At 63.0% G+C, this 56240-nt stretch carries 54 protein-coding genes (1 of these 54 cut by a window edge); 37 read left to right on the top strand and 17 right to left on the bottom strand.

The genetic code is table 11. From position 1 onward, the window contains the following. Positions 1 to 336 precede the first annotated feature (336 nt). Together DCO45_RS01020 and DCO45_RS01015 are read right to left on the bottom strand one after the other, a co-directional pair. Entirely contained in the window at positions 337 to 657 is a 321-nt protein-coding gene (locus DCO45_RS01020; RefSeq protein ID WP_116924106.1) for a MerR family transcriptional regulator, read from the bottom strand. Positions 658 to 659: 2 nt separating this feature from the next. Then, positions 660 to 1625 carry a DnaJ C-terminal domain-containing protein gene (locus DCO45_RS01015; RefSeq protein ID WP_116924105.1) on the bottom strand — a complete coding sequence of 322 codons (966 nt, stop codon included), beginning with the start codon at positions 1623 to 1625 and terminating at the stop codon, positions 660 to 662. A gap of 187 nt (positions 1626 to 1812) precedes the next feature. Between DCO45_RS01015 and DCO45_RS01010 the strand changes: the two genes are divergently transcribed. The 7 genes from DCO45_RS01010 (at position 1813) to typA (ending at position 10629) form a co-directional block, all read left to right on the top strand. Further along, positions 1813 to 2187, top strand: a complete 375-nt coding sequence (locus DCO45_RS01010; protein ID WP_116924104.1) for a thioredoxin family protein — start codon at positions 1813 to 1815, stop codon at positions 2185 to 2187. Between the two features lie 195 nt (positions 2188 to 2382). Beyond that, positions 2383 to 2982 (top strand): ribosome maturation factor RimP, encoded by a 600-nt coding sequence (gene rimP, locus DCO45_RS01005; protein ID WP_116924103.1) that lies wholly within the window; start codon positions 2383 to 2385, stop codon positions 2980 to 2982. Positions 2983 to 3052: 70 nt separating this feature from the next. Continuing rightward, positions 3053 to 4537, top strand: coding sequence for a transcription termination factor NusA (nusA, locus tag DCO45_RS01000; protein WP_021027864.1), 1485 nt, complete (start codon positions 3053 to 3055; stop codon positions 4535 to 4537). Between the two features lie 23 nt (positions 4538 to 4560). After that, entirely contained in the window at positions 4561 to 7422 is a 2862-nt protein-coding gene (gene infB / locus DCO45_RS00995; protein ID WP_116924102.1) for a translation initiation factor IF-2, read from the top strand. A 6-nt stretch (positions 7423 to 7428) separates the two neighbouring features. After that, positions 7429 to 7806 carry a 30S ribosome-binding factor RbfA gene (gene rbfA, locus DCO45_RS00990; RefSeq protein WP_021027862.1) on the top strand — a complete coding sequence of 126 codons (378 nt, stop codon included), beginning with the start codon at positions 7429 to 7431 and terminating at the stop codon, positions 7804 to 7806. 4 nt (positions 7807 to 7810) lie between these two features. Beyond that, entirely contained in the window at positions 7811 to 8803 is a 993-nt protein-coding gene (gene truB, locus DCO45_RS00985) for a tRNA pseudouridine(55) synthase TruB (protein WP_116924101.1), read from the top strand. Further along, positions 8800 to 10629, top strand: coding sequence for a translational GTPase TypA (gene typA, locus DCO45_RS00980; RefSeq protein ID WP_116924100.1), 1830 nt, complete (start codon positions 8800 to 8802; stop codon positions 10627 to 10629). Before truB ends, typA begins: the two co-directional genes overlap by 4 nt. Before the next feature lie 68 nt (positions 10630 to 10697). Here the strand turns inward: typA and DCO45_RS00975 are convergent, their stop codons facing one another. Then, the gene (locus tag DCO45_RS00975) at positions 10698 to 11594 is read right to left on the bottom strand and encodes a LysR family transcriptional regulator (protein WP_116924099.1); all 897 of its coding nucleotides are present in this window, start codon (positions 11592 to 11594) and stop codon (positions 10698 to 10700) included. Between the two features lie 106 nt (positions 11595 to 11700). Between DCO45_RS00975 and DCO45_RS00970 the strand changes: the two genes are divergently transcribed. From DCO45_RS00970 to DCO45_RS00940, 7 genes are all read left to right on the top strand, one after another. Next, positions 11701 to 12879, top strand: a complete 1179-nt coding sequence (locus DCO45_RS00970; RefSeq protein WP_116924098.1) for a CoA transferase — start codon at positions 11701 to 11703, stop codon at positions 12877 to 12879. A gap of 21 nt (positions 12880 to 12900) precedes the next feature. Continuing rightward, complete coding sequence (locus DCO45_RS00965; protein ID WP_116924097.1) at positions 12901 to 13404, top strand: MaoC family dehydratase; 504 nt, start codon at positions 12901 to 12903, stop codon at positions 13402 to 13404. Positions 13405 to 13454: 50 nt separating this feature from the next. After that, entirely contained in the window at positions 13455 to 14432 is a 978-nt protein-coding gene (locus DCO45_RS00960; protein ID WP_116924096.1) for a tripartite tricarboxylate transporter substrate binding protein, read from the top strand. A gap of 15 nt (positions 14433 to 14447) precedes the next feature. Then, a complete protein-coding gene (locus tag DCO45_RS00955) occupies positions 14448 to 15605 on the top strand; it encodes an acyl-CoA dehydrogenase family protein (protein WP_116924095.1) in 1158 nt (385 codons plus the stop codon). A 13-nt stretch (positions 15606 to 15618) separates the two neighbouring features. After that, entirely contained in the window at positions 15619 to 16647 is a 1029-nt protein-coding gene (locus DCO45_RS00950) for an acyl-CoA dehydrogenase (protein WP_116924094.1), read from the top strand. An 81-nt stretch (positions 16648 to 16728) separates the two neighbouring features. Further along, entirely contained in the window at positions 16729 to 17823 is a 1095-nt protein-coding gene (locus DCO45_RS00945; RefSeq protein ID WP_116924093.1) for an enoyl-CoA hydratase/isomerase family protein, read from the top strand. 131 nt (positions 17824 to 17954) lie between these two features. Continuing rightward, positions 17955 to 19919 carry an oleate hydratase gene (locus DCO45_RS00940; RefSeq protein WP_116924467.1) on the top strand — a complete coding sequence of 655 codons (1965 nt, stop codon included), beginning with the start codon at positions 17955 to 17957 and terminating at the stop codon, positions 19917 to 19919. A gap of 90 nt (positions 19920 to 20009) precedes the next feature. On the opposite strand, the gene DCO45_RS00935 is transcribed toward DCO45_RS00940, so the two are convergent. The 3 genes from DCO45_RS00935 to smpB form a co-directional block, all read right to left on the bottom strand. Then, the gene (locus DCO45_RS00935; protein WP_243419204.1) at positions 20010 to 20345 is read right to left on the bottom strand and encodes an ATP-binding protein; all 336 of its coding nucleotides are present in this window, start codon (positions 20343 to 20345) and stop codon (positions 20010 to 20012) included. A 187-nt stretch (positions 20346 to 20532) separates the two neighbouring features. Beyond that, positions 20533 to 21147, bottom strand: coding sequence for a Pr6Pr family membrane protein (locus DCO45_RS00930; protein WP_116924091.1), 615 nt, complete (start codon positions 21145 to 21147; stop codon positions 20533 to 20535). 98 nt (positions 21148 to 21245) lie between these two features. Then, a complete protein-coding gene (gene smpB, locus DCO45_RS00925; RefSeq protein WP_021027262.1) occupies positions 21246 to 21719 on the bottom strand; it encodes an SsrA-binding protein SmpB in 474 nt (157 codons plus the stop codon). A gap of 137 nt (positions 21720 to 21856) precedes the next feature. On the opposite strand from smpB, the gene DCO45_RS00920 reads away from it, so the two are divergent. Next, the gene (locus DCO45_RS00920; protein WP_116924090.1) at positions 21857 to 22297 is read left to right on the top strand and encodes a type II toxin-antitoxin system RatA family toxin; all 441 of its coding nucleotides are present in this window, start codon (positions 21857 to 21859) and stop codon (positions 22295 to 22297) included. Beyond that, positions 22290 to 22646, top strand: coding sequence for an RnfH family protein (locus DCO45_RS00915; protein WP_116924089.1), 357 nt, complete (start codon positions 22290 to 22292; stop codon positions 22644 to 22646). Before DCO45_RS00920 ends, DCO45_RS00915 begins: the two co-directional genes overlap by 8 nt. An 87-nt stretch (positions 22647 to 22733) precedes the next feature. On the opposite strand, the gene DCO45_RS00910 is transcribed toward DCO45_RS00915, so the two are convergent. Next, on the bottom strand, positions 22734 to 23312 hold the full coding sequence (locus DCO45_RS00910; protein WP_116924088.1) for a DUF4124 domain-containing protein: 579 nt from the start codon (positions 23310 to 23312) through the stop codon (positions 22734 to 22736). Positions 23313 to 23456: 144 nt separating this feature from the next. On the opposite strand from DCO45_RS00910, the gene guaB reads away from it, so the two are divergent. The 5 genes from guaB to guaA all read left to right on the top strand — a co-directional run bounded on the left by guaB (position 23457) and on the right by guaA (position 28258). Beyond that, positions 23457 to 24932, top strand: a complete 1476-nt coding sequence (gene guaB, locus DCO45_RS00905) for an IMP dehydrogenase (RefSeq protein ID WP_021027258.1) — start codon at positions 23457 to 23459, stop codon at positions 24930 to 24932. A 60-nt stretch (positions 24933 to 24992) separates the two neighbouring features. Then, positions 24993 to 25451, top strand: a complete 459-nt coding sequence (locus tag DCO45_RS00900; RefSeq protein ID WP_116924087.1) for a DIP1984 family protein — start codon at positions 24993 to 24995, stop codon at positions 25449 to 25451. Between the two features lie 443 nt (positions 25452 to 25894). Next, the gene (locus DCO45_RS00895) at positions 25895 to 26155 is read left to right on the top strand and encodes a type II toxin-antitoxin system prevent-host-death family antitoxin (protein WP_116924086.1); all 261 of its coding nucleotides are present in this window, start codon (positions 25895 to 25897) and stop codon (positions 26153 to 26155) included. Then, positions 26152 to 26598 (top strand): type II toxin-antitoxin system VapC family toxin, encoded by a 447-nt coding sequence (locus DCO45_RS00890; RefSeq protein ID WP_116924085.1) that lies wholly within the window; start codon positions 26152 to 26154, stop codon positions 26596 to 26598. The genes DCO45_RS00895 and DCO45_RS00890 overlap by 4 nt, the downstream gene beginning before the upstream one ends. 43 nt (positions 26599 to 26641) lie before the next feature. Beyond that, positions 26642 to 28258: a glutamine-hydrolyzing GMP synthase gene (guaA, locus tag DCO45_RS00885; protein WP_116924084.1), complete on the top strand. Its 1617-nt coding sequence runs from the start codon at positions 26642 to 26644 to the stop codon at positions 28256 to 28258. 159 nt (positions 28259 to 28417) lie between these two features. On the opposite strand, the gene DCO45_RS00880 is transcribed toward guaA, so the two are convergent. Together DCO45_RS00880 and DCO45_RS00875 are read right to left on the bottom strand one after the other, a co-directional pair. Beyond that, the gene (locus tag DCO45_RS00880) at positions 28418 to 29482 is read right to left on the bottom strand and encodes an IPTL-CTERM sorting domain-containing protein (RefSeq protein ID WP_133247967.1); all 1065 of its coding nucleotides are present in this window, start codon (positions 29480 to 29482) and stop codon (positions 28418 to 28420) included. Positions 29483 to 29600: 118 nt separating this feature from the next. Beyond that, complete coding sequence (locus DCO45_RS00875; RefSeq protein WP_116924082.1) at positions 29601 to 30473, bottom strand: AraC family transcriptional regulator; 873 nt, start codon at positions 30471 to 30473, stop codon at positions 29601 to 29603. A 98-nt stretch (positions 30474 to 30571) separates the two neighbouring features. Here DCO45_RS00875 and DCO45_RS00870 point away from each other — a divergent pair, with 98 nt between their 5' ends. The 3 genes from DCO45_RS00870 to DCO45_RS00860 are packed head-to-tail and all read left to right on the top strand — an operon-like array spanning position 30572 to position 32278. Then, positions 30572 to 31099, top strand: coding sequence for a peroxidase-related enzyme (locus DCO45_RS00870; RefSeq protein ID WP_116924081.1), 528 nt, complete (start codon positions 30572 to 30574; stop codon positions 31097 to 31099). Between the two features lie 50 nt (positions 31100 to 31149). After that, entirely contained in the window at positions 31150 to 31419 is a 270-nt protein-coding gene (locus DCO45_RS00865) for a DUF2024 family protein (RefSeq protein WP_116924080.1), read from the top strand. A gap of 43 nt (positions 31420 to 31462) precedes the next feature. Beyond that, positions 31463 to 32278 (top strand): YggS family pyridoxal phosphate-dependent enzyme, encoded by an 816-nt coding sequence (locus tag DCO45_RS00860; protein WP_116924079.1) that lies wholly within the window; start codon positions 31463 to 31465, stop codon positions 32276 to 32278. Positions 32279 to 32914: 636 nt separating this feature from the next. On the opposite strand, the gene DCO45_RS23310 is transcribed toward DCO45_RS00860, so the two are convergent. Next, on the bottom strand, positions 32915 to 33511 hold the full coding sequence (locus tag DCO45_RS23310) for a hypothetical protein (protein ID WP_116924078.1): 597 nt from the start codon (positions 33509 to 33511) through the stop codon (positions 32915 to 32917). 321 nt (positions 33512 to 33832) lie between these two features. Between DCO45_RS23310 and DCO45_RS00850 the strand changes: the two genes are divergently transcribed. The 10 genes from DCO45_RS00850 (at position 33833) to dgoD (ending at position 45345) form a co-directional block, all read left to right on the top strand. Then, entirely contained in the window at positions 33833 to 35659 is a 1827-nt protein-coding gene (locus DCO45_RS00850; protein WP_165841090.1) for an Ig-like domain repeat protein, read from the top strand. A gap of 281 nt (positions 35660 to 35940) precedes the next feature. Then, positions 35941 to 36642 carry a FadR/GntR family transcriptional regulator gene (locus tag DCO45_RS00845; RefSeq protein ID WP_165841089.1) on the top strand — a complete coding sequence of 234 codons (702 nt, stop codon included), beginning with the start codon at positions 35941 to 35943 and terminating at the stop codon, positions 36640 to 36642. A gap of 136 nt (positions 36643 to 36778) precedes the next feature. After that, positions 36779 to 37549, top strand: coding sequence for an SDR family oxidoreductase (locus DCO45_RS00840; RefSeq protein WP_116924075.1), 771 nt, complete (start codon positions 36779 to 36781; stop codon positions 37547 to 37549). A 14-nt stretch (positions 37550 to 37563) separates the two neighbouring features. Next, positions 37564 to 38811, top strand: coding sequence for an enolase C-terminal domain-like protein (locus tag DCO45_RS00835; protein ID WP_116924074.1), 1248 nt, complete (start codon positions 37564 to 37566; stop codon positions 38809 to 38811). A 65-nt stretch (positions 38812 to 38876) separates the two neighbouring features. Next, a complete protein-coding gene (locus tag DCO45_RS00830; protein ID WP_116924073.1) occupies positions 38877 to 39890 on the top strand; it encodes a TRAP transporter substrate-binding protein in 1014 nt (337 codons plus the stop codon). Between the two features lie 164 nt (positions 39891 to 40054). Next, on the top strand, positions 40055 to 40648 hold the full coding sequence (locus DCO45_RS00825) for a TRAP transporter small permease (RefSeq protein WP_116924072.1): 594 nt from the start codon (positions 40055 to 40057) through the stop codon (positions 40646 to 40648). Then, positions 40645 to 41925, top strand: coding sequence for a TRAP transporter large permease subunit (locus DCO45_RS00820; protein WP_116924071.1), 1281 nt, complete (start codon positions 40645 to 40647; stop codon positions 41923 to 41925). The genes DCO45_RS00825 and DCO45_RS00820 overlap by 4 nt, the downstream gene beginning before the upstream one ends. 103 nt (positions 41926 to 42028) lie before the next feature. Continuing rightward, on the top strand, positions 42029 to 43054 hold the full coding sequence (locus DCO45_RS00815; protein WP_116924070.1) for a DctP family TRAP transporter solute-binding subunit: 1026 nt from the start codon (positions 42029 to 42031) through the stop codon (positions 43052 to 43054). Between the two features lie 42 nt (positions 43055 to 43096). Continuing rightward, positions 43097 to 44134 (top strand): L-idonate 5-dehydrogenase, encoded by a 1038-nt coding sequence (locus DCO45_RS00810; protein WP_116924069.1) that lies wholly within the window; start codon positions 43097 to 43099, stop codon positions 44132 to 44134. Between the two features lie 62 nt (positions 44135 to 44196). Next, a complete protein-coding gene (gene dgoD, locus DCO45_RS00805) occupies positions 44197 to 45345 on the top strand; it encodes a galactonate dehydratase (RefSeq protein WP_116924068.1) in 1149 nt (382 codons plus the stop codon). A gap of 45 nt (positions 45346 to 45390) precedes the next feature. Here the strand turns inward: dgoD and DCO45_RS00800 are convergent, their stop codons facing one another. Next, positions 45391 to 46128, bottom strand: coding sequence for an SDR family oxidoreductase (locus DCO45_RS00800; protein ID WP_207788032.1), 738 nt, complete (start codon positions 46126 to 46128; stop codon positions 45391 to 45393). A gap of 131 nt (positions 46129 to 46259) precedes the next feature. On the opposite strand from DCO45_RS00800, the gene DCO45_RS00795 reads away from it, so the two are divergent. Next, positions 46260 to 47150, top strand: coding sequence for a LysR family transcriptional regulator (locus tag DCO45_RS00795; RefSeq protein ID WP_116924066.1), 891 nt, complete (start codon positions 46260 to 46262; stop codon positions 47148 to 47150). Positions 47151 to 47302: 152 nt separating this feature from the next. Here the strand turns inward: DCO45_RS00795 and fusA are convergent, their stop codons facing one another. Continuing rightward, the gene (gene fusA, locus DCO45_RS00790) at positions 47303 to 49414 is read right to left on the bottom strand and encodes an elongation factor G (RefSeq protein ID WP_116924065.1); all 2112 of its coding nucleotides are present in this window, start codon (positions 49412 to 49414) and stop codon (positions 47303 to 47305) included. A 283-nt stretch (positions 49415 to 49697) separates the two neighbouring features. Between fusA and DCO45_RS00785 the strand changes: the two genes are divergently transcribed. Together DCO45_RS00785 and queC are read left to right on the top strand one after the other, a co-directional pair. Beyond that, positions 49698 to 50039, top strand: a complete 342-nt coding sequence (locus tag DCO45_RS00785; RefSeq protein ID WP_116924466.1) for a helix-turn-helix domain-containing protein — start codon at positions 49698 to 49700, stop codon at positions 50037 to 50039. Between the two features lie 60 nt (positions 50040 to 50099). Then, on the top strand, positions 50100 to 50798 hold the full coding sequence (queC, locus tag DCO45_RS00780; protein ID WP_116924465.1) for a 7-cyano-7-deazaguanine synthase QueC: 699 nt from the start codon (positions 50100 to 50102) through the stop codon (positions 50796 to 50798). 105 nt (positions 50799 to 50903) lie between these two features. Here the strand turns inward: queC and DCO45_RS00775 are convergent, their stop codons facing one another. The 5 genes in view from DCO45_RS00775 to DCO45_RS00755 are tightly spaced (at most 45 nt apart) and all read right to left on the bottom strand, a layout consistent with a single transcriptional unit that may run on beyond the window. Then, positions 50904 to 52181, bottom strand: coding sequence for a glycosyltransferase (locus DCO45_RS00775; protein WP_116924064.1), 1278 nt, complete (start codon positions 52179 to 52181; stop codon positions 50904 to 50906). A gap of 26 nt (positions 52182 to 52207) precedes the next feature. Further along, complete coding sequence (locus DCO45_RS00770) at positions 52208 to 53638, bottom strand: sigma-54 dependent transcriptional regulator (protein WP_116924063.1); 1431 nt, start codon at positions 53636 to 53638, stop codon at positions 52208 to 52210. A gap of 45 nt (positions 53639 to 53683) precedes the next feature. Then, positions 53684 to 55528, bottom strand: coding sequence for a TadG family pilus assembly protein (locus tag DCO45_RS00765; RefSeq protein ID WP_116924062.1), 1845 nt, complete (start codon positions 55526 to 55528; stop codon positions 53684 to 53686). A gap of 14 nt (positions 55529 to 55542) precedes the next feature. Continuing rightward, the gene (locus DCO45_RS00760) at positions 55543 to 56046 is read right to left on the bottom strand and encodes a TadE/TadG family type IV pilus assembly protein (protein WP_116924061.1); all 504 of its coding nucleotides are present in this window, start codon (positions 56044 to 56046) and stop codon (positions 55543 to 55545) included. After that, positions 56043 to 56240 carry the 3' portion of a TadE/TadG family type IV pilus assembly protein gene (locus DCO45_RS00755; RefSeq protein WP_116924060.1) on the bottom strand. Its footprint extends 354 nt past the window's final position, so only the last 198 of its 552 coding nucleotides appear in the window; its start codon lies beyond the right edge, outside the window — the gene reads right to left on this strand; the stop codon is at positions 56043 to 56045. The genes DCO45_RS00760 and DCO45_RS00755 overlap by 4 nt, the downstream gene beginning before the upstream one ends.

The raw sequence follows: 56240 nt of genomic DNA, 5'->3' as shown, positions 1-56240 counted from the left end.
GGCCTAATGTCGGTTTTGTTTATCGCGAGGTCCCAGGATGGGCAACAAAATCGTTACGGAAGCTGACCGCAAGTTCACCCCTCAACCGGCCCTGCCTAACGGCAAGAGCCTGCCTACTGCTGGCCGCGGCCAACAGGTCAGCCGTGCCCGTGGCACTGCTACCCGTTCCAAGAAGAACCCAGGCAAGCGTACGCACAAGGGCGGTTAATACCGCCTACCGGTTTGCCCCGTCCGCATGCCGCGCTTGCCACGATCAGGCGCGGCATGCGGATGGTGCTTTTTCGGTAAGGATGAGCCCGCATCAGCGGGCTTTTTTGCGTCTGTCTGAAAGATCCGTCAGCGATGCAAGCGGCGGCGCAGCTCCAGCACCTCTTCCATCAGGTCGACGGTCAGTGCGGCCAGTTGGGGGTCGGCATCATAGGTGTGCTCCAGCAGCGCCACACGGCGCGCGCGCACGATGCAGGTGGCCGCAAAGCGCCAGCTGGTGACGGCTTCGGGGTTGCGTGTGCCGGTGCTGGGGGTGAGCACGCCATCGACGACACGGGCCTGCACCCAGTCCAGGTTGCGCTGGCAGGCCTGGGCCAGACTGGCCGCATCAAGGCTGTCGTCGTCAATGATCTGCAAGCTGCTGGTGTGTACTGTCGTGTAGTGGGGCATGGTCACACTCCTTGGCGAGGCTGGTAGTGGGGAAAGGCCTTGGCAAAGGCGGCGTAGGCAGCGCGCTCCTGCTCGGTCGTGGCCGGTGGTATGTGCAGTTGCAGCTCCAGGTACAGATCGCCAGGCGTGGCAGCGGGCAGGCCTTTGCCCTTGATGCGCAGCTTGCGCCCGGCCGACCAGCCTGCAGGAATAGTCACTTCCAAGGTGCCGGCCGGCGTTTTGACCTCCGCGCTGCCGCCCAAAGCCGCTTCCCAGGGGCTGACGGGCATTGGCATATAAACATCCTTGCCTTCGGCACGCCAGCGCTTGTCGGGGCGAAAGTGCACTTCGAGCAAGAGATCGCCCGCTGGCCCGCCCTGGTAACCGGGCCCGCCCTGGCCGGCCAGGCGAATCATCTGGCCCTCGCGCACCCCGGCAGGAATCTTCACCTGCAGCTGGCGCTCCTGGCTGCGTACTTCGCCATCCTCGGTCACGTCCTGGCCATGCAAGGTCAGCATGCGTTCGCTGCCCTGGTAGCTGTCGGTCAGGTCCAGCTCGATGCTGGCGTGCTGGTCCTCGCCCCGGATCGCCGCACGTGGCCCGCCGCCGGCATGGCCACCGCGCTGGGCGCGCGCCGCGTCGCCAAACATCTGGCGAAAGAAATCGCTGTAATCGGCATCGCCCCCCATGCTCTGGCGGCGAAACTGGAAATCGCCGCTGTCAAAGCCTTCGGCGCTGCGGAAGGGCTTGCCCGCGCCTGACGCAAAGCCGCGCGGGGCGTCGAGCATGGCGTCGTATTCGGCACGCTTTTGCGTGTCCGACAGCACCGCATTGGCCTCGTTGACCTCGGCCATGCGCTGGGCGGCGTCTTTTTCCTTGCTCAGATCCGGGTGGTATTTGCGGGCGAGCTTGCGAAATGCCTTTTTGATCTCGTCTGCGCCGGCCTTTTTGTCCACGCCCAGAACGTCGTAGTAGTTTTTGGAATCCATGCCTGCTCCCGAAGATATGGCAGTTTGCTGTTGTACAGGCAACTGCCCAATGGATGATGACTTCCTAGAACTTAGTTGCTTTTGGGTCTGATTCAAGTCAGAGAAGCGCGTATTCTCAAAGGCACCGGAGCCCTGGGATACCGCAATGGTGGTACAAATACGCCTTTGTGTGCGGGATGGGCTGTGTATGACCGAGGCTGCGAGTGCGCCCTGGCTGGTGGTGTGTTTGTGCGCGCAGTGGTGCGGTACCTGTGGCCAGTACCAGCCTGCCTTTGATGCGCTGGCCAAGGAGTGGCCGGACATGGCCTTTGTCTGGCTCGATGTCGAGGACGAGGAAGAGGCGCTGGGCGAGCTCGATATCACCACCTTCCCCACCGTACTGCTGGGGCGCGGCACCGAAGCCATGTTCCTGGGCCCCGTTCTGCCCCAGTCCGGCGTGCTGCAGCGCATGCTGGAGCGTTTTTCGCAAGGCGACGCGCAGGCCTTGCCCGATGGCGATGAAGCCCATGCACTGTTGCGGCGCACTGCGGCTATCGTGCAGGCGCGCAATGCGCAGACTTAGTCGTTCGCACGCCTAAAAGCCACTGCGCATCATTGCATCGATACTGGTTTGCCCCTATAATTGATGTCTACACGACCAACTGGGCGGTGCCAACCGCCCATTTTTTTTGGTCGCATGTTTTTCAGCTCGATGCTGCGGAATGTGTAACATTCCGTGGTTCTCGGGTTTTTTGTATTTGCGGGATAAATAGCACACGTGAGCTTGCAAGAAACCACCCTACAAACGGTGAGCGGCCTGGGCTACGACTTGGTGGAGATCGAACGCTCTGCCAGCGGCCTTTTGCGCATCACCATCGACCTGCCTTGGAATGCGGATGACGTCCGTCCGGAAGGCGTGCCAGAGCAGTTTGTGACGGTGGAGGATTGTGAGAAGGTCACCCGCCAGCTGCAGTTTGCGCTGGAAGTCGATGGCGTGGAATACAAGCGCCTGGAAGTGTCCTCGCCCGGTATTGACCGTCCATTGCGCCATGAGCAGGATTTCATCCGCTTTGCCGGCGCGGTGGTGGACCTGACGCTGAAGGAATCCATCGGTGCAGCTGCCGAAGGCACAACCATCAGCGCCAATCGCAAGAAATTTCGGGGCACGCTCGAGCGTACCGAGGCAGGTGGCTGGCAGATCGTCTGGAGCGATGCGCCGCCTGTCAAACCCGGTGCCCGTGTGAGCAAGAAGCGCCCACCCGCACCGCTGCAAAGCCTGGGTTTTACGCTCGACGAGTTGCGTGAAGCGCGTCTGGCACCCATCGTGAGCTTCAAGGGCAGGGCGGCAGCAGGTGCTGCCGACGAACCCCAGGCCTGAAGTGGCCCCGCACATGGTGGCGCTGATGATGCCGCCTTCTGGTTAAAGATTGAAATAGGAGAGTCGTCGCATGAATCGCGAATTGTTGATGCTGGTGGATGCCATCGCGCGCGAAAAGAACGTAGAGCGCGATGTGGTGTTCGGCGCTGTGGAATCTGCCCTGGCCCAGGCTACGAAGAAGCTGTATCCCGGCGAAGTGGATGTGCGTGTGGCTATCGATCTCGATACCGGCGACTACGACACCTTCCGCCGCTGGCTGGTGGTGCCCGATGATGCGGGCCTGCAAAACCCGGATGCCGAAGAAATGCTGATGGATGCCGTTGACCGCAAGGCAGACGCGCAGGTGGGCGACTACATTGAAGAGCAGATCGAATCCGTGCCTATCGGCCGTATCGGCGCCATGGCGGCCAAGCAGGTGATCCTGCAAAAGATCCGTGACGCCGAGCGCGAAATGCTGCTCAACGACTTCATGGCACGCGGCGACAAGATCTTCAACGGCACCGTCAAGCGCATGGACAAGGGCGACATCATTGTCGAGTCCGGCCGCGTGGAAGGCCGCTTGAAGCGCGGTGAAATGATTCCGAAGGAAAATCTGCGCAATGGTGACCGCGTTCGCGCGATGATCATGGACGTGGACCTGACCCTGCGCGGCGCGCCGATCCTGCTCTCGCGCTCTGCGCCCGAGTTCATGGTCGAGCTGTTCCGCAACGAAGTGCCCGAAATCGAGCAAGGCCTGCTGGAGATCAAGAGCTGCGCCCGTGACCCTGGCAGCCGCGCCAAGATTGCCGTGCTTAGCCACGACAAGCGCATTGACCCGATCGGCACCTGCGTCGGTGTGCGCGGCAGCCGCGTGAACGTGGTGACCAATGAGCTCGCTGGCGAGCGCGTGGACATCGTGCTGTGGTCTGAGGACCCCGCCCAGTTCGTGATCGGTGCGCTGGCGCCGGCCAATGTGTCCTCGATCGTCGTGGACGAAGAAAAGCATGCCATGGATGTGGTGGTGGACGAGGAAAACCTCGCGATCGCCATTGGCCGTGGTGGTCAGAATGTGCGTCTTGCCTCCGATCTGACGGGGTGGAAGATCAACATCATGGACGCGGCCGAATCGGCCCAGAAGCAGGAAGAAGAAACCAGCACTTCCCGCAAGCTGTTCATGGAAAAGCTGGATGTGGATGAAGAAATCGCTGACATCCTGATCGAAGAAGGTTTCTCCAGCCTGGAAGAAGTGGCCTATGTGCCGCTGCAGGAAATGCTGGAAATCGAGAGCTTCGACGAAGAGACCGTCAATGAGCTTCGCACGCGCGCCAAAGATGCGCTGCTGACGATGGAAATCGTCCACGAAGAGAGTGTTGCCCGTGTTTCCCAAGCGTTGCGTGATCTGGAAGGGATGACGCCTGAGTTGGTAGCCCAGCTGGAAGCTGGTGGAATCCACACGCGTGACGACCTGGCCGATTTGGCCATTGATGAATTGACCGAGCTGACCGGACAGTCTGCCGATGACGCAAAAGCCTTGATCATGAAGGCTCGCGAACATTGGTTTGATGGACAGGAATAAGGTCAGGAGGCACGGAACAAGATATGTCGAGTAATACTGTCGCCGAGTTCGCTGTTGAACTCAAGAAATCACCGGATACATTGCTGGAACAACTGCAAGCCGCAGGCGTGTCCAAGCACGATGCATCCGATGCACTGACTGAAACGGACAAACAAGCGCTGTTGTCCCATCTGCAGGCCGCCCACGGCGCTGCAGACCGCAAGAAGATCACATTGACCAAGAAATCTACCAGCGAGATCAAACAAGCCGACGCCACGGGCCGGGCACGCACCATCCAGGTGGAAGTGCGCAAAAAACGCACCTTCGTCAAGCGTGACGAAGTGGCTGAGGCCGATTCCGACGAAGCACTCAAGCACGCCGAAGCCAAGCAAAAGGAAGCCGAACACAAGGCTGACCTGGTCAAGCGCGAAGAGGAAGCCCGTCGCGAAGCCGACCTGATCGGCAAGCAAGAAGCTGATCTGGTGCAGCAGCGTGCCGAGCGCGCTGAGCGCGAAGAGCGCGAGCGCAAGGAGCGTGAGGCTGAAGAGCGCGCCGCTGCCTACGTGGCCAAGACGCAAGAGCGCAAGGCCCAGGAAGCTGCCGAGCAGGAAGAAGCTGCGCGCCGCCACGCCCAGGAGCTGGCCGCCCGCAACGAAGCCCAGGCTGAGGCCAAGAAAAAGGCCGAAGACGAATCCAAGGCCCGTGAGGCGGAGGAAACCGCGCGCGCTGTCGATCTGGACGAGCGCCGCCGCAAGGCCCTGGCCGAGGCCGAAGCCATTCGCGCCATGATGAACGCGCCCAAGAAGGTGCTGGTGGCCAAGAAGCCTTCGGAAGAGAAGAAGGAAGTCAAGGCCGCTGATGCCAAGAAGGGCACCTTGCACAAGCCTGCCACGACCGGCACTGGCGCGGCCAAGCCTGCCGCTGGTGCAGCGCCTGGCAACAAGGAAGTCAAGTCGGCCAAGCTGTCCTCGAGCTGGAGCAACCAGAACGACAGCAACGGCAAGAAGAAAGAACTCAAGACCCGTGGTGATTCCTCGGGTGGTGTGGCCGGTCGCGGCAACAACTGGCGTTCGGGCCCCCGTGGCGGCCGTCGCGGCAATGACCGCAACGACCACCGTGGCGCGCAATCGGCTGCGCCGGTGGAAGCACGCGTGCTCGACGTCTATGTGCCCGAGACCATCACCGTGTCCGAGCTGGCCCACAAGATGGCCATCAAGGCGTCCGAAGTGATCAAGTCGCTGATGAAGATGGGCCAGATGGTCACCATCAACCAGCCGCTGGACCAGGACACCGCGATGATCGTCGTGGAAGAAATGGGCCACAAGGCACATATTGCCGCACTGGACGATCCGGAAGCGTTCACCGCCGAAGAAGAATCCCAGGCCGAATCCGAAGCGCTGCCACGCGCGCCGGTCGTGACCGTGATGGGCCACGTCGACCACGGCAAGACCTCGCTGCTGGACTACATCCGCCGCAGCAAGGTCGCTGCGGGCGAAGCCGGCGGCATTACGCAGCACATCGGTGCCTACCACGTGGAAACCCCACGCGGCATGATCACCTTCCTGGACACCCCTGGTCACGAGGCCTTCACGGCCATGCGTGCCCGCGGTGCACAGTCGACCGACATCGTGATTCTGGTGGCCGCTGCCGACGACGGCGTGATGCCTCAGACCAAGGAAGCGATCAAGCACGCCAAGGCCGCTGGTGTTCCTATCGTGGTGGCCATCACCAAGGCCGACAAGCCCGATGCCAACCCCGAACGCGTCAAGCAGGAGCTGGTGGTCGAGCAGGTGGTGCCCGAAGAATACGGTGGTGACTCGCCTTTCGTGGCCGTGTCGTCCAAGACCGGCCAAGGCATTGACGAGCTGCTCGAGCAAGTGCTGCTGCAGGCCGAAGTGCTGGAACTCAAGGCGCCGGTGCAAGCCAATGCCAAGGGTCTGGTGATCGAAGCCCAGCTGGACAAGGGCCGCGGCCCGGTGGCCACAGTGCTGGTGCAGTCCGGTACCTTGAAGGTGGGCGATATCGTGCTGGCCGGTCAAACCTATGGCCGCGTGCGTGCCATGGTCGACGAAGACGGCAAGGTCGCCAAGGAAGCCGGTCCATCGCTGCCCGTGGAAATCCAGGGTCTGTCGGATGTGCCGCAGGCTGGTGACGACTTCATGGTGCTGCCCGATGAGCGCCGCGCCCGTGAAATCGCGACCTACCGCGCTGGCAAGTTCCGCAACACCAAGCTGGCCAAGCAACAAGCGGCCAAGCTGGAGAACATGTTCGCCGAAATGGGTGCGGGCAACGTGCAGTCGCTGCCGATCATCATCAAGGCCGACACCCAGGGTTCGCAAGAAGCACTGGCTGCCTCCTTGCTCAAGCTGTCGACCGACGAGGTCAAGGTGCAGATGGTCTACACCGGCGTGGGCGGTATCAGCGAGTCGGATGTGAATCTGGCGCTGGCCTCCAAGGCGATCGTGATCGGTTTCAACGTGCGTGCCGATGCGCAAGCGCGCAAGACCGCCGAGAGCAACGATGTCGATATCCGCTACTACAACATCATTTACGACGCTGTCGATGAGTTGAAGGCGGCCATGTCCGGCATGCTCGCTCCCGAGCAACGCGAAGAGATCATCGGTATGGCCGAGATCCGCACCGTGTTCGTGGCCTCCAAGATCGGTACGGTGGCTGGTTCGTACATTACCCAGGGTCACGTTACCCGCAATGCACACTTCCGTCTGCTGCGCGACAACGTGGTCATCTACACCGGTGAGATCGACTCGCTGCGCCGTCTCAAGGACGACGTCAAGGAAGTCAAGGAAGGCTTCGAGTGCGGTATCAAGCTCAAGAACTACAACGACATCAAAGAAGGTGATATGTTGGAAGTCTTTGAGATCAAGGAAATCGCTCGTACGCTGTAATTTCCGATGGCAACTCGCAAGAAAACTGCTGCGCCCAATCGCAGCTTCAAAGTCTCCGACCAGATCCAGCGCGATCTGTCGGAGCTGATCGCCCGTGAGTTGAAAGACCCACGTGTGGGCATGGTGACGCTGCAAGCCGTTGAGGTGACGCCTGACTATGCCCACGCCAAGGTCTATTTCAGCTTGCTGATCGGTGACCCCGACCAGACCCAGGACGCACTGAACCAGGCAGCTGGCTTCTTGCGCAATGGACTGTTCAAGCGCCTGCATATCCACACCGTGCCGACCTTGCACTTCATCTACGACCGCACCACCGAGCGTGCCGCCGACATGAATGCCTTGATCGCCAAGGCCGTGGCATCGCGCGGACCCGAGGAAGGCTGATCGCATGCATGCCTCTCGCACACGGGTGCAGCGGCGCCCTGTGCACGGGGTGTTTCTGCTCGATAAACCCATTGGCTTGTCCAGCAACGACGCTTTGCAAAAAGTGAAGTGGCTGCTGCGCGCCGAAAAAGCGGGCCATACCGGCACGCTCGACCCATTGGCTACGGGTGTGCTGCCGCTGTGTTTTGGCGCGGCCACCAAGTTCAGCCAATTGCAGCTCGATGCCCCCAAGACCTATGAGGCCTTGGTGCACCTGGGTGCTACCACCACCACCGGCGACGCCGAGGGCGAGGTGCTGCAGACCTGGGAGGTGGATGGGGAGGCGCTGACGCCCGAGACCCTGGACGCCGTGGCAGCCCGGTTTACCGGCCCCATCAGCCAGGTGCCGCCCATGTACAGCGCGCTCAAGCGCGATGGCAAGGCACTCTACGAATACGCCCGCGCCGGCATCACGCTCGAGCGTGAGCCGCGTGCTGTCACCATCTTGCATCTGACGCTGTCGCGTGTGCAAGAAGAGCAGGACTTTGTCGCGCTCAAGATGACGGTGCGCTGCAGCAAGGGCACCTATGTGCGTACGCTGGCCGAGGATATTGGCCAGGCGCTGGGCTATGGCGCGCATTTGCGCAGCCTGCGCCGCATAGAAACCGGTGGGATCGACCTGTCCCGCTGTATCAGCCTGCAAACCCTGGAAGCGACGCCCGATGCGGAGCGCCTGCACACCGTGTTGCCTGTCGACACGTTGCTGGCAGCGCACACCCGTGTCACGCTCGATGGTGATAATGCAGGCAGATTTTTGTCCGGCTTGCGCCGGCGGGGTGAATGGGCCGATGCCGATGCAGTGGCCGTTTATGGAGAAGAGCCTCCTGCGCTTTTGGGTGTGGCACACATCCGGGCGCGCGAGCTCATTCCCGACCGCCTCCTAAGCCCCGTCGAGATTCAACAAATTTTGGAAGGAACGCCGCGCCCACAAGCCAGCGGCATTTTGGAAACATCATGAGCAAACAAATCCGCAATATTGCGATCATCGCCCACGTTGACCATGGCAAGACGACCATGGTGGACCAGCTGCTGCGCCAGTCTGGTACCTTCGCCGAACACGAAAAAGTCGTGGACACCGTGATGGACAACCACGCCATCGAGCGTGAGCGCGGCATTACCATCCTGGCCAAGAACTGCGCCGTGTCCTGGAACGACACCCACATCAACATCCTCGACACCCCCGGTCACGCGGACTTCGGCGGTGAAGTGGAGCGCGCGCTGTCCATGGTGGACGGTGTGGTGCTGCTGATCGATGCGCAAGAAGGCCCCATGCCCCAAACGCGTTTTGTGACCAAGAAGGCCCTGGCCCTGGGTTTGAAGCCCATCGTCGTGGTCAACAAGGTCGACAAGCCCGGTGCCAACCCTGACAAGGTCGTCAACGCTGCGTTCGACCTGTTCGACAAGCTGGGCGCGACCGATGAACAGCTGGACTTCCCCGTGGTCTACGCCTCGGGCATCAACGGCTGGTCGTCCAAGGAAGAAGGCGAGCCAGGCGCGCAATGGGGCCCCGACATGTCGGCCCTGTTCGAAACCATTCTGGAACACGTGCCATCGGTGCAGGGCGACGCGACTGCACCGCTGCAGATGCAAGTCTCGGCGCTGGACTACTCCACGTTCGTGGGCCGTATCGGCGTGGGCCGTATCACCCAGGGCACGCTCAAGCCAGGCCAGCAGGTGGCCGTGATGGCCGGCCTGGATGGCAAGAGCTACACCGGCAAGATCAACCAGGTCCACACCTTCCAAGGTATTGACCGCGTGCAAGCGACCGAAGCCGGTCCTTCCGAGATCGTGCTGATCAGCGGTATCGAAAACATCGGTATCGGTGAGACCGTGACCGACCCGACCAACCCCCAGCCGCTGCCGATGCTCAAGATCGACGAGCCGACGCTGACGATGAACTTCTGCGTGAACACCTCGCCTCTGGCAGGTCGTGAAGGCAAGTACGTGACCAGCCGCCAGATCTGGGACCGCCTGCAAAAGGAACTGCGCTCCAACGTGGCCTTGCGCGTCAAGGAAACCGACGAAGACGGTATCTTTGAAGTGGCTGGCCGTGGTGAACTGCACCTGACCATTCTGCTCGAAGAAATGCGCCGCGAAGGCTACGAGCTGGCCGTGTCCAAGCCACGCGTCGTGATGCAAATGATCGACGGCGTGCGCCATGAGCCTATCGAGCTGGTGACGGCTGACATCGAAGAAGGCCACCAAGGCGGCGTGATGCAAGCGCTGGGCGAGCGCAAGGGCGAGCTGGTGAACATGGAACCCGATGGCCGCGGTCGCGTCCGTCTGGAATACCGCATTCCGGCCCGTGGCCTGATCGGTTTCACCAACGAATTCCTGAACCTGACCCGCGGTTCCGGCCTGATCGCCAACATCTTCGACAGCTACGAGCCGCACAAGGGCGAAATCGGCGGCCGCAAGAACGGTGTGCTGATCTCGATGGACGACGGTGAAATCTTCACCTACGCGCTGGGCAAGCTCGACGACCGTGGCCGCATGTTTGTGAAGCCCAACGACCCCGTGTACGAAGGCATGATCGTCGGTATCCATAGCCGTGACAACGACCTAGTGGTGAACGCCACGCGTACCAAGCAGCTGACCAACTTCCGCGTGAGCGGCAAGGAAGACGCGATCAAGATCACGCCTCCTATCGAGCTGTCGCTGGAATACGGCGTGGAGTTCATCGAAGAAGACGAGCTGCTGGAAATCACCCCCACCAGCCTGCGCGTGCGCAAGCGCCACCTGAAGGAACACGACCGCAAGCGCGCATCGCGCGAAAACGCATAATCTGCGCTGCGACGTGATCCAACACCAGCAAAGGCCGCATCTGCGGCCTTTTTTGCGTTCTGTGGGAGTCAGCCCATGGGCTGGAGCTTGAGCAGCAGCTCCTTCAAACGCTGGGCCGTGGCCACTGGCTGGCGCTGGTTCAGCGCCAGCGCAATGCCGATCTGGGGCAGGTACTGGGTGTCGGTCAGCTCGCGGAAGATGACGCCTGGTGTGGCCGCTTTGGCGACCACGGCCGGCACCAGCGCCACGCCCAGGCCGGCGCCCACCAGGCTCACCAAGGTCTGCGCCTGCACGGCATGCTGTTTGATCTGCGGCATAAAGCCGGTGTTCTGGCAGGCCAGCACCACCAGTGCATGCAGGCCTGGCACTTCGCTGGGGCGGTAGTTCACAAAGGGCTGGTCGGCCAGGTCGATCAGCTGCAGGCTGTCCTTGATCTGCAGCGGGTTGCCAGAGGGCAGGGCGGCAATCAGGCGGTCGGGCTCGACGGGGGTGATGGACAGCTCGGTGGCCTGCGTGACGGGATAGCGCAACAGACCGGCATCAAAATCACCGCTGGCCACCTGGGCGCAGATCTCGCGCGTCGTGGATTCGGTCAGCACCAGGTCGATCGCCGGGTAGGCGGCGCGAAACGCCTGCACCAGCTTGGGGATCAGCGAGAACGTGGCCGAGCCGATAAAGCCGATATGCAGGCGCCCGAGCTCGCCACTGGCGGTGGCCTGCGACACGGCCTGTACCTGCCGGGCATGGTAGAGCGCAAGCTTGGCGCTCTCCAGCGCAGCCCGGCCCGCGTCCGAGAGCACCGTGCCGCGCCGGTCACGCTCGAACAGCTGTACCCCTAGGTCGTCTTCGAGCTTGCGGATCGACTGCGACAGCGGCGGCTGCGACATATGCAGCTGCTCAGCGGCCTGGCGGTAGTTCAGGGTTTGCGCCAGGGTGACAAAGTGGCGCAGTTGGCGCAAGTCCATTGATATCTCCTGTGTATCAGTACCTGTCAATTGCGACATAGACACAGTTGTGAAACATATCAAATAATGCCATTCATCGCTATCACCACAACGACGGAGACAAGCCTTGAGTGCATTGACAGGCCTGCGGGTGCTGGACCTATCCAGCGTGATTTTCGGGCCGCTGGCCAGCCAGGTGCTGGCCGATTACGGCGCCGAGGTGATCAAGATCGAGCAGCCTGGCGGCGACTCCACACGCTACACCGGGCCGGCGGCCGAAGCCGGCATGTCCGCGCTGTTCATGGGTTCGAACCGCAGCAAGAAGAGCGTGGTGCTGGACCTGAAGGCGCCCGAGGCCCAGGCGGCGCTGCATGCGCTGCTCAAGACTGCCGATGTCTTCATGCACAGCATGCGGCCGCAAAAGCTCGCCAAGCTGGGGCTCGACCCAGTGCGGCTGCGCGCCCAGTACCCGCGCTTGGTCTATGTGGGCCTGCATGGCTTTGGTGAGGACGGCCCCTATGCCGGCCTGCCAGCCTACGACGATGTGATCCAGGGCATGAGCGGCCTGGCCGACCTGATGGAGCGCCAGACCGGCGAGGCCCGCTACCTGCCCACGATTGCGGCCGACAAGACCTGTGGCCTGGTCGCAGCGCATGCGGTGATGGCGGCCTTGTTCCAGCGCGAGCGCACGGGAGAGGGCAGCTTTGTCGAGGTGCCGATGTACGAGACCATGGTGGGCTTCAACCTGGTCGAGCATTTCTACGGCATGCATTTTGAGCCCGCGCTCAGCGGCGCTGGCTACCCGCGCGTGATGGCGCCCTGGCGCAAGCCCTACAAGACGCTGGACGGCCATGTCTGCATGATGCCCTACACCGATGGCCATTGGCGCCGCTTTTTTGCTGCCGTGGGCCAGCCCGCGCTGGCGCAGGACGAGCGCTTTGCCACCCAGGCCCAGCGCACCCGCCATATCGCGATCCTGCTGGAGACCATGAGCAGCTATGTGGCGCAAAAAGACACCGCCTACTGGCTGCAAACCTGCGAGGAGCTGGAGATTCCTGCGGCGCCTGTCGCGCGCATGGACGACCTGCCGCGCGACCCGCACCTCAAGGCCACCGGCTTTTTTGTCGAGCAGCACGACCCCGCCATGGGCACCGTGCGTTTTCCGCGCTCTTCCGTGCGCATCGATGGCGCGCAGGCGCCCATCGGCATGCCGCCGCGCCTGGGTGAGCACACCGAGCAGCTGCTGCGCGAAGTGGGTTGGGACGATGCCCGCATTGCGGCGTTGCAGCCCTCCATCGCTGAATGAACCTCTGAGAGTAACAAGGCCATGACCGCCCAAAACTGGATTTCTTCAACCGACAACCGCGCCGCCGCACTGGCAGGCACTGCCCGCATGGGCCAGGGCTTTGTCTGGCAGGACCTGCAGGTCGGCCAGCAGCTGCGCACCTTCCGCCGCACGGTGACGGAGACCGACCTGGTTAACTTCATCAATACCACCGGCATGCTCGAGGCCATCTTTATCGAAGACGGCTACGACGGCGGCGCGATCCGCGGCCGGCCGGTGCCCGGTGCACTCACCTATACCTTGATCGAAGGCTTCATCCTGCAAAGCATGATCCAGGGCACGGGCCTGGCGATGCTGGAGTTGCACCAGAAGATCCTGGGCCCGGTAGTGGTGGGTGACACGATCGAGGCGCTGGTGGAGGTGACCGATATCAAGCCGACCAGCAAGGGCGGCCGGGCGGTGGTGACCTCGCGCATCGAGGTCTATAACCAGCGCCAGGAGCAGGTGATGGTCTATACCGCGGTGCGCTTGCTGGCAGGGCGCTAGGCGATCACAGCAACCAGCCTCAGATGAAAAAACACATACAGGAGACAAAGATGCAATATGGTTTGGTACGTCGTTCCGCCTTGCTGGCCCTGGCGCTGGTTGCTGTTGGTGGGGCTGCGCAGGCGCAGGACCCCTGGCCCAGCCGGCCGATCACCCTGGTCGTGCCGTTCCCGCCGGGCGGGCCCACCGATATGGTGGCGCGCGTGCTGGCCCAGCAGGTGGGCCAGCAGCTGGGGCAGACGGTCATCGTCGACAACCGGCCCGGTGCCAACGGCAATATCGGCAATGCGCTGGTGGCCAAGGCGGCGGCCGATGGCTACACGGTGCTCTACAACACCTCGTCGATTGCGCTCAGCCCCTCGCTGTACAAAAAGCTCAGCTATGACGTGGCCAAGGACCTGCGCCCGGTCGCATTGACCGCGGTGGTGCCGCTGGGCCTGGTGGTCAACCCCAAGGTGCCCGCCAACACCGTGCAAGAGCTGGTGAAGTACGCGCAGGACAACAAGGGCAAGCTCTCCTACGGCTCGGCCGGCAACGGCAATGTCACGCACCTGGCCGCCTTTCAGGTGGTGCAGCACTATGGCATCGACGCCAGCCATGTGCCCTACAAAGGCAGCGCCCCGGCCGATGTGGACCTGGTAGCGGGCCAGATCGAGTTCATGACCGACACCATCAACTCGGTCGCGCCCTTCATCAAGGACGGCAAGCTCAAGCTGCTGGCAGTCAGCACGGCCCAGCGCATTCCGAATTTTCCCAACGTTCCCACCTTGGCTGAGAGCGGCATGACCGGCTTTGAGGCCGGTGCCTGGCAGGGCGTGATGGTGCCGGCCAGGACGCCCGATGCTGTGGTGCAGCGCCTCAATGCCGAAATCTTGAAGGCGCTCAAGGACCCCGGCGTGCTGGAAAAACTGCGCCTGCAGGGCACCGAGCCGCTGGGCTCCACGCCGCAGGCCTATGGCGACTATATCCAGAGCGAGATCAAGCGCTGGGCCGGCGTGGTCAAGAGCACGGGCGTGTCCCTGGATTGAACGAAAGCGAAGAACATGACGATTTTGAACGGACTGGCGCTGACGCGCATTCCGCCCGAAGGCGAAGCGCTGCGCGCCCAGGTGCGGGCCTTTTTGCAAGAGGCGGTCAAAGACATTCCTGCCCATATCCGCGCCAAATCCTGGAGCGGGTATGACCCGGCCTTCAGCCGCAAGCTGGGCGAGAAGGGCTGGCTGGGCATGACCTTTCCCACCGCCTATGGCGGCCACGCGCAGGGTGCGTTTGCGCGCTATGTGGTGGTCGAGGAGCTGCTCAATTTTGGCGCCCCGGTCGGCTCGCACTGGATTGCCGAGCGCCAGAGCGCGCCCTTGATCCTGAAATACGGCACCGAGGCGCAAAAGCAGCGCTATGTGCCGCAGGTGGCGCGCGGCGAGAGCTTTTTCTGCATCGGCATGAGTGAGCCCAATGCTGGCTCGGACCTGGCCAGCGTGCGCACGCGCGCCACGCCCAACGATGCGGGTTGGCTGCTGAACGGCCAGAAGATCTGGACCACCAACGCTCAGCACTGCCAGTACATGATTGCGCTGGTGCGCACCTCGGGCGAAGCAGCGGACCGCCAGAAAGGCCTGTCGCAACTGATCGTCGATTTGAGCCTGCCGGGCGTGACGGTGCGGCCCATCGAGGACATGTCGGGCGACCGCCATTTCTGCGAGGTCTTCTTTGACAATGTGCAGCTCGCACCCGATGCGCTGGTGGGCGCCGAAGGCCAGGGCTGGGAGCAGGTGACGGCCGAGCTGGCCTTTGAGCGCAGTGGGCCCGAGCGCCTGTTCTCGTCGGTGGTGCTGCTGGACCAGTGGCTGGCCTTTTTGCGCACGCAAGCGGCGCCGCGCGCCGAATCCCTGAAGCTGGCAGGCCAGATCCTGACGCGCCTGGCGCCGCTGCGTGCGCTGTCGGTGGCGGTGCAGGAAAAGCTGGTGCAGGGCCAGAGCCCCATCGTCGAGGCCGCCTTGGTCAAGGACCAGGGCACGGTGCTGGAGCAGTTCATACCGGCTGCGATTGCCGATGACCTGATGGCGCTGGAGGGCGAAGCCGTGCCGCACGAGCTGCTGCTGACCCTGAACTACCTCACCCTGGTATCGCCGTGCTACACGCTGCGCGGCGGCACCCGCAGCATTTTGCGCGGCATGATCGCGCGCGGCCTGGGCCTGCGTTGAGCGCAAGGAGAAGATGATGGACCATTTGATTACCGAGGCCCTGCGCGACCTGCTGACCGGGCAATGCACGCCCGCTGTGGTGCGCGCGATCGAGAGCGAAGTGGCTGCCGGCCAGAGCCCTGCCGCTGCGGCGCTGTGGCAGCAGATTGAAGACACCGGCTTTGCCGACCTGCTGCTGAGCGAAGAGGCTGGCGGCGCCGGCCTGGCCTTGCGCGATGCCTTTGGTGTCTGGGATTTGCTGGGCCAACACGCGATGCCGCTGCCGCTGGCAGACACCATGCTGGCGCGGGCCTGGCTGGCAGCTGCCGGTGTGGCGCTGCCGCAGGGCGCCATCGCCTTGACGCCAAAGCTGGCGGCAGCCGAAGGTGGCCTGCGGGCCAGCGGTGTGCGCGGCGCCCGCGTAGCGTCCTGGGTGCTGGGCCAGCAGGGCGCTGATCTGTGGCTGCTGCCGGTGGGCACCGCGCAGGTCAGTGCCAGCATTTTTGTGCTCGATGCGGATCTGCACTGGCCCGAAGCCGCGCTGGCCTCGGCCACACGGGTGCCGGCCGCAGCGTCGTTGCTGGTCGCCCAGGCCGGGCTGGTGTCGGCCTTGCTGGCGGGCAGCCTGCTGACGGTGTTTGAGAGCACCTTGAACTTTGCCAACGAGCGCCAGCAGTTTGGCCGCCCGATTGGCAAGTTCCAGGCGATCCAGCATGAGCTGGCGGTGATGGCCGAGCATGTGAGCGCCGCGCGCATGGCCGCGCAGATCGCCTGCGAGGCCGATGGCGTCGCGGCAGACCCGCTCAAGGTGGCCGTGGGCAAGGCGCGCACCAGCGAGGCAGCGGTGGAGGTGGCATCGCTCGCGCATTCGATCCACGGCGCGATCGGCTTTACCACCGAGTTTGATCTGCAGCTCTACACCCGCCGCCTGCACCTGTGGCGCCAGACGGCTGGCAGCGAAAGCTATTGGCAGCTGCAGGCCGGCCAGGCGCTGCTGGCTGCTGGCGGCATGGCCCTGGATGTGATCCGCGAGATCACGGACAGCCGCGCCGCCGTAGCCTGATTTGGCACCTGATTGACCGCAGCCCGCGCCGTTTTTCGGCTATGGTGGCGGTTGTTTTTAGAAGAATCAGGAGTCATGCTTATGTCGGTCTACACCGAAGATGTGCAAAGCGAAGTGCGTGGTCAGCTGGGCTTGATCACGCTCAACCGGCCCAAGGCGCTGAACGCCTTGTCGCTGGCCATGGTGCGCGAACTGCGCGATGTGCTGCTGCGCTGGCAGCAGGACGAGAAGGTGCTGGCCGTAGCGATCCGGGGCAGCAACAAGGAGGGCGCCTTTGGCGCCTTCTGCGCTGGCGGCGATATCCGCTTTTTGCATGCGGCCGGCATGGCAGGCAATCCCGAACTGGAGGATTTCTTCAGTGAGGAATATGCGCTCAACCACCTGATCCACCATTTCGGCAAGCCCTATATCGCCTTTATGGATGGGATCGTGATGGGCGGCGGCATGGGCATCAGCCAGGGCGCAAGCCTGCGCATCGTCACCGAGCGCACCAAGATGGCCATGCCCGAGACCGCCATAGGCCTGTTCCCCGATGTGGGCGGCGGCTACTTCCTCTCGCGCTGCCCCGGCCATGTGGGCGAGTACCTGGGCCTGACGGGACAGATGATTGGCGCGGCCGATGCGCTGGCCTACCAGCTGGCCGATGGCTACCTGGAGAGTGCGCAGCAGCAGGCGCTGTGGGACGGGCTGGCCAGCGGCAGCTTTGCCAACGGCCAGGCCGTAGAAGCCTTTGTCAAAGCCGCTTTGGCGTCCGCACCAGAACGTGCTAACAACCCCGATGCCGAGATCGCGCAGTACTTTGGCCTGGCTGATGTGCCGGCCATCATCGCTGCGCTGGAGGCGGGCAGCAGCGACTTTGCCCGCACCACCGCCGAGACCCTGCGCAAGCGCTCGCCGCTGATGCTGTTTGTCGTGCTCGAGCAGATCCGCCGTGCACGCGGCATGGGCCTGGCCGAAGACCTGCGCATGGAGCGCGACCTGGTGCGCCACTGCTTCTATTTGCGCCCCGACCGCAAGAGCGAAACGCTCGAAGGCATCCGCGCGCTGGCGGTCGATAAGGACCACCATCCCCGCTGGAGCCCCGCCCGCATTGAAGTGGTGGACCTGCAGGAAGTGGCGCAGATGTTTGCCAGCCCTTGGCCGGCTGAGGCGCACCCGCTGCTGGCGCTGAACTAAGCCATCACAGCCTCCGAGCCATACGAGGGCCTGCGTGAATACGTAGGCCCTTGCCGACTGTCAAAGGCCCTGGCGAATCGGTGTGCTATACCTTGGCATGTGATCCTCAGGTATCCATGAAAGGCAAGACCATGACGCATGCAGACTCCCAGGCCTCCTCAATCCGCGTGGAGGCCAATATCGGCGAAGGCTTTTGGCGCAAGGGCCCGCAAGACAGCCTGCCACCACCGGACATGATGGGCGCCTATATGCGCAACCGGCCGGTGCTGGGCGCGCCGGTCGTGGGGCGCAAGGCCTGGATCATCGGCAGCGGCATTGCCGGCCTGGCAGCCGCCTTCTACATGATCCGCGACGGCGGCATGGCGGGCGAAGACATCACCATCTTGGATACGCTGGATGTGGCTGGCGGCTCGCTCGATGGCGCGGGCAATGCCGAGCAAGGCTATATCGTGCGCGGCGGCCGCGAGATGAACTGGAACTACGACAACTTCTGGGATCTGTTCCAGGACGTGCCGGCGCTGGAGCTGCCCGAGGGCTACAGCGTGCTCGACGAGTACCGCTTCGTCAACGACAACGACCCGAACTGGTCCAAGGCCCGGCTGATGCACCAGCAGGGCAAGATCCGCGATTTCTCGACGCTGGGTCTGACCAAGGCGCACCAGTGGGAGATCGTCAAGCTGCTGCTCAAGCGCAAGGAGGAACTCGACGACATCAGCATCGAGTCCTATTTCAGCGCCAGTTTTCTGGAGACCAATTTCTGGTACCTGTGGCGCTCGATGTTCGCGTTCGAGAACTGGCAAAGCCTGCTGGAGATGAAGCTCTACATGCACCGCTTCCTGGACGCCATCGATGGCCTCACCGACATGTCGGCGCTCGTGTTTCCCAAGTACAACCAGTACGACAGCTTTGTCGTGCCGCTGACGCGCATGCTCAAGGACAAGGGCGTCAAGGTGCAGTTCAACACCCGCGCCTACGACCTGGACATGCGCGAGGAAGCAGGCAGCCGCACGGTGACCGGGATCCGTTGCAAATCGGCGGGTCAGGAGGTTCAGATTGACGTCGGCCCCCATGATGTGGTGTTTGCGCTGACCGGCTCGATGACCGAAGGCACGGCCTATGGCGACCTGGACACCGCGCCGGTGCTGGCGCGCGGCAATGAGGAGCCGGGTGAGGACAGCGACTGGACCCTGTGGAAGCGCCTGGCGGCCAAGTCGCCGGTGTTTGGCCGGCCCGAGAAGTTCTATGGCGATGTGAAGGGCTCGATGTGGGAGTCGGCCACCTTGACCTGCAAAGCCTCGCCGCTGATCGACAAGCTCAAGGAGCTGTCGGTCAACGATCCGTACTCGGGCAAGACGGTGACCGGAGGCATCATCACCTTCACCGATTCGAACTGGGTGATGAGCTTTACCTGCAACCGCCAGCCGCATTTTCCCGACCAGCCCGGCGATGTGCTGGTGCTGTGGGTGTATGCGCTGCTGATGGACAAAAAGGGCAACCATGTCGCCAAGACCATGCCCGAATGCACGGGACGCGAGATTCTGGCCGAGCTGTGCTACCACCTGGGCATTGCCGACCAGATCGATGCGGTGGCGGCCAACACCAAGGTGCGCCTGGCCTTGATGCCTTACATCACGGCGCAATTCATGCCCCGCGCCGCCGGCGACCGGCCCCATGTGGTGCCCGAGGGCTGCACCAACCTGGCCTTGGTCGGCCAGTTTGTCGAGACCAGCAATGACATCATCTTCACGATGGAAAGCTCGGTGCGCACCGCGCGCATCGGTGTCTACACCTTGCTGGGCCTGCCCAAGCAGGTGCCTGACATCAGTCCTACGCAGTACGACATCCGCAACATCATCAAGGGCGCGCGGGCGCTGAACGGCAACCAGCCCTTTGTCGGCGAGCGTTTGCTGCACCGGGTGCTGGGCAAAACCTATTTCGCCCACATCCTGCCGCCGCTGCCCGAGAACGAGGAGACCTTGCGCGAGCGCGCGGAATCGGAGCTGGCGCAACTGCTGGGCAAGGGCGGCCAGGCTTTGAGCAAGGTCTCCACCTGGCTGGAGCGCTACAGCAGCAATCTGCGCGACAAGTCCAAATAAGCAGCGCGCTGGACAGAGCGCCCCAACGCAAAGAGGTGGCCGTAAGGCCACCTCTTGTTGTTTGCACTAAAGCTGAAGGGCGTTAGCCGATCAAGGCTTGGCCAGCTTCCATACACCACCGCCCATGCCATCGCCACGCTTGTCGCCTGCTTGGCTGTCTTTGGCAAAATAGTACAGCGGCCAGCCCTTGTAGGCCCATTGCTGGGTGTTGTCGGTGCGGGTGATGATGCTGAAGTCACCAATCGGCTTGGCACCGGCAGCCACGCCCAGTGGCGGCCAGTTGGTGGCGCACTGCTGGTAGCAGGTCGAAGCGCCGCTGCCGGCGGTGTCCTTGGTGAAGGTGTAGAGCGTGCGGCCATCGGGGCCGACGAGCACGCCATCTGCGGATCGCACTGGCGTGCTCGTGTCCTCCGCTTTGTGGTGCATGGAGCCACAGGCGGTCAAAAGAACGGCGGACAGCGGAATGGCCAGTACAGCAAGCTTGGAGAACATAGACGGCACCCAGGTTGGTTGATGGTGTCCTCAATATAGGTGGGGGCGCTGGCCCGCCATGTCGGACAGATGCCCATCCTCGAACACACCGCGCTCAGCTGCCGGCCCGCTGTGTCGGGTCTTATCGCATGCGCTTGCTGGCAGCCATGCCTTGGGCGGCGACCAGCAGCCCACTACCCAGCACCACAAAACCCAGCGCAATCGTGGCCGCATAGGCCGCCACACCCCCGAAACCACCGACGTGGGCCGGGTTCAGGAAGGGGTAGGGGTACCAGCCCGTCAGCTGGCCGCGCAGCAAGGTGTAGAGGAGGTAAAGCGCCGGCAGGACCAGCGCCTTGGCCAGAGCCTTGCGTGCCAGCGGCGCGGCCGGCGGGGCGAGCAGCCAGTCGAGCACCACGGCGACTGGCATCAGGTAGTGCAGCACCCTGTTGATCCAGGCCTGCATCAGGCCGACATCCAGGTTGCGCAGCAGCAAGGCAAACACCAGGCCGACAATGGCCATGTTGAGCGCAGAGAAAAAACGCAACTGGCTGAGCCAGGGGCGCTCAGCACGCGCCGGTGTGCAGGCACCGAGCACCAGCACCAGCGCCGCCAACAGATTGGACAGCACCGTGAAATAGCTGAAGAAGTTGGCAAAACGCAGGCCGTGCGCGGCATGCAGGGACAGCTGTTGGCCGATGGCTGCGAGCACCAGGGCGGCCAGGCCAAAGCGTGCAAGCCGCAGCAGTGTGTGCATGGCGGGGTCTCCAGTCAGGATGGAGCCGCTATCTTAGAACCTGTTCAAAGTCTCTACGCTGGCGCCCAGGTGCAACCGCCATTGGGCCATCTGGTCTATCAACGGTTATGCACCTTCATCGCGCGCTCTACCTCGCGCTTGCCTTCGCGGTCCTTGATCACATCGCGCTTGTCATGTTCGGCCTTGCCCTTGGCCAGTGCAATATCGCATTTGGCCAGGCCGTTTTTCCAGTGCAGGTTGATGGGGACGAGGGTGTAGCCCTTTTGCTCGACCTTGCCGATCAGGCGCTTGATCTCGTCTTTCTTCATCAAGAGCTTCTTGATGCGTGCGGCATCGGGGCTGACATGGGTGGAGGCGGTCTTGAGCGGGTTGATCTGGCAGCCCATCAGAAAGAGCTCGCCATTCTTGACCAGCACATAACCATCGGTGAGCTGGGCCTTGCCCTCGCGCAGCGCCTTGACCTCCCAGCCGTGCAGCACCATGCCCGCTTCGAAGCGTTCCTCAAAGAAATAGTTGAATGCAGCCTTCTTGTTATCGGCTATGCGGCTGTTGGTGTTGTTCGTCTTCGACATAATTGCAATATTAGGGGCAAAACGGCTTTCCCAAGTCCATAGGGCTGCTGGGGGCTGCGCTTTTTGTTCTGGTCTATGATTTTATGAATGTTTCGGGCGGCAGCCGGTTTGCTGCTGCGGCCCTCCCTCCTGTCTGCATGAAAACTGTCAACAAGTCCGTCCTGATCTGGTACAGCCCCCAGGAGATGTTCGATCTCGTGGCCGATGTGCCGCGCTATCCCGATTTTCTGCCCTGGTGTGACCATGCGCGCGTGCTCGAGCAGCACGCCGATGGCGTGACCGCCGAGGTCGGCATTGCGCTGGCGGGTATCAAAAAGTCCTTTGTCACCCGCAACACCTATGAGCCGGGCAAGCGGCTGCAGATGGCCCTGGTCAAGGGGCCGTTCTCGCAGCTGCAAGGCGACTGGCGCTTTGAGCCGGTGGGCGATGGCAGCCAGCGCGCCTGCAAGGTATCGCTGAGCCTGAGCTATGGCTTTGACAGCATGGCGCTGGCCGCCGTGGTGGGCCCCATTTTTGACAAGATCGCCGCGACGATGATGGATGCCTTTATCCAGCGGGCCGAGAAGATCTATGGCTGATACCGCAGCGGGCGCCGCGCTGATGCAGATCGAGGTGGTCTGGGCCCAGAACGGCCAGCCCCAGACGGTGCAACTGCAGCTGGCCGCCGGTGCCAGCCTGGCCCAGGCCCTGGCAGCGGCTGGCCAGCAAACCGGCCAGGTGTTTGCCGATGCGCAGGATGCGGGCATCTGGGGCCGGGTGCGGCCCCGCAGCCAGCTGCTGGCCGATGGTGACCGGGTGGAGCTGTACGAAGCCCTCAAGGTCGACCCCAAGAAAGCGCGCCGTGAGCGCTTTGCCAAGCAGGGCGCCCGTGGCGCCGGCCTGTTTGCCCGGCGCAGGCCGCAGTCCAAGGCCGGTTACGGCGCTTAAAGAAAAGGTTCACCGCCATTGCGCGGCCCTCGCCGCATGGATAAAAGCCAAGCATCTGCTTGGCTTTTTGGCGTGGGGCGCGGGCGATCAGCAGTTGTTGAAGATCACCTCATCGGTGCGCTTGATCTCGGCGGCGCGCTGCTCGGCGCTCTGGAACACCATCTCGCCCTTTTCATTGGGTGCGCGCACGGCCTTGCCGGTGTCATACATCGCCTTGGCCTGCTGGGCGCGCTTGCAGTTGTCGGCCTTGGCTGCCGCTTGCTTGGCTTTTTCTGCGGCTTCGGCATCGGTCTTGGCTTTGGCGTCAGCGGCCTTTTTGGCTTCGAGCTCCTTGTCCTTGCCAGTGGCGGCCTTGGCAGCGGCGGCACCGCCAGCCGGGGCGGCCCCAGCAGCGGGGGCGGGTACTGCTGCGCCATCGCCAGACTCGCCCTCCTGGGGCGCGGGTGCGACCTCGCGCAGCGCAGGGCCTGTGCCCGAGGACTGCACGCCCTTGAGCGAGCCATAGCCCTTGGGGCGCTTGAGGATGTTCTTCTCCGGCACCTCCAATCCCGGTGGGCGGTCGCTGAAGACCTTGCGGCCGTCTTTGTCGACCCACTGCCATTGGGCCATGGCGGGCGCGCCAATGCCAATGGCTACCGAGAGGAGAAGGAGCTTGATGAGTTTCATAGAAGGCGAGTGTAGCTTGCCGATTGTCAACGCCAGACGAAGTTGTTGGTTGCAGATAACAGGCTTGCGCCGAAGGGATGTAATACGGCTGCCCTGCAAGCTGTTTACAAAAGACGGTAGAATCTTTCTTTTGGAGCCTTCACAATGCGCCTGATCGGAAAAGCGCTCACCTTCGACGATGTGTTGCTGGTGCCCGCATACTCCCAAGTCCTGCCCAAGGACGTCTCTCTCGCCACCCAATTCTCCCGCAATATCCGCCTGAACCTGCCCCTGGTGTCTGCCGCCATGGACACGGTCACGGAAGCCAGACTGGCGATTGCCATCGCTCAGGAGGGCGGTATTGGTGTGATCCATAAGAACATGACCGCCGAGCAGCAAGCTGCCGAGGTCTCCAAGGTCAAGCGCCATGAATCGGGCGTCGTGCACGACCCGGTGGTGATCACGCCTGAGCACACGGTGCTGCAGATCATGCAGCTGTCCGAGGAGCGGGGCATCTCCGGCTTCCCGGTCTGCGACGGCGGCAAGGTGGTTGGCATTGTGACCAGCCGCGATCTGCGCTTTGAGACCCGCTACGACGTCAAGGCGCGCGACATCATGACGCCGCGCGACAAGCTGGTGACCGTCAATGAAAAAGACGACACCACGCCCGCCGCTGCCAAGGCTTTGCTCAACAAGCACAAGCTCGAGCGCATTCTGGTGGTGAACGATGCCTTTGAACTCAAGGGCCTGATCACCGTCAAGGACATCACCAAGCAAACCACCTTCCCCAATGCCGCACGTGACCGCGCTGGCCGTCTGCGCGTGGCGGCGGCCGTTGGCGTGGGCGCTGGCACCGAAGAGCGTGTGGACCTGCTGGTCAAGGCCGGTGTGGACGCCCTCGTGGTGGACACCGCCCACGGCCACAGCCGTGGCGTGATCGAGCGCGTGCGCTGGGTCAAGCAAAACTACCCCCAGGTAGATGTGATCGGCGGCAACATCGCCACCGGCGCAGCGGCGCTGGCGCTGGTCGAGGCAGGCGCTGATGCGGTCAAGGTCGGTATCGGCCCAGGCTCCATCTGCACCACGCGTATTGTGGCCGGTGTGGGCGTGCCCCAGATCATGGCTGTCGACAGCGTGGCCCAGGCGCTTCAAGGCACCGGCGTGCCTTTGATCGCTGACGGCGGTATCCGCTTCTCGGGCGATATCTCCAAGGCCCTGGCCGCTGGCGCATCGACCATCATGATGGGCGGCATGTTTGCCGGCACCGAAGAAGCACCCGGCGAAGTGATCCTCTACCAAGGCCGCTCATACAAGAGCTACCGCGGCATGGGCTCGATCGGCGCGATGCAGCAAGGCTCGGCCGACCGCTACTTCCAGGAATCGAGCACCGGCAACCCCAATGCCGACAAGCTGGTGCCCGAAGGCATCGAAGGCCGCGTGCCCTACAAGGGTTCGATGGTTGCCATCGTCTACCAAATGGCCGGCGGCGTGCGCGCATCGATGGGCTACTGCGGTTGCGCATCGATTGCCGAGATGAACGAGAAGGCCGAGTTTGTGGAAATCACCGCAGCCGGTATCCGTGAGTCGCATGTGCACGATGTGCAGATCACCAAGGAAGCTCCAAACTACCGCGCTGACTGATGGTCCCGAGAATGGCTGCCGCTGGCAGCCATTTTTTTGAACTCCTTCCAAGGAATGCCGATGAAGCTTGCCGAAGCCCTGTTGCTCAGAGCCGACCACAAGAAAAAGCTGCTCTCCCTGCGTGAGCGCATTGCCCGCAATGCCATCGTGCAAGAAGGCGAGCAGCCCAAGGAGCGAGTCGAAGACCTGCTCGCTGAGGCCACCTCGACCTTGCTCGCGCAGCAGCAGCTGGTGCGCGCCATCAACACCGCCAACGAGACGGCCCGCTTGGCTGATGGCCGCCCGCTGGCCGATATCCTGGCCCAGCGCGATACCCTGGTCGCCCAGCATTCGCTGCTGGTCGCCACCATCGCCGCCACGCACAAGGATGTGGACCGCTACAGCCAGCGCGAGATCAAATGGCTGCCGCAGATCAATGTGGCCAGCTTGCAAAAGCAGGCCGATGATCTGTCGCGCCGCATCCGCGAGACCAATGTGGTGCTGCAATCGGCCAACTGGCAGATCGATGTGGCGGCATAGCCGTTCACTGACCCCATAAAGGATCACCATCTAGTTTTTGGAGCGCCACGGGCGAGTGCAAAGACCCCGGCTGGGAGCCAGGGGGTTGAAAATATTCTGGGTCCCATCTGGATGCGCGGAGGGCAGCGCAAACGTGCTCAATACACGGCTTACCCATCAGCCCGGAACCACGTACCCTGTACCTTTGACAGCGTATACCTCACCACCTTGCACTGACGCGGCGCTCCTCCTTTCGAGGCGAGAACACAACCCTTGATGCGTTGTTGCTTGCCTTTTCGTACTTCAGTACTGCCTGCGGCTGCGCGCCTAGCCTCAACCGCAAACCTTTGGTTTGCTGGGCTGTGTTCTCACCTCTTGTGCCCAGCTATTGGCATAAAACTGGTCTGAATGCTAGAATCTGGTCTGAATTAATGTTCAGGACAGATTTTTTGTCACCCACTTCCATGCACAGCGTCGGTATCTACGAAGCGAAAACCCGTTTCTCTGCCCTGGTCGAGTTGGTCGAGCAGGGCGAGGAAGTGCGCATCACGCGCCACGGCAAGGAAGTGGTGCGCATGCTGCCGATGCGGCGCAAGCCGGTGATCACCGACGAGCAGATTGCCCGGGAGCTGGCGCAGATCGAGGCGTTGCAGGCCAGTATTGCGCCGGCGTCTGATGCGGATGCAGTCCCCCAGCTGCGCCGCAGCGGCAGGAGCGCCGCATGAGCGCCGCCTTCAGCGCCTTTGTGCTCGATGCCTCGGTCACCGCCGCCTGGCTGCTGCCCGAATCGGCGAGTAGCCATACCCAGCGCCTCTATGCCCGCATTCGCCGCCATGAGGTAGACCCGCAAGCGCCCAACCTGTGGTTTTGGGAATGCAGCAACCTGATTGCCACCGGGGCCAACAGCGGCCGTGTCCCGCTGGGCAGTGTTGAAGGCCTCTGGGGCGTGCTCGATGCGATACGCCACAGGGTGGAGCTCCATGACCTGGCACCCGCCCAGCACAAGGCCGTGCTGGATGTGGCGCTGGCCACCGGCCTGCCTGTCTACGATGCCGCCTATCTGTGGCTGGCGCAATCGCTGCGCTTGCCGCTGGCCAGTTTTGATGCCGCGCAGGTAGCAGCAGCCCGGCAGTGCGGCATCACCGTGCTGGCCGCCGACGATTTTTGACCCATCCACTCCGTTTTCTCCATCCAAACCCAACGATCCTGCTATGCAACACGACAAGATCCTCATCCTTGACTTTGGCTCCCAAGTCACCCAACTGATCGCCCGCCGCGTGCGCGAAGCCCATGTCTACTGCGAAGTGCATCCCTGCGATGTGAGCAGCGACTGGGTACGCGAGTTTGCCGCTGACGGCAAGCTCAAGGGCGTGATCCTGTCCGGCAGCCATGCCAGCGTCTACGAAGTGGACGACCGCGCACCGGACGCCGTGTTCGAGCTGGGCATTCCCGTGCTGGGCATCTGCTACGGCATGCAGACCATGGCCACCCAACTGGGCGGTAAGGTCGAAGGCTCCAACAGCCGCGAGTTTGGCTACGCCGAAGTGCGCGCCCATGGCCACACCGAACTGCTCAAGGGCATCGAAGACTTCGTCACCCCCGAAGGCCACGGCATGCTCAAGGTCTGGATGAGCCACGGCGACAAGGTCACCGCGCTGCCGCCAGGCTTCAAGGTCATGGCATCGACGCCATCCTGCCCGATCGCCGGCATGGCCGATGAAGCCCGCCGCTACTACGCGGTGCAGTTCCACCCCGAGGTAACGCACACCGTGCAAGGCCAGGCCTTGCTCAACCGCTTTGTGCTCGACATCTGCGCCACCCAGGCCGACTGGATCATGGGCGACTACATCGAAGAAGCCGTGGCCAAGATCCGCGAGCAAGTCGGTGACGAAGAGGTGATCCTGGGCCTGTCCGGCGGTGTCGATTCGTCCGTCGCTGCCGCGCTTATCCACCGTGCCATTGGCGACCAGCTGACCTGCGTGTTTGTGGACCATGGCCTGCTGCGCCTCAACGAAGGCGACATGGTCATGGAGATGTTCGAAGGCAAGCTCCACGCCAAGGTTATCCGCGTGGATGCGTCTGACCTGTTCCTGGGAAAACTCGCTGGCGTGAGCGAACCAGAAGCCAAGCGCAAGATCATCGGCGGCCTGTTTGTCGACGTCTTCAAGGCCGAGGCCGCCAAGCTCAAAGCAGGCGACGGCGGCCACAAGGGCGCGACCTTCCTGGCCCAGGGCACCATCTACCCTGACGTGATCGAATCGGGCGGCGCCAAGAGCAAGAAGGCTGTCACCATCAAGAGCCACCACAACGTGGGCGGCCTGCCAGAGCAGCTGGGCCTCAAGCTGCTCGAGCCGCTGCGCGACCTGTTCAAGGACGAAGTGCGAGAGCTGGGCGTAGCCCTGGGCCTGCCGCGCGGCATGGTCTACCGCCACCCCTTCCCCGGCCCAGGCCTGGGGGTGCGGATCCTGGGCGAAGTGAAAAAGGAATACGCCGATCTGCTGCGCCGCGCCGACGCCATCTTTATCGAAGAGCTGAACAACTGGGTGGACGATGCCACCGGCAAGACCTGGTACGACCTGACCAGCCAGGCCTTCACGGTCTTCCTGCCCGTCAAGAGCGTGGGCGTCATGGGCGACGGCCGCACCTACGACTACGTCGTGGCGCTGCGCGCGGTGCAGACCAGCGACTTCATGACGGCGGACTGGGCTGAGCTGCCTTATGGTCTGCTCAAGCGGGTGTCGAACCGGGTGATTAATGAAGTGCGCGGGATCAATCGCGTTACGTATGATGTCTCGAGCAAGCCGCCTGCGACAATTGAGTGGGAGTGAGCTGGCTTTAGAAAGTAAGCCAGAATTAGCTTGAAGGCATTCCCTGCTGAGCCCGCTGTATAGCGGGCTTTTTTACGCCCTTCAGGCATCTAGGTCTGTCATTTTCCGCTGGGTGCAAGGCCAGTAGCCAGGGGATCTGCGGGCGCATTCTCAGCCAGATTAATACTGGCGGCGGCGGGTCCAACCAAAGAGCGCAAGCAGGGACGAAAGAGCAACGGTAGCCCAGATACCGAGGGTTGGCACCGGTGTGGGAGCTGCAGTTGCTTGCACCGCTGTGATTTCTATCGTGAACGACTTGGTATCGCTGAGCGACGTGGGGCTACTGGCATCCGTTGCGGAAATATCCACCGTGAATGTGCCGCTCTGTGTAGGTTTGCCAGATAAGACGCCGGTTACCGGGTCAAGAAGAAGTCCAGCAGGAAGATTGTTTGCGCTCCAAGTCAACGGAGCGAGTCCGCCAGTTGCTTCTAACGTATATGGTAAATAGTCTTTGCCCTGCATTCCTGCTGGCAGACTTGCAGTGGCGATAGAAACCGGCGGAATCACCTGGGCTGCAGTGCCAGCAGTTAAATCATCAAAGCCAAAGACATCCGTTGCATTACTGTTATTAAAAACAACAGAGACAAATGGATTGTCCATATCTATGAGGCCATAATAAAATACTGAGCCATCTGTGGCGGGATTGCTATGTGGGACGGCAACTGTACTGGATGTGCCATCTGAATAGGTGATGCTCAACTGTCCGCCAAAATCGGATATGTCTGTCGCATAGAATCCAAAAGCGGTCTGTGGCAATGAGAAGCTAATGGTGAAGTTGGTGCTGGTCTCTATAAAGTTGGAGCCGGACGTAGCAAATCTGCCACTTCCCAAAAAGTTGGTAACCGTTGCTGATCCGGAAAGAGTTGCGGTTCCAGATGCGCCCATGTTCACAGAAAATGGCGCCGGCGTGCCTGCACTGATCGCATCAAAATTCTCAGTGTTTGCGCCATTCAGTCGCGCAATAAATGCATCCCGCGCGGCATCGGATTGAGGTCTGGGTGCGCTGGCAGATCCATTAACAGCATCCTCTCCGAAAAATGTCTCTACGGCAGCATTGGCCAAGCCTGCTGATGCCAGCCCTGCAGAAAGAATACCGATCCTGAGAGTATGAAGGACGCGCATTGTCTGGCCTCTTATATAAAAAATAACATTTGATATAAGAGTTCTTTTACGTGCAATCCCCAAAATTAGTGATTTTCACAGTGAAAGGTTGGTGGGCAAATATTCCATGGAGATGCCCTTGGTTCATTAGATCCATAAAACATGTGTCTCCGAGCGTCAATGTGCAGAGCCGAGGTGCAGCTTAAGGATGGGGTTGAACCAGCGTCGCCAACCACTCCCGAGGCGACACCCCCACCTTCCCCGCAAACGCCCGCGACAAGGCGGACGGATTCGCATACCCCAGCTCCTCCGCCAGCACCTTGATCGAGCGCCTCTCGCGCAGCCCGTTCTGGGCCAGTGCCACACGCCAACCTGTCAAATAATCGGCAGGCGTTTGCCCCACCAGATCGCGAAAGGTGTTGGCAAACGCGGTGCGCGACATGCCCGCTTGCGCTGCCATGCGCTCCAAGGTCCAGGCGTCGCCTGGGGCTTCGTGCATGGCGACCAGGGCGCTGGCCAAGCGTGGGTCGGACATGCCATTGACCAGGCCAGGGCAGATGCCTGCGTCCTGCGGGTGGTCCAGCAGCCAGCGCAGCAGCTGGATCACGACGACTTCAAACAGACGATCGACCAGCAGGCGCTGGCCGCAGCGCAACTGGCCGGTTTCGGACAGCAGCAGTTGCAGCGCCATGTCCATGCCGGGCACCTGGGCCAGCGGCAAAGCTATTAAAGGCGGCAGTGAGCGGGCGAGCGGGTTGGCCGACCCGCCTTCAAACACGAGGCGCGCGCAGCTGAAGTCGGCGCCTTCTTGCGGCGGGTTGTGGAAGCGATGCGTGAACGGGGCAGGGTAGAGCAGCACGGTGGGCTCGTCAAAGCGCAGCGATTGCGGCACATCGCGGGCACCGGGGTGGCTCACTTCCAGCTCGCCACGGCGCAGCACATGCAGGTAACCAAAGCCCTCACCGGCATCAAAGTGGGTCAGGCCGCACAACGCGCCGGAGTGGTGCAGCTGCGCCTTGACGCGAAAGCGCTCCAGGATGCTGGAGAGGCGGTCGATAGGGGCTGGGGGCTGCATGATGTACGAATTGGTGTTATTTGTGAATTAATTAGTCCAAATTATACATTTGGGGCACGCATACTGGCTCTGCGTTTCAACCCCTTCAGGAGTCTTTCATGTCCCGCGTTTCTACCGACAACACCCCCGCCGCCAGCCAAGCCGTGATGGCCCAGATCCACAGCGCCTTTGGTGCCACGCCCAATATGTTCAAGGCGGTCGCCAACTCTCCCGCCGCGTTGCACAGCATGTGGGCCGCCTTTGGCGCGCTGGGCAAGGGCAGCATTGGTGCGAAGCTTGGCGAGCAACTGGCGGTTGCCATTGCCAACTACAACCGCTGCGAATACTGCCTGGCCGCCCACACGGTGCTGGGCCAAAAGGCCGGTGCCAGCCTGGCCGATATGTCGGCCGCCCAGGTTGGCCATTCGGGTGATGCCAAAACCGCAGCTGCGTTGGCGTTTGCGTTGAAGGTGGTGGCGCAGCGTGCGCAGATCAGCGATGCCGACATTGCCAGCCTGCACCAGGTCGGTTTTGGCGACGAGCAGGTGGTTGAGATCATCGCGCATGTGGCTTTGAACCTGTTCACCAACTACATCAATGTTGCCTTGGATGTGCCAGTGGATTTTCCGAAGGTTGCGCTGAAGTGAGCTCTGCACCTGCGCTCCCCATCGACCTGTTGCTGCCCAAGAGGTACTGAATGAAGATCGCTGTGTTTGACACCTATGTGCTGCGGCCCGATGGGCGCAGAATGCATTTCGATATCCTCGTGCGTGACCAGGAGCCCGATAAGGGGATCGATGCCGTGTTGGCGCATGGCCGCCGCTATCTGGCCGCCAAGCAGCTGCCAGCTGAATCGTTGACAGCGCAGGCATGCCGCTTTTGCCATGTCCAAGCGGCTGCGCCATCGGTGGAGCAAGAGATCGCTCGCAGCGGCTTTGCCATCATTGAACTGCAGCACTGCGATTGATCTGCCGGCAGGCTCGCACCTACGCACCAGAGAAAGCATTGGCATGAAAGCACACAGTCAGTTCACCACCTCGACCCGGCATGACCAGCATGGCCGCTGGCCACAGGCCGAGTCCGTCGATGACTTTCGCCACAACCTGGCCATCGTCCAGGCCCGCATCGCGGCGGCCTGCCAGCGGGTGGGGCGCGACCCGGCGGCAGTGCGCCTGTTGCCTGTGAGCAAGACCAAGCCCGAGTCCAGCCTGCGCCTGGCCTATGCCGCCGGCTGCCGCATGCTGGGCGAGAACAAGCCGCAGGAGGCCTATGGCAAGTGGGAGGCAATGCAGGATTTGCCCGATCTGCAGTGGTCGGTCATCGGCCACCTGCAAACCAACAAGGCCAAGCTGGTGGCGCGTTTTGCAACCGAGTTTCAGGCGCTGGACAGCCTGCGTGTGGCCGAGGCGCTCGAGCGGCGCCTGCAAGTGGAAGGGCGCAGCTTGGATGTCTTTGTGCAAATCAACACCTCGGGCGAGGCGAGCAAGTATGGCCTGCCGCCTGAGGAAGCTGCTGCATTCGTCAAGGCGCTGCCCGCTTTCTCTGCGCTGCGTGTGCGCGGGCTGATGACCTTGGCGCTGTTTTCTGCCGAGGCCGCGCAGGTGCGCCAGTGCTTTGTGCGCCTGCGTGGCTTGCGCGATCAGCTGCGACAGGACGCGCCGGCCGGTATCTGCCTGGATGGGCTGTCGATGGGCATGTCGGGGGACTACGAGATGGCGGTGGAGGAGGGTGCTACCGTCGTGCGTGTGGGGCAGGCGATTTTTGGTGCGCGGGCCATGCCGGACAGCTATTACTGGCCGGTGGCTGGCGAGTGCGCTGCCACTTGATGCCAAGTGACTTCTGTCCGGTGATGGCTGGGATTTCTGCGCGGCGAGGCGGCCTTTCAGCGGGGTCAGCGTTGAAGTTCCCTCCGGATAACCCGATGCAGCCAAGATCGGCAGGGTGTCCACGCTGATGTCGAGCATGGGGTAGCGCGGAAATGCTTATTCGTTGAATTTTCAGCGATATCGATAGCTTTTCGCTTTTTTGTAGGCCAGGTGCTGGTACTCAAGGGTGAAATACATGCTTGGCTACATAAATATCACTATTTTTGGGGATGGTAAAAATAGTAAATACCCACTAAATTACGCGCACGTCAACTTGCAACAAAATGATGCGCACGCAACATTTTGCTATGTGACGATTCTTTAACCGCAAGGTCTCCCATGCGCATACCCAATGTATTACGCGATGCATCTGCAGCGAAACGCAGTGTTCCCCCTATGTCGCAGAGGGGCCTGCAAAGAGGTGCTTCATGGCTTCTCGGTCTTGCTGCTTTGCTGGGTGTTGCATCGGTCAACGCACAGAGCTGCGCAGTAGGTGAGACGCCTGCGGCCTTCGGATTCACAGGCGGAGAGCAGACCGTCACAGTGCCTGCCGGTGTCTTTAGCCTCACGGCCTACCTCAGCGGAGCGCAGGGTGGTTCAGGCCGTAGCGGAGCGGGGACCATTGGCGGTAGCCCCAATTCGCCCGGCGGCAGTGGCGGACTTGGCGGGCGTGTGCGAGGCACTGTGGCTGTTACTCCTGGTGCCACCTTGTCCGTCTGGGTCGGTGGGCAGGGATCGCAGGCCGTCAACCCTGGCGGCATTGGCCAGGGGGCTGATGGTATTGGCGGTGGGGCGACAGACCTTCGCATAGGCGGTAATGGCATCGGCAACCGGGTTGCAATAGCAGGCGGAGGCGGTGGTGGCGGCAATGCGGGCTGGAGCACCGCCAATGTCATTGCCGGTGGCAATGGCGGTGTAGGTGGAGGTGGAACTGGCGGCGCAGGTGCCACAGTACCTGGTGGCCCTGGCCCCTTTGGCGGCGCAGGCGGCACGGTAGGCACCGGTGGTACTGGCGGTGGAGGGTGTGGTACCTTCCCCGCTACGCCCGGCAACGCCAGCAATGGCGATGGCGGTGACTCGTTCAACTTTTCTGGTTCGTTCAGCGGCGCCGGGTTTGGCGGCGGTGGCGGTGGCGGTGCCACTGTAGGTGCAGGCGGTGGCGGCGCCGGTGTAGGTACCACAGCTTGCCAGCAAAACTGGAATGGTGGTGGCGGCGGCGGTGCCGGTGGCTCCTCAGGGGCTACCGGTATGTCGGCAGTCACTATTAACAATGGCGTGCAGGCCGGAAATGGCGCAGCACTTCTTTGTTTTGCGCCAAGTACATTCTCTGTGGGCGGAGCTGCTTCAGGGCAGACTGCCAGCGTCACATTGCAGCTCAATGCAACCAATCCTGCTAGTTCCCAGCAAGTCGTGGTGGCGCAAGCCGCTAGCAGCTACAACTTTGCTACGCAGCTTCCACAAGGTGCCAACTGGAGTATCAGTGTTTCAAGTGCGCCTTCGGGGCAGCTGTGCAGCGTGGCCAATGCATCCGGTACTGCCATCAGCAGCAATGTGGTCAACGCCAATCTGAGCTGTGTGACCGTAGCCGTCGGCGTCAATCCGGCTACCTTGCCCAACGGCGCGTTCAATGGCGCGTACTCGCAGACCCTGACGGCAACGAGCGCTAATGGTGGCACTGGTCCCTACACCTTCTCGGTAACGGGAGGCACAATGCCCACTGGGCTGACGCTCTCTCCTGCAGGCGTACTGTCCGGAACAGCGACAGCGGCAGGTTCGTTTAACTTCACGGTGCAAGCGACGTCCAGCAACGGCTTCAGTGGTTCACGGGCTTATACCGTGACCATCGCACAAGGCAGTCAGGCCATCAGCGGTTTTGCGGCAATCCCCGGCAGCCCTGTCTATGCCCCAGGCGGCACATTTACCGTCACGGCCACTGGCGGTGGCTCTGGCAACCCAGTGGTATACAGCTCGACGACCCCAAGTGTATGCACCGTCGCAGGCAGCACCGTCACTATGGCTGCCAGCGGCGTTTGTGCGCTTCAGGCCAACCAAGCGGGTAATGCCAACTACAGCGTGGCCAGCCAGGCCTCATTGAATATCACCATCGGCAAAGCCGCGCAAACCATATCTGTCTTCAATGCCACCCCTGCCAGTCCGGCATATAGCGCCGGTGGTTCGTTCTCGGTGGCTGCCACTGGCGGCGCCTCCGGTTTGCCAGTGGTCTTCAGCGTGGCAGCGTCCAGCAGTGCAGTGTGTTCCATCAGTGGCAACACCGTCTCCATCTTGGGTAGTGGGGTCTGTGCTTTGTTGGCCAACCAGGCCGGCAATACCAATTACAACGCTGCCACTGAGGCAACTTTGAATGTCACCATCACCAAAGCTGCACAAGTGATTTCCGCGATCGATGTGACTCCCGCTGCTCCGGCCTACAGTGAGAACGGCACCTTCTCGGTGGCGGCTACCGGTGGAGCCTCGGGCCTGCCGGTGACGTTCAGTGTTGCGCCGGCCAGTGCTGCGATCTGCTCGTCAGGCGGGGCCAATGGCTCGGTCATCACCATGGTTGCTGCGGGGGTCTGCACGGTCCAGGCGGACCAGGCTGGCAATGACAACTACCTGGCCGCCCCGCAAATACAGCGGAATGTGACCGTTAGCAAGGGTGCGCAGGTGATTAGTTTTAGCTCCAACGTCCCTGCGACACCCAAGGTCGGTAGTTCCTACACGGTGACAGCCACCGGCGGTCAATCCGGCAATGCGGTGACTTTTGCGATTGACGCTGCAAGTGCTTCTGTCTGTAGCGTGACTGCGGCCGTGGTGGAGTTCAACGGCGTGGGCAACTGCGTGATCAATGCCAACCAGCTGGGCAATGCCAATTTTGATGCGGCTGAGCAGGTGCAGCAGACCATTGCAGTCGGCCAAGGGGGCTCGTCGATCACGGTCTCGTCCAGCCTCAATCCCTCGCAGCCTGGTCAGAACGTGACCTTTGGCGTAGCGGTAGCCTTTGATGCTGCCAAGCGTGCTGCGCTGCAGACCAAGGCTGCGCCTGTGCCCACGGGCAGCTTGGAAGTGTTTGACGGCACCACTTCGCTGGGCGTTGCCCACTTGGTGGATGGCGCAGCCAGCCTGACCACGAACAAGCTGTATGCGTTGGGGGCACATGAGATTGTGGCGCGGTACAGCGGTGATGCAAATTACCCGGCAGAGGACAGCCAGGTCTTTGTGCAAACGGTCGTCGCGCCTACACCGGTGCCTAGCGTCAGCACATGGGGCATCTTGCTGGCCTCCGGCCTGCTGGCGGCGATGGGCATGGTCGGTGTGGCAGGCAAGGGCCGCCGTCGCGTATAGCGGCTCGGGCTGTCGCCCTCACAAGCCGCCTTCGGGCGGCCTTTTGCTGGGAAACGGGGGTGTGGGTTCATCACGGCACCAAAGCGATGGCGTACACATGTAAGCGGCGGTTCGCATGCAGCGCGGTTGCTTGTCGCATCTGCAAAGGCGAGTCCCGTGCTTGGGCGCAGAAGGCGGGCATGATCTGCCGCAAGGCGTGGTCAGCACTCGAAGTCTGCAGACGCTGGCCCCCATCCGTTTTATTTTGTATGATGAATGAATCTATACCACCACCGATTCCCATGTCCTTATCGTCACAGCCCGGCAGCAGTCTGCACCACCAGGTGATGGACAGCCTGGGGCGGCTGATTGCCAGTCCCGAGTACGGACCTGGCGCCACCTTGCCCAATGAGGAGGAGCTGTGCGAGCGGCTGGGGGTGAGCCGTACTGCGGTGCGCGAGGCGATCAAGGCGCTCAGCGCCAAGGGCATGCTGGAGGCGCGGCCCCGCACCGGTACGCGCGTGCGGCCGCAGGAGCAGTGGAGCCTGTTTGATGCCGATGTGCTGGGTTGGCTCTGCAGCCAGGGGGTGGACCAGGAGCTGGGCCGGCACCTGATGGTCATGCGCGGCATTCTGGAGCCGGCCGCTGCCTCGCTTGCGGCGCGCATGCACAGCGATGCGCAGTTGCTGGCGCTGCAGCAGGCCTTTGCGGCGATGGAGGCCGCAACGTCCATTGATGAATGGGTGGTCGCCGACCTGGCCTACCACCAGAGCATCTTGCAGGCCACGGGCAACCCCTTGCTGATCTCGCTGGGCGGCATTGTGGCGTCTGCGCTGGAGTCCTTGCTCACCGTCAATGCCCAGCAGGCCGGGCAGTTCAACGATGGTCTGCTGATGCACGGCAAGGTGCTGGCGGCGATTGAGCGGCGCAGTGCCGATGATGCGCAGCTGTGGATGCGGGCACTGCTGGCCGACACGATTGCCCGTTGGGGCGCACCCGCCTAAAAGCCTGCATATCCAGGTTTCGTGCGGCTGTCGCGCAAAGCGCAGGGCAGCAAAATTCCTAGGGTTTGCTCTGATTCAATCATCATACAAATAAACCGATGATGGCGACTTCTGAAATTCTCAAGGTCGCCATTCCATGTCTCGTTCCCTGTTTGATCTGTCGGGCCGTACGGCGCTGATTACCGGCTCCTCGCGCGGCATTGGGCTGGCGCTGGCCCAGGGCCTGGCGGAATCGGGGGCAACGGTGGTGGTCAACAGCCGCCAGCAGGCAGCAGTGGATGCGGCTGTGGCGCAGTTGCAGGGCATGGGCCTCAAAGCCCAAGGGGCGGCCTTTGATGTGGCCGACCAGGCGGCGGTAGAAGCGGCCTTTGCTGCGTTCGATGCCCAAGGCCTCGCGATCGATATCGTTGTCAACAATGCCGGCATCCAGCACCGCGAGCCTCTGCTCGATGTGTCGCTGGAGGACTGGAGCCGGGTCATCAACACCAACCTGACGGCGGCCTTTGTGGTGGGCCGCACCGCAGCGCGCCGCATGATCGAACGCGGGACGGGCGGCAAGATCATCAATATCGGCTCGCTGACCAGCGAGGCGGCCCGTGCCACGGTGGCGCCGTACACGGTGGCCAAGGGCGGCATCAAGATGCTCTCCAAGGCGATGGCCGCTGAGTGGGCCATGCATGGTATCCAGGCCAACTCGATCGGCCCGGGCTACATCCTCACCGACATGAACGAGGCGCTGGTCAACAACGCCGCGTTTGATGCCTGGGTCAAGGCCAGCAACCCCACGCAGCGCTGGGGCCGGCCCGATGAGCTGGTGGGCACGGCCATCTACCTGGCCTCGGGTGCATCCAACTACGTCAACGGCCAGATCATCTATGTGGATGGCGGATGGCTGGCGGTGCTGTAAGCGGGCGCGGCACCATGGCTACCCTGATTACCGACGTCAAAGTCATCGCGACGGCGCCCGAGGGCATCAACCTGCTGGTCGTCAGGATCGAGACCAACCAGCCCGGCCTCTTCGGCCTGGGTTGCGCCACCTTTGCCTACCGCCATCTGGCAGTGCAGTGCCTGGTCGAGCAGTACCTGCGCCCGCTCCTCATCGGCCGCGATGCGAGCCAGATTGAAGAGCTGTGGCAGTTGATGCACCAGAACGCTTACTGGCGCAACGGCCCCATCGAGAACAATGCGATCTCGGGCGTGGACATGGCGCTGTGGGACCTCAAAGGCAAGCAGGCCGGCATGCCGCTGTACCAACTGCTGGGCGGCAAGCTGCGCGAGGGCGTGCCCATCTACCGCCATGCAGATGGGCGGGATCTGGAAGAGCTCTGCGACAACATCCAGAAGTACCGCGAGCAGGGCATCACCCATATCCGCTGCCAAAGCGGCGGCTATGGCGGTGGCGGTTTTGGCGCGGCGCCCGGCACGGCGCCCCGGGGCGCCGCTGACGGCATCTATCTGGATGCGCGCAAGTACATGCGCGAGACGCTCAAGATGTTTGACGCCATCCGCAGCCGCATCGGCTTTGAGGTGGAGCTGTGCCATGACGTGCACGAGCGCTTGAAACCCGCCGATGCCATCCGCTTTGCGCAGGCACTGGAGCCCTATGAGCTGTTCTTTCTGGAAGACGCGATTGCGCTGGAGGAGGGCGACTGGCTGCGCCAGCTGCGCGACAAGACCAATGTGCCGCTGGCCCAGGGCGAGCTGTTCAACCACCCCTTTGAATGGCGCGGCATTATCGCCGAGCGGCTGATTGACTTTATCCGCGTGCACCTGAGCCAGGTGGGCGGCATCACACCGGCGCGCAAGCTGCAGCTGTTTGCCGAGCAGTACGGCGTGCGCACAGCCTGGCATGGCCCGGGCGATATGTCGCCGCTGGCGCATGCGGCCAATATCCATATCGACCTGGCCTCGCGCAATTTTGGCGTGCAGGAGTGGTCGGGCACCGAGCCGCCCAATTTTGTGATCCAGGCGCTCAAGGGCCCGCGCGATGCGCTGCTGGCCGTGTTCCCCGGTTTGCCCACATTCCGAAATGGCTATGTCTACGCCAATGACCTGCCCGGCCTGGGTGTGGACATTGACGAGCGCGAAGCGGCCAAGTACCCCTGCAGCAGCGAAGTGACCACCTGGACGCAGACGCGCCTGGCCGATGGGAGCCTGCAGACCCCCTGATTCTCAGCATGCCGGGCCAGCAGCGCCGGCTTTTTTCGATTGACAACAAAGACGGAGACAGACAGATGACCACTCACTTCCAACTGCGCCGCATCGTGCTGGCCACCCTGGCGGCATCGGCAATGGGCGCTGGCGCCGCTTATGCCGAAGTCAAGGCCCGCGTCGGCCATGCGATGCCCGAGAGCCACCCGCAAGCCATCGCGATGAACAAGTTCGCCGAGCTCGCATCCACCTACACCAATGGCAATGTCAAGGTGCAGGCCTACCACAGCGCGGTGCTGGGCAGCGACGAGAAGCAACTGCAGGCCGTGCAGGCTGGCACGCAGGATCTGTACATCGGCACCCTGGCGCCGCTGTCCTCGCGGGTCAAGGAAGTGCAGGTCTGGGATCTGCCCTTCATGTTCCGCAACTCGGCCGAAGTCTATGCGGTGCTCGATGGCGCCTCGTCCAAGAAGATTTTCGAGAAGATCGCACCGGCCAACCTGGTGGGCCTGACCTGGACCGGCATGGGCTTTCGCAACCTGTCCAACAGCAAGCACCGCGTGGCCAAGCCCGAGGATGTGAGCGGCCTCAAGATCCGCGTGATGACCAACCCGGTGGCCCTCGATACCTGGAAGACCCTTGGCGCCAATGCCACCCCGATGGCCTTTGCCGAGGTGTTCCCGGCGCTGGAGATCAAGGCGCTCGACGGCCAGGAAAACCCGCTGCAGCACATGTGGGCCAACAAGATGCAGGAAGTGCAGAAGTTCATCACCATCACCAACCACGTCTACACGCCGTCGGCCCTGGTCGCGTCGAAGAAGTTCTGGGATGGCCTCTCGCCCGCCGACAAGGCCGGTGTGCAAAAGGCCGCGACCGAAGCGGGCCTGCTGCAGCGCAAGCTGCTCGATGAAGGCGACAGCCAGGCCATCGACAACTTCAAGAAGGCCGGTGTGACGGTGGACACCATGCCCGCTGCCGAGCTGGCACGCATGCAGGACAAGGTCAAGCCCGTGCTGGCCAAGTTCTCGCCGCAGATCGGCGATGAGTTCGTCAAGGGCTTCTTTGCCGAAATCGAGCAGGCGCGCAAGGCCCAGTAAGGCCCAGGAAGGGTATGGGCCCAGGCCGGCATAGGCTGCGTCCGCTCCCTGCATTTCTTTTAAAGGTTCTGGCAGCGCCTCATGGCGCGGCGCTGCCGGCATAGACATACAAGCATTCAGGTGGCGGCACGGCACAAGGCCGCGCTGCCGGGAAAGGTGTTGCCATGGGCAAGGTACTCAAAATGCTCGCCGACGGGCTGACGCGCGCGCTGGAAATCGCCATGGTGCTGTGCATGCTCGTCATGCTGGTGATGGTGTTCGGCAATGTGATGCTGCGGCTGTTTTTCAATACCGGCATTGATCTGTCCGAAGAGGTGCCGCGCTTTGCCTTTGTGTGGCTGACCTTTCTGGGCGCCATCGTGGGCATGCGCAAGCGCGCCCATCTGGGGGTGGACCTGATGGTGCAGATGATGCCGCTGGCCGGCCGCCGCGTGTGCTGGGGCCTGAGCCAGGCCATCATGCTGCTGTGCTGCGTCTATATCGTCTACGGCACCTGGCTGCAGCACGACATCATCGCGGGCAATGCCTCTCCGGTGGCCCAACTGAGCATGCTCTGGGTCTACGGTGTGAGCTATTTCACCGGGGCGGCCATTGGCTTCATCTGCCTGTCGAACCTGGTGCGTCTGGTGCTGGGCAAGGTGGCGGACGATGAGCTGATCGATGTGCAGGAAGAGGGCATGGAAGAGGCACGCGAGGCCGAGCACGCCATGCAGGAGCAGACCCCATCGCAGGCCCGGTCCCAAGGAGGTCGCGCATGACCATCTTCATTTTTATCTCGTCGCTGCTGGGCCTGATGGCGCTGGGCATGCCCATTGCGTTTGCGCTGATCGGCTGCGGTCTGGCGCTGATGTACTACATGGGCTTTACCGATCCGCAGATCGTGGTGCAGAACATGTGGGATGGCGCCAACAGCTTCCCACTGCTGGCCGTGCCGTTTTTCATGCTCGCGGGCGAATTCATGAACGCCGGCGGCATGACGCGCCGCATCATCCACATGGCCATGGCCTGGATTGGCCATATCCGGGGCGGGCTGGGCTATGTGGCCGTGGGCGCTGCGGTCATCATGGCCTCGCTCTCGGGCTCGGCCGTGGCCGATACGGCGGCACTGGCCGCCGTGCTGGTGCCGATGATGCGCAAGGCCGGCTATGAGGTCAACCGCTCCTGCGGCTTGATCGCCTGCGGCGGCATCATCGCGCCGGTGATTCCGCCATCGATCGCAATGATTCTGTATGGCGTGACCGGTGGCGTGTCCATCACCAAGCTGTTCATCGCCGGCATTGTGCCGGGCCTGTTGATGGGTGCCGCGATCTTGCTGGCCTGGCGCTGGTGCATTGGCCGTGACCCGATCGTCACCGAGCCCAAGCGCAGCACTGCTGAACGCCTGGCCGCCACACGCCAATCGCTGTGGGCGCTGGTGCTGCCGGTGGTCATCATCGGTGGTCTGAAGTTCGGCTGGTTCACCCCGACCGAGGCCGCCGTCATGGCTGCGATGTACTCGCTGCTGGTGGGCATGTTCGTCTACCGCGAGATCAAGCTGAACCAGCTGTTTGGCCTGATCTACCGCGCAGCTGAGACCACGGCCATCATCATGTTCCTGGTGTCGGCCGCCGGTGTATCGGCCTGGCTGATCACCACCGCGAACATTCCGCAGCAGCTGGCCGCGCTGGTCGAGCCGCTGATGGACAACAAGATGCTGCTTACCTTTGCGCTGATGGTGCTGGTACTGCTGGTGGGCACGGCGCTGGATTTCACGCCCACGGTGCTGATCATGACGCCCGTGCTGATGCCGGTGCTCAAGCAGGCGGGCATCGACCCGGTCTACTTCGGCGTGCTGTTCATCATGAACAACGCCATCGGCCTGGTCACCCCTCCGGTGGGCACCGTGCTCAATGTCGTCTGCGGGGTCGCCAAGATACCGATGAGCGGCGCCATCAAGGGGGTGATTCCGTTCATGGTGGCCCAGACGATTGTGATGTTCCTGCTGGTGGTGTTCCCGCAGATCGTCATGTGGCCGCTGGAGATGATGAGCCGCTAAGCCTCAAACCGTCACCCCAAACCCATTCATTGAAGAGTCTTGGGTGCTTGCAAGCAGCAAGCGCCAAGGGCGGGCTTTGCCCAAAAAAGACAAGGAGCCAACCATGAAATTGATTCCACGCCGCAGCCTCGTTGCAGGCCTGGCATGCGCCACCTTGGCGGTGCTGGGCCTGACGCCCGCGCAAGCCCAGGAGGGCAAGCGCGCACGCCTGGGCCATTCCTTTGCCGATTCGCACCCCCGCGCCATCGCGATGAAGCAGTTTGCCGCCGATGTCGCCAAGTCCACCGATGGCAAGGTGCAGATCGATGTGTACAGCAGCGCCACCTTGGGCAGCGAAGACAAGATGCTGATTGCAGTGCAAAGCGGCACGCAGGACCTGTACATGGGCGCGCTCTCGCCCATCGCCGCGCGCAAGAAGTCGCTGCAGATTTTTGATTTTCCGTTTCTGTTTGCCAGCGATGCCGAGGCCGCCCATGTGCTCGATGGCCCCGTGGGCCGCCAGATGTTGGGCGACATTGCCGATATGAAGATGCGTGGCCTCGTCTGGGCGGGCGGCGCCTTCCGCAATATGTCCAACAGCAAGCGGCCGCTGGCGACGCTGGCGGACATGAAGGGTTTGCGCGTGCGCGTGATGCAAAGCCCGATGGCGCTGGCCAGCTTCAATGCCATGGGCATGAACGCCGTGCCGATGGCCTTCTCCGAGGTCTATCCCGCGCTGGAGATCAAGGCGCTCGATGGCTATGAGCACCCGGTGGTCGACATGTATGCCAACAAGATGTACGAGGTGCAGAAGTACCTGACCATCACCAACCATGTATACACGCCCGTCGCACTGATCGCGTCCGAGAAATGGTGGTCGGGCCTGACGCCCGCGCAGCAGCAGGCCGTGCAGCAGTCCGCCGAAAAGGCCCGCACCCTGCAGCGCAGCGAAGAGCTGCGCCAGGCTGGCGAGGTGGTCGCCCAGCTCCAATCGCATGGCATGCAGGTGGGCGAGATGCCCGCTGCCGAGCTGGAAAAGATCCGCGCTGCGGTGCAGCCGGTGATCGACAAGAACCAGGCGACCGTCGGCCAGGAGTTTGCCCAGTCGTTCTATGCAGCGCTGGCCATCTACCGCAATACCAAACGCTGATCCTTCAGTGCGCCATCACACACCAACCTAGGAATTTCTGATATGGAAGCGCTCGTTATCCACGCACCCGGCGATCTGCGGGTGCAATCCGTCCCCGCGCCTGCGCCTGGGCCTGGCCAGATGCTGGTGCGGGTGCGCTGCGGCGGCATCTGCGGCTCTGACCTGCATTACTACCAGCACGGCGGCTTTGGCACGGTGCGCATCAAGGAGCCGATGGTGCTGGGCCATGAGGTCTCGGGCGTCATCGAATCGGTAGGCGCTGATGTGCAAGGCTTTTCTGCCGGCCAGCGCATCGCAGTCAGCCCCAGCTGGCCCTGCGGCCAGTGCCGCTTTTGCCAGATGGGCCTGCAAAACCACTGCCTGGACATGCGTTACTACGGCAGCGCTATGCGCACGCCCCATGTGCAAGGGGCGTTTCGCCAGCAGATCGTCATCGAGGCGCACCAGGCCCATCTGCTGGCCGCGCAGGTGAGCGATGCCGAAGGGGCCATGGCCGAGCCGCTGGCAGTTGCGCTGCATGGCGTGCAGCGGGCCGGCCCGCTGCTGGGCCGTAAGGTGCTGGTGACGGGATGTGGGCCGATTGGTGCGCTGGCCATCATCGCCGCGCGCCGCGCAGGCGCCGCGCACATTGTGGCTACCGACATGAGCGCGCACCCGCTGGCCAAGGCCTTGCAGGTGGGCGCCGATGAGGTCGTGCATGTGGGCGAGTCGCCCGATGGCCTGGCCCGTTACGCGGCCGACAAGGGCCAGTTCGATGTGCTGTTCGAGGCCAGCGGCAACCCGCATGCCTTGCGCGGCGCCTTCGATGTGCTGCGCCCGCGCGCCACCATCGTGCAGCTGGGGCTGGCCGGTGCCGAGATGACCTTGCCGATCAACACGCTGGTGGCCAAGGAATTCGACTGGCGCGGCTCGTTCCGCTTCCATGAGGAGTTTGCCACTGCGGTGGCCCTGCTCAACAAGGGCCTGGTCGATGTGAAGCCGCTGATCTCCGCCACCTTGTCCTACCGCGATTCGGCCCGCGCCTTTGCGCTGGCGGCCGACCGCTCGCAGGCGATGAAGGTGCTGCTGGACTTTGAGTGAGCCTGCGCACCAGCCCCAGCCACCACTGCTGATTCCCACCCTCATTTTTCTCAGTTCTTCCCATGAAAATCGTCAAGCTCACCACCTTTATCGTGCCACCGCGCTGGTGCTTTCTCAAGATCGAAACCGACGAGGGCATCGTTGGCTGGGGCGAGCCGGTGGTCGAAGGCCGCGCCCACACCGTGGCTGCAGCGGTCGAGGAACTCTCCGACTACCTGGTGGGCCGCGACCCGCGCAACGTGCAGGACCTGTGGAATGTGATGTACCGCGCCGGCTTCTACCGGGGCGGGCCGGTGATGATGAGTGCCATCGCAGGCGTCGACCAGGCGCTGTGGGACATCAAGGGCAAGGCGCTGGGTGTGCCAGTGCATGAGCTGCTGGGCGGCAAGGTGCGCGACCGTATCCGCGTCTACTCCTGGATTGGCGGCGACCGCCCGGCTGACACGGCCGCGCAAGCGCAAGCCGCCGTGGCGCGGGGCTTTACCGCCGTCAAGATGAATGGCACCGAGGAGATGCAGTACATCGACAGCCACGCCAAGGTGGAGCAGGCTGTGGCCAATGTGGCGATGATCCGCGAGTCGGTGGGCAAGCACATCGGCATTGGCGTGGACTTCCACGGCCGGGTGCACAAGCCCATGGCCAAGGTACTGATGCGCGAGCTGCGCGACTTCAACCTGATGTTCATCGAAGAGCCCGTGCTCAGCGAGCACCTGGAGGTGATCCCCGAACTCGCCGCCATTGGCGCCGCTCCGATTGCACTGGGCGAGCGCCTCTATTCGCGCTGGGATTTCAAGCGCGTGTTTGCGCAGGGCGGTGTCGACATCATCCAGCCCGATCCGTCGCATGCCGGTGGCATCACCGAGACCTGCAAGATCGCCGCAATGGCCGAGGCCTACGATGTGGCCGTTGCGCTGCATTGCCCGCTGGGCCCGATTGCGCTGGCGGCCAACCTGCAGATCGATGCGGTCTGCTACAACGCCTTCATCCAGGAGCAAAGCCTGGGCATCCACTACAACCAGGGCAATGACCTGCTCGACTACGTGCACAACCGCGATGCCTTTGACTACCAGGACGGCTATGTGGCGATGCCCGGCGGCCCGGGCCTGGGCATCGAGGTGAACGAGGCCTATGTGGCCGAGCGCGCCAAAGAGGGCCACCGTTGGCGCAACCCGGTATGGCGCCATGCCGATGGCAGTGTGGCGGAGTGGTGAGGCAAGGCGCCTCAACCCGGGTGTCTTGCAGAGTGGGGTGGCGGTTTAGGCCACGCCGCCATTGGCGCGCAGCACCTGCCCGTTGATCCAGCCCGACTCCTTGCTCGCCAAAAAGGCGACCACGGCCGCGATGTCCTCGGGCTCGCCCAGGCGCTCCAGCGGCGGCATCTTGGCAAAGTGCTCAATTTGCGCCTCGCTCTTGCCGGCAAAGAACAGCTCGGTGGCGACCGGGCCGGGGGCTACCGCGTTGACGGTGATCTGGCGGCCGCGCAGCTCCTTGGCGAACACGCGGGTAAAGGCCTCGACTGCGGCCTTGCTGCCGTTGTAGATCGCGTAGCCGGGCAGGTTCAGCGCCAGCGCGGTGGTCGAGAGGTTGATGATGCGCCCGCCTGTGTTGAGGCGCGTGGCCGCTTCGCGCAGCGTGTTGAACACGCCCTGGGTGTTGATCGCAAAGGTCTTGGCAAACAGCGCATCGCTGGTCTCGGCCAGGGTGCTGGTGGCGAGCACGCCGGCGTTGTTGACGAGCACATCAATCTGGCCCAGCTGCTTCTCGACGGCGCTGAACATCGCCTGTACCTGGTCAGCCTGCGAGATATCGGCGCGGATGGCCATCGCTTGGCCACCTTCTTGCACCAGCGCCTGGGCCAGTGCTTCGCCCTCTTGCGCGTTGTTGGCGTAGTTGATGGCGATGGCATGGCCGTCGTGGGCCAGGCGCCGGGCAATGGTGGCACCGATGCCGCGCGATGCGCCGGTGATCAGGGCAATGGATGTGGGCTTGGTCATGTCTGCTTTCATATCGTTGATCGAATGGCTGGATTTTTCACTATTCCATTCAAAAGATCATTGCACTGATTTGAATTTTATAATTCGGTTTACTTTAATAATCTACGCCGCTTTGGGTTGGCGTTGCTGCGATGGACCGCTTTCAGGAAATGCAGGTATTTGTGCGGGTGGCCGACCGCAGCAGCTTTGCGCAGGCCTCGGATGATTTGCAGATTCCGCGTGCCACGGTGACCAACCTGGTCCAGCGGCTGGAAGCGCGGGTGGGCGCGCGCCTGCTGGACCGCACCACGCGCCAGGTGCGGCTGACGGCCGAAGGAGAGGACTACTACCGCCGCTGCACCCGGCTGCTGGCCGATCTGCAGGAGGCCGAGAGCGCCTTTCGCCATGCGCCGCCGCAGGGCTTGCTGCGGGTCAACCTGCAGGGAACCTTGGCGCGCTTTTTTGTGATGCCGCATCTGGGGGCGTTTGCGGACCAGTACCCGGAGGTGCAACTGCACATGGCCGAAGACGACCGGCTGGTGGACCTGGTACGCGAAGGGGTGGACTGCGTGCTGCGGGCCGGCAGCCTGCAAAGCTCATCGCTGATCGGGCGCCAGGTGGCGTCGCTGCGCCAGGTGACGGTCGTCAGCCGTGCCTATGCCCAGCGCCATGGCCTGCCGCAGTCGCTCGATGACCTGGCGCAGCATGCCGCTGTGGCCTATGTCTCCAGCGCCACGGGCCGGCCGGTGGCGCTGGAGTTTTGCGTGGGCAAGCAGGTGGTCGAGCGCCGCTTGAGACCTAGCATCACCGTCAACGGCGCCGATCTGTACACCGGCGCTGCGCTGGCAGGCTTGGGGATGGTGCAGGTGCCGCGCTACCGCATTGCGCAGGCGCTGCAAGAGGGCGAGTTGCTGGAGGTGCTGCCCGATCTGCCACCGCCGCCGATGCCCGTCTCGGTGCTGCACCCCTACAGCCGCCAGCCGTCGGCGCGGCTGCGGGTGTTTATTGACTGGCTCGCAGAGCGATTTGTGGATGTAACTTAGTGGCGCATTGGCTGGTGTCGAAAGGCAAGGCAGCCCAGCCATCTGGCCGGGCACTTGCGTGAGCGCAGGCGGACAGCGGACAAAAAACAGGCCCACAGCCTGGTGGGCGGTGGGCCTGGGTTCAGCCAGCAGCAGCTGGCATCTCCGGTCGCTTAGCGGTTCGACCGGGTCGCAATACCGGCTACCACATGGGCTGGCGCTTCGGTGTAGCGCTTGAACTCCATCGTGTAGGTGGCGCGGCCCTGCGTCATCGAGCGCAGCTGCGTGGCATAGCCAAACATCTCGGACAAGGGGACCTCGGCCTTGATGCTCTTGCCGCCACCGGCGATGTCATCCATGCCCTGGACCATGCCCCGGCGCGATGACAGGTCGCCCATCACCGTGCCGGCATAGTCCTCGGGCGTTTCGACCTCGACGGCCATCATCGGCTCCAGGATGACCGGGTTGGCCTTCTTCATGCCTTCCTTGAAGCCGAAGATGGCCGCCATCTTGAAGGCCTGCTCGGACGAGTCCACATCGTGGTACGAACCAAAAGTGAGGCGCACACGCACATCCACCACCGGGTAGCCGGCCAGCACGCCGGTTGCCAGCGCCTCGCGCACGCCTTTCTCAACGGCGGGGATGTACTCGCGCGGCACCACACCGCCCTTGATCTCGTCGACAAACGCAAAGCCGTCGCCGGACGCCATCGGCTCCAGGGTGAAGACCACATGGCCATACTGGCCCTTGCCGCCCGACTGGCGCACAAACTTGCCGTCCACATCCTTGACCGTGTTGCGGATGGTCTCGCGGTAGGCCACCTGGGGCTTGCCCACATTGGCCTCCACATTGAACTCCCGCTTCATGCGGTCGACGATGATCTCCAGGTGCAGCTCGCCCATGCCGGCGATGATGGTCTGGCCCGATTCCTCATCGGTGCGCACGCGGAACGACGGATCCTCGGCGGCCAGGCGCGACAGCGCAATGCCCATCTTTTCCTGGTCGGCCTTGGTCTTGGGCTCGATCGCTTGCGCGATGACGGGCTCAGGAAAGGACATGCGCTCCAGGATGATGGGCGCGCTCGGGTCGCTCAAGGTCTCTCCGGTCGTCACCTCTTTGAGGCCCACACAGGCGGCAATATCGCCGGCGCGGATCTCATCGATTTCCTGGCGCTCATTGGCATGCATCTGCACGATGCGGCCAATGCGCTCCTTGCGGCCCCGGATCGGGTTGTAGACCAGGTCGCCCTTGCTGAGCACGCCCGAGTAGACGCGCACAAAGGTCAGCTGGCCCACAAAGGGATCGGTCATCAGCTTGAAGGCGAGGGCAGAGAACTTCTCGCCATCGTCGGCGCGGCGCGTGAGCACCGTGCTGTCGTTCTCGTCTTCGCTGTGGCCGGTCACCGCAGGCACATCCAGCGGCGACGGCATGAGCTCGACCACGGCGTCCAGCAGGCGCTGCACACCCTTGTTCTTGAAGGCCGAGCCACACAGCATGGGCTGGATCTCGGTGGCAATCGTGCGCAGGCGCAAGCCGGCAATGATGTCAGCCTCGGGCAGATCACCATCGCTCAGGTACTTGTCGGTCAGCGCTTCGCTCGCTTCGGCAGCGGCTTCCACCATCTTGGTGCGCCACTCCTGCGCCGTCGCCTGCAGCTCGGCGGGAATCTCCCGGTACTCGAACTTCATGCCCTGCGAGGCCTCGTCCCAGATGATGGCCTTCATCTTGATCAGGTCGATCACGCCCGAGAACTCGGCCTCGGCACCAATCGGAATCACGATGGGCACAGGGTTGGCTTTGAGGCGGTCCACCATCATCTGGCGCACGCGGAAGAAGTCCGCACCAATGCGGTCCATCTTGTTGACAAAGGCCAGGCGCGGCACCTTGTACTTGTTGGCCTGGCGCCAGACGGTTTCGGACTGCGGCTGCACCCCGCCCACCGAGTCATAGACCATGACGGCGCCGTCGAGCACGCGCATGGAGCGCTCGACCTCAATCGTGAAGTCCACGTGACCGGGGGTGTCGATGATGTTGATGCGGTGCGCCGCAAAGTTGCGTTCCATGCCCGACCAGAAGGCCGTCGTCGCGGCCGAGGTGATCGTGATGCCGCGCTCTTGCTCCTGGGCCATCCAGTCCATTGTGGCGGCGCCATCATGCACCTCGCCCAGCTTGTGGCTCACCCCGGTATAGAACAGGATGCGCTCGGTCGTCGTGGTTTTTCCGGCATCGATGTGCGCAGAGATGCCGATGTTGCGATAGCGTTCTATGGGGGTATGGCGGGCCATGTTGACCTCCTTGGGTCGGTTTTTTCAGCTGGATTCAGCTGCTTGTTACAGCCCTGCGCGCTCCCACTTTGCGACATCCGGCGCCTTCAAGACAGCACCGGCACAGGGCCAGAAAAGGATGATATTAATAGTACGAAGACAATCGTACTGTTAACATGGGTATTGCCCGATTGGGGACAATAGGGCCCATCTTGCTGCCGGGCGTGCAGACGCAGGCAGAATGGCGCCCTTTGAACTGGCCTGGCAGGCCGATGCACGCGCCTCGTTGGCGCATGGACCCCGGATGATCCCTCACCACCCTGAAGCTGCGCAGATCCATTTGGAAAATGTGCTCACCGCCCTGGGCAACCCCACGCGCCTGGCGGTCGTGCGTGTGCTGGCCGATGGCCAGGAGCGCAGCTGCACGGCGCTTTTGCGCGACCAGACCAAATCGACCATGACGCACCACTGGCGCGTGCTGCGCAGCAGCGGCGTGATCTGGCAGCGCCCCGTGGGGCGCGAGAACCTGCTGTCGCTGCGGCGCGAGGACCTCGATGCCCGTTTTCCCGGCCTGCTCGACGCGATACTCTCGGCCACGCGCGACGATGCGCTCACCGATGCCAGCACGGCCTGGGGCGGGCGCTGAGTCTGGCCCCTGCCAACACAAGCCTGGTTTTTTGATTTTTGATGGATGGAGAAGCGCAGCATGCAAGACGCCAAGGCGCTGGTACTTTTTTCGGGTGGACAGGATTCCACCGTCTGCCTGGCTTGGGCCTTGAGCCGCTATGCCCAGGTCGAAACGATTGGCTTTGACTACGGCCAGAACCACCGGGTGGAGCTGGAGTGCCGCAGCACCGTGCTGGCTCACCTGCGCGCGCAGTTCCCGCAGTGGGCGGCGAAGCTGGGTGAGGACCACCTGCTCAATATCGATGTGCTCGGCCAGATCAGCGATACGGCGCTGACCCGCGACGCCGCGCTGGCCTACCAGGCCGACGGCCTGCCCAACACCTTTGTGCCGGCGCGCAACCTGGTGTTTTTGACCTTGGCCTCTGCGGTGGCTTACCGCCGCCAGTGCACGGTGCTGGTGGGCGGCATGTGCGAGACCGATTTCTCCGGCTATCCCGACTGCCGCGACAACACGATGAAGGCCATGCAGGTGGCGCTGAGCCTGGGCCTGGGCCGGCAGCTGGTGGTGGAGACGCCTTTGATGTGGATCGACAAGGCGGCCACCTGGCAGCTGGCGCAGGACCTGGGTGGCGACGCCCTGACCGCGCTGGTGCAGGAAGACACCCATACCTGCTACCAGGGCGACCGCAGCGAGCGCCATGACTGGGGCTATGGCTGCGGCGAATGCCCAGCATGCGCGTTGCGCGCACAGGGCTTCGCGCGTTGGAAGAGGGGCTAACACGACCCTTGATACAGCGTTGCGGAGCCTTGTCTTACATAGGGTACTGCCTGCAGCTCTGCGCCTCGTCTCAAGGGCCGTCTGAGCCCCCACGAATACTCTGCCTCAGCGCGGCGCCACCAGCGGCGCCTTGCGGTTGGCCATGGCCCGCGCAAACAGCGCCATAAAGCGGGGCGCCACCTTGGCGATATGGTAGGCCTTGCCGGTCTCCAGCGCGGCCAGGGCATAGCGCTGGCGCCGGGCCGGGTCGCGGCGCAGCTGCCGTATCGCCTCAATCCAGTCGTCGTCGTTGTCGGGCAGCAGGAGGCCGTTGACGTTATGGGTGATCAGCTCTGGCGCAAAGCCCCAGTTGGAGCCAATCACGCAGCCCCCGCGCGCCAGGATCTCCATCAGCCCCCAGTTGGCCACGCCATAGCGCAGCGGGTAGAGGAAGAGATCGACCTCGGCGAGCAGCGCCGAGAACTGCGCATAGGGCAGGTGGCCGGGGAACTCGATCACATCGGCGGCGGGGTAGACCTTGAGCAGGTGGTCGCGAAAGCTCTCGACCTTGCCGCCATAGCGCCGCTCCACCCATTGCTGCTCATAGCCATAGGTGGAGGCCTTGGCATCCCCTATGGCGATAAAGCGCGTGTTCTGGCCATCGCCTTCGCGCACCATGCGGTCCACCAGCCTGATATAGGTCTCAAAACCCTTGGCGCTCGAGAGATCACGCGCCGAGAACGCGATCGTAAAGGGCTTGCCGCCGCCGCCCGATTTGGATGCTTCATCGCTGGCCGTGCTGAAATTGCGCAGCGGCGGCTGGATATCAAAGCCCTCGAACTGCACCGCAATCCGGTCCTGCAATAGCGGCGGGAACATCGAGCGCGCATAGGCGCTGGGCACGATGGTCAGGTCGCTGCACAGCACCTGGTGAAAGCTCAGCATTTCGGTGTTGCGGTCGCCCAGGCGCTGGGCCTGGTCGGGCGGGTAGGCGGCATCCCAGCCATGGGCCAGGTAGCTGGGGAACTCGATATAGCTGATGATGGCGGCTTGCAGCTCGCCATAGAGCCAATTGGGCGCGCCCCAGAGCGAATGGGCGACGACCACATCGATCTTGCGGCCCTGGGCGGTTTCAAAGTCTTCCAGCGCCTTGAGCACGCCCCGGCAGATGCGCGCCGAGCGCTCGACCTTGTCCGAGTAGTAGTAGCTCTGGGGGCCGACGATCAGGCCGTCGGGCTGGAACGACAGCAGGTGGTCGCAGTGCTTTTCGTGGTTGGCCTTGTGGCCGGGCGTGGTCATGAACCAGGCATCTGCGATGCCCTGGGCACGCAGGTGGCTGCACAGCAGGCTGTACTGGCTCGGGTAGACCGCACCTACAAAAACGATCAGAGGTTTGTCTGTCATGGTCGGCAAAAGGTCGGGGTCAAGGGTCACAGGGGCAGGTGGTCATTGGCATGCGTAGCGGCCGGTGCCAAGGGCACGAGCGGCTCGCCGTCCGAGATCTGGTATTTGCGCATCTTCTCCCACAGCACCTTGCGGCTGATGCCCATCTGCTGGGCGGTGTTCTGGCGCTTCCAGCTGTTGGCATGCAGCGCTTCGATGATGCGGTTGCGTTCTTCCTGGTCCCAGTTGCCGCGCTCGGCCAGCAGCGGTCCGGCCGCAGCGGTCTCCAGCGGAAAGGTCGCCGCCGACAGGCTCTGGGCCTGCTGCAAGAGGCGATCGGTGGCGCCGCCGGCATGCCAGTCCTGGGTCTGGCGGGCGGCTACGCCAATGCGCTCGGCGAGGTTGCGCAGCTCGCGCACATTGCCGGGGAAGTACATCTGCGCAATCGCATCGAGAATGAACATCGGCGGCCCGCCCAGGCGCTCCATCATCTCCTCGCCCACTACCTTGCGCAAGATGCTGTTGAAGATGGCCAGCTTGTCGGCCTCGCCCCGCTCTTCGAGGCTGGGCATCTGCAGCTCGATCACCGCCAGGCGAAAGAACAGATCGGCGCGGAAGCGCCCGGCATGCACCAGCTCGCGCAGCGATTTGTTGGTGGCCGCCACCAGGCGGAAATCCAGCGCCACCGGAGACGTGGCGCCCAGCCGGGTGACCGTGCGCTCTTCGAGCACGCGCAGCAGCTTGACCTGCTGGTAGAGCGGCAGGTCGGCGATTTCATCAAGAAACAGAGTGCCGCCATTGGCCTGCTCAAAAAAGCCCTTGTGCGCCGTCACCGCACCGGTGAACGAGCCCTTGGCATGGCCAAAGAACAGCGACTCAAAGAGGCCGTCGGGGATCGCGCCGCAGTTGACCACGACAAAGGGCCCCTGGCCGTAGTGCGTGTTGCGCTCATGCAGGCGTTCGGCCACGCGCTCCTTGCCGGTGCCCGTCTCGCCAAAGATCAGCACGCTGTGCTCGCAGTCGGCAAAGGTGTCCACATCGCGCAGCAGGGCCAGCATGCACTCGGCCTCGGCGATGATGTCGTCGCCCCGCGGCTGCTTGTGCTTGGTGCTTTGCAGCCGCCGCACAATGCGCACCAGCATCGCGCGCAGCTCGGCGCCGGTAAAGTCAAAGGGCAGCACATGGGAGTACTCGGTGGCATAGGTGCCCGGCCCTTCGCCACGCGGCTTGGCGCTGACCCACAGCACCGGCATGCCGCCAAAATTGCCCTCGATCCCCTGGCGCGTAAAGCGCGCACCTTCCAGCACCGACACACTCACCACGGCAATGGCGTTGCCCCCCTGCGCCACCACGGGCGACAGGTTCAGGCCATCGGCGCGCACCACGTCCACATCCAAGTTGACCATGCAGCGCTCCACGCGCTCTGCAATGTCCGCTTGGCCTTCCCAGACGTAGATGACCAAATCGTTCTGATTCACGTTCTATTCCCTCGGTTCTTCATGTCGCTGCGCTCACTCCTGTCTTCATTGCACGATCTGGGCGGTATCGCACTGGATGCCCAGCAGATCCACGCTGGCGCGGCCCAGCTCGATGCCCAGGCCTTGCAGCAGCAGGTCCAGCGCGCCGCCAATGGTGTTGAGCAGGGGCGCTAGCAGGGCGCTCACGACCGTGACGATCACATTGAGCAGCGCATTGAGCCCGCCGAGCAAACCGCCCAGCAGCCCGCCAAGCAGGCCGCCCAGCACGCCGTAGTACTCGGCGTTTTGCACATCCCCCACCAGTGCCGGCACCTGCTTCAACAAATTGCTGACTGTTGTGCCAAGCCGCAGCCCATTGGGGCCGCTGGAGCGCTCCACGTCCACCTGCATGCCGACCAGGCATTCGTCCACATTGCTGCTGTTGTAGGGGCAGGCCTGGGCATTGGGCGGCGATGTGTAGCTGGCGCCTTGCAGCAGCGACGTAGACAGCTTGCTTTGCACGCGCAGCCCGCCCAGCAGGTTGAGCAGGTTCAGGTCCACCAGCTCGGTCTTTTGGCAAACGCCATTGGCATTGAGCTGGCCAATGCAGACGTCACCAATTGCCGAGCGCACGGAGATATTGGCCCGCCGGTCATTGCGGGCGGGGGTGCACTGGATGGCTTCGAGCGTGCCGGTGCTTCGCACCAGATCGACCTGAATGGGGATGTGCACGCGGATACCCAGCAGGTTACCCAGCAGTGCAGTGAGCAAGCCGGGCGTGCTGACATTCTTTTGCTCACCGATGTTGACGGTCAGGCGCACCTGGGCGCTGCGCGCCTTGGTCTGGCCATTGGCCGGGCCGATGGCATTGCGTGGCGGCTCCACCACGGTGATGTTGGCGTCCAGAATGCCCGGCAGCCCCAGGCCCAGCGCCACGCTGTTGGTGCCGTTGGCAGCGACCAGGTGGGTGCGCACCAGGTCGCCCAGGCCGATGGCGGCATCGAGTCCCGCGCCGATGGGCGAGGCAGCGCCCCCTGCGGAGATGACGGCCAGCAGGCCCTTGTCACCGCCCAGCGGCAGCTTGATGTTGGCAAGCTGAAAGGCCGCCAGGTAGGCGCGCAGATCGACCAGCGCAGCAATGTCGACGCCGGCATTGAGCAGGCTGTCGCTGCCGGCATTGATCGCCGCGTCGATCAGGTCGATCACCGAGGCATTCACATTGGCCAGGTCATTGGGGGTGAGCAACGCCAGGTCGTTGACGCCAATGGGCAGGCCCAGCACCTTGAGCAGGCCCGAAGGCGTGATCTTGGCATTGGCGATGCCGTCCTTGTCGAGGATGGTGAGCCGCTGGATATCCAGCCCCACCAGCGCGGTGATGCGGCCCAGCAGGCCATTGTTGTTGAAGCGCAGCAGCTGCGAGCCGATCGAGAACGCGGCCACCGGCTCGCTGTCCTTGGCGGCGGTCGCAGCCGCTGCCACCAGGCGCGAGCCCACAAAGGGCAGCAGCTGCAGCACCTCGCCTTGCAGCTGCACGCGCACCGCGTTCATCGGGCTGCTGCCCAGGCCAAAGCGCAGCGCATCGGCCTTGCTGCTGTCCCAGTGGCCGCAGTCGATGCGGCGCTGCTCATTGTCCAGCGACAGGCGTAGCTGGGTGGTCACGCTTTGGTTGGCTGCCGCCTGGCCGAGCCCGCAGGTGGCCGAGTTGCCATAGGTGATGGCATTGACCGCTTCGAGCGCGGCCACATCGGCGATGCGCTGCAGATCGCGTTTGGCGTAGTACATATAGCCAATCTGCACAGTGCCCAGCAAGGTGACCAGCACCGCGGCGAGCAGCGCAAACTGCAGCAGCACGGCGCCGCGCTGGGCCAAGGGCAGGGCGCGTTGGAGGGATAGGGGGCTACAGGCGGACATGGTGCAGATCCTCCTTACAGCAGCGATGCAAAGTGCACCACGCTTTTTTCATAGAGCTGCCGGGGCTCGGTGACCCACACGCTCTGCGTGCCAAACAATGGCGCGAGCTGGTAGCGCAGCTCAAAGGTGGCGCTGCCGGTGCCTGTGCTGGGGCAGGCCGCTTGCCACTGGATGGGGCTGACCGTGAGCTGGTCGGCCACGGTACCGGGTACGTCACTGCGCTCCAGGCTGGAGCGCACCGATTGCAGCACCCGCAGCTGGATGGTGGCGCGGTTGGCTGCGGCCTGCGTGGGGTGGCAGGGGTCGCTGACCCCCGCTGCCAGCACACCCAAAATGGCGCGCGCGCCATCTCCTGCTGCCCGCGTGAGCGACTGCTGCGCCTGGAACGCCCGCCAGTACACCGTCAGGCCCAGCAGCATGACGATCATGAAGACCGCAATCAAGGCAAACTCGATGGCCGCGACGCCACGCTGCGGTCCCGGTGCGCCTGCGCAGCGGCTGGTGCAGGGCTGCTTCATAGCATCCTCCTGTCAACCAACAAGCTGGCCTGGGCCTGCAGGCTGGCCGGCAGTATGAGACCCAGCCCCGGGATCGCCGGCGCAATCGCGCCCTGGCGGTAGTTGGCGATGCGGTAGCTGACCAGCACCAGGCAAGGGGTCTCGATATTGCAGTCGAGCGCGGGATTGAGCGCAGTGTCCTGGTTGCAGGCAGT

The organism is Comamonas sp. JNW (genome assembly GCF_003105075.1).
Lineage (GTDB): Bacteria > Pseudomonadota > Gammaproteobacteria > Burkholderiales > Burkholderiaceae_C > Comamonas > Comamonas squillarum.
The sequence above is the reverse complement of the archived record's forward strand: the minus strand, read 5'-3'. Positions and strand labels throughout refer to the sequence as shown.

Excerpts from the sequence above, each read along its gene's own strand:
- DCO45_RS00810 (WP_116924069.1), top strand. The coding sequence starts at position 43,097 with ATGGAAGCGCTCGTTATCCACGCACCCGGCGATCTGCGGGTGCAATCC.
- DCO45_RS00960 (WP_116924096.1), top strand. The coding sequence starts at position 13,455 with ATGCAATATGGTTTGGTACGTCGTTCCGCCTTGCTGGCCCTGGCGCTG.
- DCO45_RS00910 (WP_116924088.1), bottom strand. The coding sequence starts at position 23,312 with ATGAAACTCATCAAGCTCCTTCTCCTCTCGGTAGCCATTGGCATTGGC.
- fusA (WP_116924065.1), bottom strand. The coding sequence starts at position 49,414 with ATGGCCCGCCATACCCCCATAGAACGCTATCGCAACATCGGCATCTCT.
- DCO45_RS00835 (WP_116924074.1), top strand. The coding sequence starts at position 37,564 with ATGGCTACCCTGATTACCGACGTCAAAGTCATCGCGACGGCGCCCGAG.
- nusA (WP_021027864.1), top strand. The coding sequence starts at position 3,053 with ATGAATCGCGAATTGTTGATGCTGGTGGATGCCATCGCGCGCGAAAAG.
- DCO45_RS01020 (WP_116924106.1), bottom strand. The coding sequence starts at position 657 with ATGCCCCACTACACGACAGTACACACCAGCAGCTTGCAGATCATTGAC.
- DCO45_RS00965 (WP_116924097.1), top strand. The coding sequence starts at position 12,901 with ATGACCGCCCAAAACTGGATTTCTTCAACCGACAACCGCGCCGCCGCA.
- DCO45_RS00825 (WP_116924072.1), top strand. The coding sequence starts at position 40,055 with ATGGGCAAGGTACTCAAAATGCTCGCCGACGGGCTGACGCGCGCGCTG.
- DCO45_RS00845 (WP_165841089.1), top strand. The coding sequence starts at position 35,941 with ATGTCCTTATCGTCACAGCCCGGCAGCAGTCTGCACCACCAGGTGATG.
- rbfA (WP_021027862.1), top strand. The coding sequence starts at position 7,429 with ATGGCAACTCGCAAGAAAACTGCTGCGCCCAATCGCAGCTTCAAAGTC.
- DCO45_RS00915 (WP_116924089.1), top strand. The coding sequence starts at position 22,290 with ATGGCTGATACCGCAGCGGGCGCCGCGCTGATGCAGATCGAGGTGGTC.
- queC (WP_116924465.1), top strand. The coding sequence starts at position 50,100 with ATGCAAGACGCCAAGGCGCTGGTACTTTTTTCGGGTGGACAGGATTCC.
- DCO45_RS00765 (WP_116924062.1), bottom strand. The coding sequence starts at position 55,528 with ATGTCCGCCTGTAGCCCCCTATCCCTCCAACGCGCCCTGCCCTTGGCC.
- DCO45_RS01010 (WP_116924104.1), top strand. The coding sequence starts at position 1,813 with ATGACCGAGGCTGCGAGTGCGCCCTGGCTGGTGGTGTGTTTGTGCGCG.
- DCO45_RS00830 (WP_116924073.1), top strand. The coding sequence starts at position 38,877 with ATGACCACTCACTTCCAACTGCGCCGCATCGTGCTGGCCACCCTGGCG.
- infB (WP_116924102.1), top strand. The coding sequence starts at position 4,561 with ATGTCGAGTAATACTGTCGCCGAGTTCGCTGTTGAACTCAAGAAATCA.
- DCO45_RS00895 (WP_116924086.1), top strand. The coding sequence starts at position 25,895 with ATGCACAGCGTCGGTATCTACGAAGCGAAAACCCGTTTCTCTGCCCTG.
- truB (WP_116924101.1), top strand. The coding sequence starts at position 7,811 with ATGCATGCCTCTCGCACACGGGTGCAGCGGCGCCCTGTGCACGGGGTG.
- DCO45_RS00840 (WP_116924075.1), top strand. The coding sequence starts at position 36,779 with ATGTCTCGTTCCCTGTTTGATCTGTCGGGCCGTACGGCGCTGATTACC.
- DCO45_RS00785 (WP_116924466.1), top strand. The coding sequence starts at position 49,698 with ATGATCCCTCACCACCCTGAAGCTGCGCAGATCCATTTGGAAAATGTG.
- DCO45_RS00935 (WP_243419204.1), bottom strand. The coding sequence starts at position 20,345 with ATGCACCACAAAGCGGAGGACACGAGCACGCCAGTGCGATCCGCAGAT.
- smpB (WP_021027262.1), bottom strand. The coding sequence starts at position 21,719 with ATGTCGAAGACGAACAACACCAACAGCCGCATAGCCGATAACAAGAAG.
- DCO45_RS00930 (WP_116924091.1), bottom strand. The coding sequence starts at position 21,147 with ATGCACACACTGCTGCGGCTTGCACGCTTTGGCCTGGCCGCCCTGGTG.
- DCO45_RS00975 (WP_116924099.1), bottom strand. The coding sequence starts at position 11,594 with ATGGACTTGCGCCAACTGCGCCACTTTGTCACCCTGGCGCAAACCCTG.
- DCO45_RS00955 (WP_116924095.1), top strand. The coding sequence starts at position 14,448 with ATGACGATTTTGAACGGACTGGCGCTGACGCGCATTCCGCCCGAAGGC.
- DCO45_RS00870 (WP_116924081.1), top strand. The coding sequence starts at position 30,572 with ATGTCCCGCGTTTCTACCGACAACACCCCCGCCGCCAGCCAAGCCGTG.
- DCO45_RS00860 (WP_116924079.1), top strand. The coding sequence starts at position 31,463 with ATGAAAGCACACAGTCAGTTCACCACCTCGACCCGGCATGACCAGCAT.
- DCO45_RS00920 (WP_116924090.1), top strand. The coding sequence starts at position 21,857 with ATGAAAACTGTCAACAAGTCCGTCCTGATCTGGTACAGCCCCCAGGAG.
- DCO45_RS00945 (WP_116924093.1), top strand. The coding sequence starts at position 16,729 with ATGTCGGTCTACACCGAAGATGTGCAAAGCGAAGTGCGTGGTCAGCTG.
- DCO45_RS00795 (WP_116924066.1), top strand. The coding sequence starts at position 46,260 with ATGGACCGCTTTCAGGAAATGCAGGTATTTGTGCGGGTGGCCGACCGC.
- DCO45_RS00950 (WP_116924094.1), top strand. The coding sequence starts at position 15,619 with ATGATGGACCATTTGATTACCGAGGCCCTGCGCGACCTGCTGACCGGG.
- DCO45_RS00775 (WP_116924064.1), bottom strand. The coding sequence starts at position 52,181 with ATGACAGACAAACCTCTGATCGTTTTTGTAGGTGCGGTCTACCCGAGC.
- DCO45_RS01015 (WP_116924105.1), bottom strand. The coding sequence starts at position 1,625 with ATGGATTCCAAAAACTACTACGACGTTCTGGGCGTGGACAAAAAGGCC.
- DCO45_RS00890 (WP_116924085.1), top strand. The coding sequence starts at position 26,152 with ATGAGCGCCGCCTTCAGCGCCTTTGTGCTCGATGCCTCGGTCACCGCC.
- DCO45_RS00800 (WP_207788032.1), bottom strand. The coding sequence starts at position 46,128 with ATGACCAAGCCCACATCCATTGCCCTGATCACCGGCGCATCGCGCGGC.
- guaA (WP_116924084.1), top strand. The coding sequence starts at position 26,642 with ATGCAACACGACAAGATCCTCATCCTTGACTTTGGCTCCCAAGTCACC.
- DCO45_RS00820 (WP_116924071.1), top strand. The coding sequence starts at position 40,645 with ATGACCATCTTCATTTTTATCTCGTCGCTGCTGGGCCTGATGGCGCTG.
- DCO45_RS00940 (WP_116924467.1), top strand. The coding sequence starts at position 17,955 with ATGACGCATGCAGACTCCCAGGCCTCCTCAATCCGCGTGGAGGCCAAT.
- DCO45_RS00875 (WP_116924082.1), bottom strand. The coding sequence starts at position 30,473 with ATGCAGCCCCCAGCCCCTATCGACCGCCTCTCCAGCATCCTGGAGCGC.
- typA (WP_116924100.1), top strand. The coding sequence starts at position 8,800 with ATGAGCAAACAAATCCGCAATATTGCGATCATCGCCCACGTTGACCAT.
- dgoD (WP_116924068.1), top strand. The coding sequence starts at position 44,197 with ATGAAAATCGTCAAGCTCACCACCTTTATCGTGCCACCGCGCTGGTGC.
- DCO45_RS00760 (WP_116924061.1), bottom strand. The coding sequence starts at position 56,046 with ATGAAGCAGCCCTGCACCAGCCGCTGCGCAGGCGCACCGGGACCGCAG.
- DCO45_RS00900 (WP_116924087.1), top strand. The coding sequence starts at position 24,993 with ATGAAGCTTGCCGAAGCCCTGTTGCTCAGAGCCGACCACAAGAAAAAG.
- guaB (WP_021027258.1), top strand. The coding sequence starts at position 23,457 with ATGCGCCTGATCGGAAAAGCGCTCACCTTCGACGATGTGTTGCTGGTG.
- DCO45_RS00815 (WP_116924070.1), top strand. The coding sequence starts at position 42,029 with ATGAAATTGATTCCACGCCGCAGCCTCGTTGCAGGCCTGGCATGCGCC.
- DCO45_RS00865 (WP_116924080.1), top strand. The coding sequence starts at position 31,150 with ATGAAGATCGCTGTGTTTGACACCTATGTGCTGCGGCCCGATGGGCGC.